Here is a 56,249-nt window from a genome sequence, read left to right on the forward strand (position 1 = left end):
CAACACCCCCCGGGGCCACCCCCTTTAAATCCCCAACCACCTCCCGGGCCGCAACACGTTTTTCCGCCCCCCTATTTACCCGGTTGGGGGGGGGGGGGGGGGGGGGCCCCCCCCCGGGCGGGGGGGCCCCCCGCGGCACCGATTCCGTTTCCGCCGGGACGAGATGACGTTCATGAACCAGGATTCTCTTTCCTGTTATGCCCTGTCCAATGGGCTGCGGGTTGTTCTGGACCACCGCCCGCTCATTCCGCTTACGGCTGTGAGCGTGCACTACGGGGTCGGATTCCGGTCCGAACCGGAAGGCCGCGGCGGATTTGCCCATCTCTTCGAGCATCTGATGTTCCAGGGCAGCGCGAATGTGAAGCGCTCGGAACATATCCGTGTCGTACAGAGTTCGGGTGGGACGGCAAATGCCTCCACCCGGCAGGATTACACCGAGTACTACCAGATCGCCCCGGCGGCAGCCCTGGAGCGGCTGCTGTTCCTCGAAGCGGATCGCATGCGCGGCCTCCGGCTCACCGAGGAAGCACTCACCACACAGACGTCCGTGGTCAAGGAAGAGATCAAGCTCAACGTGCACGACCGTGCCTACGGCGGCTTCCCGTGGACGACACTGCCGGCGGCCCTGTTCCGGAAGTACTCCAACTCCCACAACGGATACGGCGAGTTCAGCGAACTCGATCGCGCCACACCGGACGACTGCGCGGAGTTCTTCGACGCCTACTACGCGCCGTCCAACGCGGTGCTCACCGTCGTCGGCGACATCGGCGTCGATCTCGGCGCCGGGCGTACGGGCGACCTGATAGCGCGCCACTTCGGCGGCATACCGGCCCGGCGGACCGCCGCGCCGCAGGATTTGAGCGAACCTCCTCCGGCGGAGGTGCTGCGCCATGAGCGGACGGATCGGCACGCTCCCTTTCCCGCCACCGCGCTCGGCTACCGGCTGCCCGACCCCGCTGTCGCCCGTCACGACTATCTGGCCTGTGTCGTACTGGCCCAACTGCTGGCCGGCGACGGCCCGGGAGGTCTGATGGACCGGGCCAGGAGCACAGAACTCGGCGTCACCTCCGCCTCCGCCCAAGCCGGATTCTTCGGGCCGTTCGACGCCAGGGACCCGGACACGTTCGTCATCACCGCCCGGCACACCGCCCCCGACCACGAGGGCTTCCGCCGACTGGCCGCCGAGGCGTTGGCGCAGACGGCCGCGGGCGACACGCCGCTGCCCACGTTCGACCGTACGGTCAACGGACTGGCGGCACGCTGGCGCCGTACCCACGACCATGTGCTCGCCCGCACCAGAGCACTCGGCGCGTTCAGCCTGCTGCACGACGACCCCGCGCTCGTGGACACGGTCCCCGAGCTGCTGACGGCGCTGGAGCCGGCCGCTGTCAGGACCGCGGCCGCGGTCCTGAGCGAGAGCCCCCCGGCCATGCTCGTGCTGCGCACCGCGGGGGAGCCGATGCCGGTATGACGCCCACACGCGACGACCGCGCCTCCGGGCCTCGCACACCACTGCCGCCGCTCGGCCCGCCCGACGCCTTCTCCTTCCCCCACCCTGTCGAGCGGCGTCTGGAGACCGGGCTCCGGGTGGTCGCCGTGCCCAGTCCCGGCGCCTCCGTGGTGGAAGTGCGTGTCCAGATCCCCTGGGTGGCGTCCGGGCCGGAGGACACCGCCCTGGCCGAACTCCTGGCCGCCACCGCCTTCGTGGGTACGACACGGCTCGGGGACCGCGAGGTCGTCTGGGACACCGCGCTCGACACCGGTCGGTTCCAGACCCGGCGGACCTCGGAGTGGGTGATCCTCGCCGGTCACTGCGGAGCCTCCGAGCTGCCCCTCCTCCTGGATCTGCTCGCAGGGCGGCTGCGGCACCCGTTCTACCCGGACGACCGGGTACGACAGGAGAGCCTGCGGATCGGACAAGCGGCCACCATCCTGCGCACCCAGCCGCGCCGTACCGTTCTGCGGGAGCTGAACCGCATCCGGTACGGACCGCACGGGTGTTTCGACGAGCTGCCGCACGTCGACACCATCGCGCGGCTCACGGCCCAGGACGTGGCCGAGGCCCACCGGCGGTTCCTCGTTCCCGGGCACGCCGACCTGCTGATCGTGGGCGGCATCGAGGCCGAGGCCGCCGCTGCCATGGCCCGGACCGCCTTCGCCGGCTGGCAGGACGCGGCTTCCACGACCCGTACGGACCCGGGCTCCGGTCCGCACGGTGTCCCGGCGGCCTCGGAGGCTGCCGGGACCGAGGGCGCGAAGTGTCTCATCGCCCGTCCCGGGGCCGCGCAGTCGCATCTGGCGCTCTCTCTGCCGGCACGCGCCTTCGAGGACTCCCGCTATCCGGCGCAGGCCGTGGCGAACGCGGTGTTCGCCGGCTACTTCTCCTCCCGGCTGGTGTCGAACATCAGGGAGGACAAGGGGTTCACCTACCACGTCAATTCCCGCTTCGACCGCACCCTCGGCAAGGTGTCGATCGTGGTCGAAGCCACCTGCGCCACCACCGTCACGGAACGGACGGTCGAGGAGATCCTGGCCGAGACCCTGCGTATGGTCACCGACCCGCCGTCCGTGCGGGAGATCGAGGACGCGCGGCGTTTCCTGTCCGGGTCGCTCCTGATGGCCGCGGCGTCCCCGCCGGACCTGGCCAACCTCATCTCCACACTGGGCTGTTGGGGCATCGGACTCGACTGGATCGAGCGCTATCCGCACCAGTTGCTGGACGTCACCGTGGCCGACGTCGCACACGTCTCCCGGGAGGTCTTCGGATCCGCGACCTCGGCTCCCGGGGTCGTCGTCGGCGACGCCGAAGCCCTGTCGAAGCCTCTGGAGCGCTTCGGTTATCCGCCCGCCAATTCACCCGCCGGAACAACGGGAGCACACCAGTGACCACCAGCTCAGCCAGTGACGCACGGGTGACCGTACCGCCGTTCGGCGCCGGGAGACTGCTGCTCGTCGGCACCGGAGCGGTACACGTCGCCCTCCTGCCGACGTGGGTCAACTGGCTGCGCACGTCCTATCCCTCGCTCGACGTACGGACCGTTGTCACTCGCGGCGCCGAGCGTTTCGTGTCCCGTACGGCTCTCGGCGTCATAGGCGGCAGCGAAGTGGCGCTCGATGTGTGGCCGGACGGTCCGGTGACGGGTGCGCCACACGTGGAACTCGCCGAGTGGGCCGACGCGGTGGCGGTGTATCCGGCCACCATGAACTTCATCAGCCGCTTCGCGCTGGGTATCACGGACACGCCCGTACTGCTCGCGCTCCAGTGCACGAAGGCGCCCGTCGCGGTCAGCCCCGCCCTGCCTCCCGGTGCCCAGGACAACGACGTACTGAAGGCGCACCTGGCGGCGCTCGCGGCCAGGCGGAACGTCACGGTGGTGCCGACCGTGCCGGGCCGCTCCGTCACCAGTGGGCAGGCGGACGGCGGCTCACCGCCCCCGTTGCCCGTAGCGCTGGAACATCTGGAACGGCTCCGGACGAGCCAGAAGGACACACGCACGTGAGCGAGCACGACCCCGCGGCCCAGGGGGAGCGGCAGGACCGCACGTACGAAACCCGGCAGATGCGCACCCGCATCACCCCGCTGGTGGACGGCCGGTTCCGGTGGACCAGACAGCGGCTCGCCGGGGGCCTGGACACACCCCCGGGGCAGGTGACAGCAGGCGCCGGGACCAGCCCGTACGTGCTGCTGGGCACCCGGAGCGCGGACACCGTCACGTACCTCGTTCCGGGGGGCCGGACACTGGCCGAGATCGTCTGGCCGCCCGACCGGTTCAACGGTTCGTCGGAACTCGCCACGTCCGCCCTGCGGTCCACCGGCCGTGCGCTGCGCGATCTCGCGGCCTGCCCCGCCCCGTTCCCCGGTACCCCGGCACCGCCACCCGCGCTGACCCGTCTCACCCGCTGGCTGGACGGGGAGGGAACGGAGGAGGGCGCAGTCCGGCTGCACAAGCTGTGCCGGTCCGGGCTCGGGGCAATCCGGATGCGGGTCCTGAGGGACTGGTGCCGGGCTCCGGCCGGCCACCGGGAGCGGCAGGTGCTCCTGCACGGGGAGCCCTCACTCGGCCTGATCGTGCCCGTACCGGACGAGCCTCACGCGGTACTCCTGACGGGCGAGACCCTCTCCCAGGGGCCGCCCGAGTTCGACGTGGGCTGGCTGCTCGGTGAACTGGCCGAGATGGCGGACGTGGCGCGCCGTCACGCGCTGACCGACGGCCAAGGCCGGCCGCCCCGGTTCGACGCCATGGCGACAGCCCTGATGGCGCAGCGCGGCCCCCTGCCCGACCTCGCACTTCTGCGCAGGGTCGCCACCCTCAGACGCCTCGCTCATGTGGTCGACTTCGCCACCTATGTGGGCTGGAACCCTGGAGTGGAGGCCTACGTCGAGGCGTTGGCAGGGCTGGTGGACGGCGACGGCAGGCCCGCGCTGACCGCGATACTGGGCGACGGGAGCGGAAGCGCCGCGGACGGCTGAGCCGGGGGGAGCGCCGCCGTACGGCTGAGCGGGGGAGCACCGCCGTCCGGCACCGGAGGCGGGGCGCGGTCCGGTCAGATGCCCAACTCCTGGGCGAGGACAGCCGCTTGTACCCGGCTGCGCAGTTCCAGTTTGCCGAGCAGCCTGCTCACATGGGTCTTCACGGTCGCCTCGGCCATCTGGAGGCGTACCGCGATCTGGGCGTTCGACATCCCCTGGCCCAGGCAGGAGAACACCTCGCGTTCCCGTCGCGTGAGTGTGTCCAGCACCGACAGGTCGGGCGCGCCTTCGGGGCGTACGGGCTTCGCGGGGGACGCGAACTCGGCGATCAGGCGGCGGGTGACGGCCGGGGAGATCAGGCCCTCGCCGCGCGCCACCGTCCGTACCGCGTCGAGGAGGTCCGCGGCCTCGGCGTTCTTCAGGAGGAAGCCCGACGCCCCGGCGCGCAGCGCTCCGAAGACGTACTCGTCCAGATCGAAGGTCGTCAGCACCAGTACGTCCGCGAGCCCTTCCGCGACCACCCGCCGAGTGGCCGACACGCCGTCGAGCCGGGGCATCTGTACATCCATCAGGACCAGATCGGGGCGCAGTTCCCGGGCCAGGGCGACGGCCTCCTCGCCGTCGGCGGCTTCCCCGACGACCTCTATGTCCGGTGCGCTGCGCAGGATGAGGACCAGGCCGGCCCGTACGGCGGACTGGTCCTCGGCGACCAGGACCCGGATGGTCGCGTCGTCCTGATCCGAGCCTCCTTGCCCCGCGCGGTCCTGCTCCGGGCTATGGCGCTCCGCGCCGTCCCAGCTCGCGCGGTCCCGTTCCGTGCCGTTCCGGTCCACGCCGTCCCGGTCCGCGCCGCCTCGCCCAGCTCCGTCCCGCGTCATGCCGTCTTCCGCCCTTCCACGACGGGCAGTTCGGCCCGTACCCGCCAGATCTTGCCACCGTCACCCGCGGTGACAGGCCCCGCCTCGAACACGCCGTCCAGCAGCTCGACCCGCTCCCGCATCCCGACCAGACCGGCGCCGGAACCCGGTGCGCGCGGCCCCGGCCGGTCGCCGAACGGGCTGTCGACGCAGACCGTCAACGCCCTTGCCGAACAGTCCAGTTCGACCGTGACCGTACCGGGCGCCGCGTGCTTGAGGGCGTTGGTCAGGGACTCCTGGACGATGCGGTACGCGGCCAGTTCCACCGGCGCGGGAAGCCCCGGAGACGTACCACGCCGGTCGTCCAGGGTGATGTCGAGGCCGCTGGAGGCGCCGTTCGTACGGGCCTGATCCACGAGCGTGTCGAGCGCGCCGAGCGTCGGCGCGGCGGTCGGCTCCGTATCGTCCCCGGCGTCCCGCAGCAGCCCGATCAGCCGGCGCATCTCGGCGAGCCCCTCGACGCTGTTCTCCCGGATGACGGTGAGCGCGTCGCGGGTCGTGCGCTCGTCGTCCAGCGAGAGCGCGGCGGTCGAGTGGATGGCGATCGCCGAGAGATGGTTGGCGACCATGTCGTGCAGCTCCCGGGCCATCCGGGCGCGCTCGCTGGTCACCGCCTGGACCCGGTCCATCTCGGCGAGCAGCGTGGTCTGTTCGGCCCGCAGCCGGGCCGACTCGGCGGCGTCGCGGTGATTGCGTACGAGGACCCCGGTGGTGGCCGGGACAAAGCTGACCAGGCCGGTGGCCACGCCGATCAGCAGCGCGTCCGGCTGCTGGAACCAGGCGACGAAACCGGCCGTCACCCCGACCGTGATCAGCGCCGTGGTCCAGGGGATACGACGGGCGGCGGCCGGGGTCCCGTACAGCACGGCCGCGTACATGACGTCCGTGAACATCAGCACCGTCGCCAGGCTGCCCGAGGTGAACTGGTCGGCGATCAGGACGAGCGTCGCGACGACGAGGGCGAACTGGGGTGCGGTCCTGCGCAGCAGCTCCAGTCCGGCCATGACGGTCATCGGCAGCAGCACCCACGCCCCGGCCAGCAGCCGGTCTCCCTGGGTGTGCAGGCCGACGGTCCACAGGCTGAGGCCGCCGAGCAGTCCGGCGAGGGCGATCAGGGCGTCGTCGCGGTGCGGGCGGAGAGACCGGGACGGCCGGAGAGCCCGGGACGGCCGTGGATACCGGAGAGAAGCGATCACTCGTCCATCAAACACGTACCGCCGCGCACGGTCCTCCCCACGCCGGGGGAGAGGCCGGTACATCGAAGGATGCAGTCACGGTTCGTCACTCGCGACGACGTGACACGGCGAGACGGACGGGAGGCTGGAGACAACGGAAGGAGAGTGCGGTGATCGTCACGCTGATCATCATCTGCGAGGTGGGGTTCTGGGTACTGCTGGCCGCCGGGCTGGCGCTGCGCTACCTGGCGAAGAAGCCGCGCCTCGGTGCGGCGGTGCTGCTGCTGGAGCCGCTGCTGGAGGTCGTCCTGCTGGTCGTCACGACCATCGACCTCAAGAACGGCGCGGAGCCGGACTGGAAACACGGCCTGGCCGTGATCTATATCGGTTTCACGGTCGGTTACGGCCACTACACGATCAAGCGGATCGACGCCCGGGTAGCCCACCGCTTCGCGGGCGGCCCGCCCCCGGTCAAGCCGCCGCGCTACGGCATGGCCCGCGCCCGGTACGAGGGCAAACTGTGGCTGCGTACGGTCGTGGCCGCCGCGGTCGCGGCCACCCTGCTCCAGCTCGCGATCTGGTACGTGGGCGACGCGAGTGGTACGGAGTCGCTGACCGGCTGGCAGTTCACCGCGCTGCGGGCCGCCGGGATCCACGGGGTGATCGCCCTGACGTACCTGCTCTGGCCGAAGAAGGCACCGCCGGAATCCGGACCGACCCGAGTGGAACCGACCCGGGTGGAGCGGCCGCCGTCGGTCACGAAGCGCTGAGCGGCGCGCGATGGTGGGGCTGGTGGGCCCGGCAAACCCCGCCCGGCCGGTCCATTCCCGGGAGGCGCGTACGTCGTCAGCGGGCTCCCGCTGTGGGGGCGAAGGGGCCGTCCAGGACTGCCCATTGCAGGAGCAGCATGGTCTTGCCATCGGTGATGCGTCCGTCGCGGGTCATGGCGAGGGCCTCGGTGAAGGGCAGTTCGAGGACCTCGATGTCCTCGCCGTCTTCCTCGAGCCCGCCGCCGGGCCCGGTCCGGTCGGCCGGGGTATAGGGGGCAGCGAAGAAGTGGAGGCGTTCGGTGACGGAGCCGGGGCTCATGTAGGCGTCGAAGACGTGGGTGAGCGGGCCGAGGGCGACGCCGAGTTCTTCGGCGCTCTCGCGTCGGACGGCGGTGGCCGGGTCGTCCGCGTCGAGCAGCCCTGCGGCGGCTTCGATGAGCATGCCGTCGGGGTGGTCGTTGGCGTAGGCCGGGTAACGGAACTGGCGGGTGAGCAGGACGAGGCCGCGTGCGGTGTCGTAGGGCAGTACGACGGCGCCGTTGCCGCGGTCGTAGGTCTCGCGTGCTTGGGTTTCCCAGCGCCCGTCGCGGCGGCGGTAGTCGAAGGTGGTGCGCCGCAGGACGTGCCAGCCCCGGGAGGTGAGCTCGACGTCGCGGATCACGACGCCAGGGTTGCGGTCCAGGCCGCGTCCGGCTTGGTCGAGGCCGGTGCGGCCGCGGTGGTCGGGGGTGTCGATGCCGGGGCGGGCGTTCACACGGTCTCCTGCGGGGTGCGGCGCGCGATCGCGGCCGCGTAGCCGGCGGTGAAGACCGGCCATGCGGCGGCTTCGAGGCGGGCGAAGTCGGCGGCCATGGCCTGCGGGGCGCCGTCGGTGCCGGACCGGTACGGGCCGGCCATCAGGATGAGCATGGGCTTGTCGGTCATGGGGCGCTACGGTACATGCAGAAACGTGCAAGAACAGGAGAGAGTGTGCATGCTGGCTGCTGAACGACGCGACCACCTGATCGGTCTGCTCGCTCGCGCGGGCAAGATCGTTGCCAAGGATGTCGCCGCCGAGCTGGGGATCTCCGAAGACAGCGTGCGGCGCGACCTGCGCGATCTCGCCGCCGAGGGACTGTGCCAGCGGGTCTACGGCGGCGCGCTGCCCGTTTCGCCGGCGGTGGCCGACTACGCCGCCCGGCACAGTGTGGCCCCCGACGGCAAACAGAAAGTCGCCGCAGTGGCTGCCGCTCTGGTGCGACCGGGCGGCGCGCTGATCCTCGACGGCGGCACCACCGCTCTCGCCGTCGCCCGCGCGCTCCCGCAGGATCTCGCCTGCACCGTGATCACCCACAGCCCGACGATCGCCGCAGCCCTCCTCGACCACACGCGGGCGGAGCTCTTCCTGCTGGGCGGCCGGGTCTTCAAGCACTCGGCGGTCACCTGTGGTGTCGCCGCGGTCGAGGCGGCACAGAACGTCTCCGCCGACCTCTGTCTGCTCGGTGTCACCGGGGTGCACCCAGAGGCGGGACTGACCACCGGAGACGCAGAGGAGGCCGCGATGAAGCGCATCTTGTCCGCGAGGGCCGCGGACACCTACATCCTCGCCTCCTCCGAGAAGATCGGTACGGCTTCACGGTTCCGCGTCCTGCCCTGGGAGAAGGTCAGCGGACTGATCACCGACGCGGACCCCGACGACGCCGTCGTCAAGCAACTCAAGGCGCTCGGCGTGGAGGTCGTGGCAGCCAATTGACGGCTGCCGGCCGAACACCGCGTCGCCCCTCCGGCAGCGGGTTCCCCGAGCCCTGAGCCGAGCGCGGAGGCCCGGCCGGACGCGTCAGCGCTCGCCGCCCGGGACCCAGAGCACGTCCCCGACCTCCTTGTTCGCCGTACGGGCCAGAATGAACAGCAGGTCGGAGAGGCGGTTCAGATACGTCGCCGTCAGCTCGTTCATCACCGCGCCGTGCACCTCGAACGCCGCCCAGGTCGAGCGCTCCGCGCGCCGTACGACCGTGCAGGCCTGGTGCAGGAGCGCCGCGCCGGGGGTGCCGCCCGGGAGGATGAAGCTGCGGAGCTTGTCCAGGTCCGCCAGGAAGTGGTCGCAGTCCGCCTCCAGCTTGTCGATGTACGACTGCTCGACACGCAGCGGCGGGAACTCGGGCTTCTCCACCACCGGTGTGGACAGGTCCGCGCCCACGTCGAAGAGATCGTTCTGGACGCGGACGAGGACCTTCACGACGTCCTCGGCCAGCTGTCCCAGGGCGATCGCCGTGCCGATGGCGGCGTTGGCCTCGTTGGCGTCGGCGTACGCGGCGATCCGCAGATCGGTCTTCGCGGTACGGCTCATGTCGCCGAGCGCCGTCGTGCCCTTGTCGCCGGTGCGGGTGTAGATACGCGTCAGTTTGACCATGTGGCCAGCCTAGGGTCTTTCGTTTGGATCAGGCCGGACCAGGGAGTGGCGAGAACGTGCTCAAGTACGCGGTGCGCGGCGCCTGATGGGCCGCCGGGGCGCTCCTGGCGAACCGCTGAGGCGCCCTTGTCGGCCCGCTGAGGCCCCCTTGACAGATGGCCGGAGTGTCGTCGATGTGCCGCTCGCGTGCCACTGACGGGTCGTTCCGGTGTGATGTCCGTCATGTGAGACGTGACGCGCCTCTCTTCACCGTTACATCGCCCGCCCTCGGCCGCTAATCTCCGGCAGAGAGGGCAGAAGTGAACAGACGTTAAGTCGACGACCGTTGAAGAACCAAAAGAATCATGGGGTGTGCAGTGGCCGGGAAGCTTGCCGTCATTGGGGCCGGACTCATGGGGTCCGGCATCGCGCAGGTCGCGGCCCAGGCGGGCTGGGACGTGGTGCTGCGTGATGTCACCGATGCGGCCCTGGCCCGGGGGAAGGCCGGAATCAGAGCCTCGTACGGCAAGTTCGTCGCCAAGGGCAAGCTGGAGGAGGCCGACGCCGACGCTGCCCTCGCCCGGATCACCATGACCACCGATCTGGACGCCGTCGCGGACGCGGACATCGTCGTCGAGGCCATCTTCGAACAGCTCGACGCCAAGCACGAGATCTTCCGTGCGCTCGACAAGCTCGTACGGGACGAGGCCGTCCTCGCCTCCAACACCTCGGCCATCCCGATCACCAAGATCGCGGCGGTGACCGGCCGTCCGGAGCGCGTCGTCGGTACGCACTTCTTCTCGCCGGTGCCGATGATGGGGCTCTGCGAGCTGGTGCGCGGCTACAAGACGAGCGATGAAACCCTTGCCACCGCACGGGAGTTCGCCGAGTCCGTCGGCAAGACCTGCATTGTCGTGAACCGCGATGTGGCAGGATTTGTGACCACGCGGCTGATCTCCGCGCTCGTCGTCGAGGCCGCCAAGCTCTATGAGTCGGGCGTCGCGTCGGCGGAGGACATCGACACCGCCTGCAAATTGGGGTTCGGTCACGCGATGGGCCCGCTCGCCACCGCCGACCTGACCGGTGTCGACATCCTTCTCCATGCGACCGGCAACATCTACGCCGAGTCCCAGGACGAGAAGTTCGCGCCGCCGGAGCTGATGCGCCGGATGGTGGACGCCGGTGACATCGGCCGTAAGAGCGGGCAGGGGTTCTACAAGCACTGAGCCGCTTCGGCCCGGCCGGTATCACCCCTCCGGGTGAATTCGGTATCGGTTCGCTCACGGACGGCAACTTCTTCGGCCGCGCGGCAGTCAGTAGTTGAAGGACAGAACAGACTACGGAGCACAGAAGCACTCTCGGGGAGCATATATGCACATCAGGGGCGACCACGCCGAGCTGGTCGTCGGGGGCCGCCTCGACGTACGCAGCGCGGCGGACGCCCGTACGGTCCTGCACTCGGCCGTCGACGACGGAGCCGGCGATCTGGTGCTCGACCTGACCGAACTGGACTCCTGGGACGCCACGGGACTCGGCGTCATCATGGGAGCCCACCGACGCGCGGGGCGGTGTGGCCGGAGGCTTGTGCTGCGCGGCGTTCCGCCGCAGATGCAACGGTTGCTGGTGGCCACCAGGTTGCACCGCATCCTCGCCATCGAGGGCGGAATCGCCGCAGAATCGCTCCCTCGGGTCTGACCAGGCACTCCGCTCCGGCCAGGCACTTCGCACAATCCTCATGAGACCGTGATGTTCCGGACGGCGTGGCACCCCGGCTCTTCGTAGATACTGGGCGGAGGTCTAGGGTTCGGCGGTGTCCGCAGATCGTACGGACCACAGAGCAGGCACCGGACCGGAAGCGACAGATGGGCGTGCGAGGCCGGGGGGCAATGGCACGCCACGATCTGGGGGGCTTTTCATCATGGACCCGACAAGCCGGGGACCTGAAGAGTACGGCTACGGCGACGAGCGTCGTGACGGCGAACGGTACGACGTCGAGTGGTACGTGAGTGAAGGCCACGCGCGCGACGACCTCCGGCCCGCACGCCCCGACAGTGAACGCCCCGACAGTGAACGCCCCGACAGTGAACGCCCCGACAGTGAACGCTCTGACGGCGAACGCCTCGGCGGGAGTGCGGATTCACCGCACGCGGACTCCCGACACGCGAACTCACAGCACACGAACTCACAGCACGCGGCGGACCCGGAGCGTCCGCCGCGCGTTGTGATCGTCCCCGGCGTCACCCCCACCACGCTCCCCGCGAACACGGCCCCCATCACCCCCGCCCTGGCCCACATCAAGGGCGCGGGCGCCCCCACGCCTCCCCCCGCCCGCACGCTCCAGCTCGTCTCGGGCGACTTCCTGCTGACCGTCAACCCCGTCGACGGCAGCGAGATCGAACTCTGCCCGCCCGGCAGACGGCCCCCCGTCCCCGCGCGGCGCACCGCCGAGGAGCGCACCGACCTCCAGCGCGCGGGCCGACCGCCCGTACCGGCCGGGCCCGCCGCACCGGCCCTCCCGCTGCTGGAGCGCCAACAGGAACGCGAGCGGCTCACCGGACTGCTGGGACGCGGACGCTCCGTACTCCTCACCGGAGCCCCCGGTTCCGGACGCACCTCGCTGTTCGACGCCGTCGCGGCGGACTGCGCGAACCTCGCGCCCGACGGAGTCGTACGCCTCTCCGGGCACCACCGCACCACCACCGAGCTGCTGTACGAGCTGTACGCGGCCGTCCACCGCTCTCCGCTGCGCCGGCCCGACCGCGCGACGCTGCTCGAACTGGTCCGTGACATCGGCGCGGTCGTCTTCCTCGACGACCTGGAGCTGGGCGGGCAGGCGCTGGACGAACTGCTGGCCGCCACCCCCGAATGCGCCTACCTGCTCGCGGTGACCCCCGACGCCGACGTGACCTCCGAGGAGACGAGCCTCGAAGAGGTCGTCCTGCGCGGACTGGGCCGTGGCGCCTCGCTGGAACTCCTGGAGCGCGCCGTGGAACGGCCGCTCACCGACGAGGAGGCGAACTGGGCGGGGGACCTCTGGTTCGAGTCCGAGGGGCTGCCGCTGCGCTTCGTCCAGGCGGGGGCGCTGCTGCGCCAGCGCGACCGGCTGCGCGCGGGCTCCGAGGTCTCCGACGAGTTCGAGCCCTTCGAACGGGCCGTGGGCGAGGCCGCGTTCACCACGCGCGACGGATACGACATCCCGCTGCCCAGCCTCGGCGAGGGCGCGGCCCCGGCGGCGCTGCTCGCCTCCCGGCTGAGCGAGGCCGCCCGCGCCACCCTGCGCTTCGCGGTCGCGCTCGGCGGTGAGGTCCCGCACCAGGCGCATCTGCCGGCCCTGGTGGGTGACACGCACGCGGACGCCGCGCTCGGCGAGCTGACCAGCTCCGGTCTGCTCACCCCGGTCGGCCCGCGCTACCGGCTCGCCCCGGGAGTCGCGGCCCAGTTGGAGGCGCACGGATACGCCGACGACGCCGTGGCCCACGCGCACACCGCCGCCCAGCACTACGCCTGGTGGGCCGGGCACCCCTCGGTCACGCCCGAGCGCGCCTCCGCCGAGGCGGACGCCATCCTCGCCTCGATGGGCCCGCTGCTGCCCGGCCGGGAATCGGGTCACCCGAGTGCCGCCGTACTGCTGGCCCGCAGCGCCGCGCCCGCCTTCCTCGCGGGCCTGCACTGGGGCGCCTGGGAACGGGCCCTGCGGTCCGGCTCCGAGGCCGCCAGGCTGGCCGGAGAGGTGGCCGAAGAGGCGTACTTCCACCACGAGTTGGGCGTGCTCGCGCTCTGCGTCGGAAACCTGGACCGGGCCCGCGCCGAGCTGGAGGCGTCGATCGGCATGCGCGGCGCGGTCGCCGACAAGAGCGGTACGGTCGCGGGCCGCAGGGCACTGGCGCTGGTCACGGACCGCGAGAACGCGCTGTCCGGCCGATCGGCTTCCCCGGGCACCGCCGTGGCTGTTGTCGCGGCAGCGGAGGCGACGACCGTACGGTACGAGGCGCGGGTTCAGCCCGCGTTGCCCGCGCCGGTCGCGCCGCTCGCGTTGCCAGGGCCGTCCCACGCCGGTTCCGGTGCGGGTCCCGTCCTGAACTCCCGCTCGGCCTCCGCCGAGAGCACCCCGCTGGTCACCCGGCACGACACCCCGGCGTCGTACCCCACCCGCGTCTCCGCGGCCGTGCCCGCGAAGCACGGCCGCCGGCCCGTCCTCGGTGGCGCTCGCCGCAACCTGGTCGCGGCCGGCGCGGGCGTGGCGCTCGCGGCCGTCCTCGGCACGGTGGTGACCCTGGGCACGACCTCCGGCACCGACAACGCGCCGGGCGACAAGATCCGTACGGAACAGTCCACGGACCCGGACGACGACACCCCCGGCCTGCCGGCCGAACAGCCCGTCGACGACTCGTCGTCGGCCCCCGGCGGCGGTCTGCCCGTACCGGGCACCTCCGACAGCCCCGGTCCGTCGGACAGCGCGAGCCCGTCGGACTCGGCGTCACCGTCGGGTACTCCGTCGGACAGCGCCTCGTCCCCGGAGGACCACTCCTCCGCGCCGAACAGCCCGTCGGACACTCCGTCGGACACCCCGACGAACCCGCCGTCGTCCTCCGACACCACCAGCCCGTCGGACACCCCGTCCTCACCCTCGTCGCCGACGGAGGAGCCGACGGCCGAACCGACGGATGAATCGGACCCGCCGCCGTCGTCCCCCAACACCTCGGCGAGCGACACGTCGCCGAGCGTGTCCACCGGCACCACCGGCACCAGTGGCAGCAGCGGCACCACCGGCGAGACAGGGTCGGACCCCGGGGCGGCGTAGCGGCAGTGGACGGCGACACCGGCGGAACGTGAAAACCGCCGGTGAAAACCGCCGGACCCGTGAAGAACCGCCGGACGGTGACTCCGTCCGGCGGTCGGTGGTGAGATCTGTCGGAACAGCCTGATCCCTCGAACAGCCGGATCTGCCGGACCGGCCGGGTCCGTCAGGTCAGCCGGGTCCGTCAGAACAGCCTGATCGTCAGAACAGCCGCAGCTTGTCGTCCTCGATGCCGCGCAGGCCGTTGTAGTCCAGCACCACACAGCCGATCCCGCGGTCCGTCGCCAGCACTCGCGCCTGCGGCTTGATCTCCTGCGCCGCGAACACGCCCTTCACCGGCGCCAGATGAGGGTCGCGGTTCAGCAGCTCCAGGTACCGCGTGAGCTGCTCCACGCCGTCGATCTCGCCGCGGCGCTTGATCTCCACGGCCACCGTCCCGCCGTCCGCGTCCCGGCACAGGATGTCCACCGGACCGATCGCCGTGGGGTACTCGCGGCGGATCAGGCTGTAACCCTCGCCAAGTGTCTCGATCCGGTCCGCCAGAAGCTCCTGGAGGTGTGCTTCCACGCCGTCCTTGATGAGGCCCGGATCGACGCCCAGTTCGTGCGAGGAATCGTGGAGGACTTCCTCCATCGTAATGATCAATTTCTCGCCCGCTTTGTTCACGACCGTCCAAACGCCGTCATCCTCATCCACGCCTTCCTTCAGCGTGCACGGCGGAGACATCCAGTTGAGCGGTTTGTACGCCCGGTCATCGGCGTGGATGGACACGCTGCCGTCGGCCTTGACCAGGATCAGACGGGGAGCGGAGGGCAGGTGGGCGGTGAGCCGGCCCGCGTAGTCCACGGAGCAGCGGGCAATGACGAGACGCATGGTCGGCACGCTACTCGACCTCCGGCTCCGCGCGCGATTCGCCCCGGAAGCCCCGTTCGTTATTGGCCGGTTGTGTTCCCATTCGCCTGGTGCGGTCCGGACAGCGCGCATAACGTGGAAGCAGGAGGTCGCCGGTCGTGCACGCTGCGTCGTCGTCGCCTCCTTCCCTGCCCGTAAGGCCCCACCCCCGGGGTCGCGAGAGGAGAACCCCATGTCGCTCGACGTCTCACCGGCACTGTTGGAACAGGCCGAGCGAGGCGAGGTTGACGAAGCGGCTTTCGTCGACTGCGTCCGGACCTCCCTGCCCTACGCATGGGAGATGATCAGTTCTCTGGTGGCACAGCTGAAGGTGGACGGTGGACAGTTCGCCGACAACCAGACGCCCCCGCCGGACGAGCAGGCACGCGGGCAACTGCTGCGTGCGCTCGCGAGTGATGCGATTCGCGGCGCGTTACAGCGCCACTTCGGAGTGCGTCTCGCATTCCAGAACTGCCACCGCGTGGCTGTGTTCCCCCTGGACTCCTCGGTCGATGAGAGGCTGGCCCGTTTCACCTCGGTAAGGGGCCAGTTGCTCAACCAGTCACCGCAACTTCGGGACTGCTGACGTATCTTGCTGCCGCTCCGCATCGCGAAGGCACCATGGGTGCCGGAGCGGCAGCCTAACGACACCGTACGGACGGTGAACGCGCCTACGGATGTCGGTCGATGGGGGTCAGCCGAGCAGGGGCAGGACCTCGGCTCCCAGGCGGCGTACGTTCTCCTCCGTCGCCGCCAGGTCCCCGGAGCCCTCGACGAGCAGAGCGAAGCGCGTGATGCCCGTGCGTTCGGCGGTGGCGGCGAGCCGGTCGGCGGCCAGCCGGGGCGTCCCCACCGGGTGCAGGCCGCACAGCAGTTCCGTATAGGCCACGGGGTCACGCATCGGCCGGATCCGGCCGTCGACCGTCACATGGGCACCGAGTCCCTGGCGCAGCCAGCCGGGCATGGTCTTGATGAGCGTCTCGGCCGCCTCGGACCGGCCGTCCGCGATCTGCGCCACTCCGGCCGACACATGCGCGGTGTCCGCGATCTCCGTGGCAGGGCGGCCAGCGGCGCGCGCGTACGTACGCCACAGGGCGACCATCTCCGCCTTCTCCTCGTCGCCGCAGTGCATCCCCAGCAGCATCGGCAGGCCGCGTTCGGCCGCCAGTTTGACGCTCTTCGGCGAGGTGCACGCGATGAGCGTCTCCGGCCCGTCCCCCACGCCGCCGTTCCTCACACCGCCGCCGTCCCTCACGCCGTAGTCGGCCGTCGCGTCGCTCCTCGCGTCGTCGGTACGCGCGTTGAAGAGCCTGTCGTACCCTCCGCCGTGCGGCCCGTCGTGCAGCTCGTCCGGGCGTGGTACGACGGGGACTTCGCGGAAGCTGAAACGTTCTCCCGAAGCCGACACGCGCGGTTCGCGCAGCCAGCGCATCAGCAGATCGAGCGATTCGGGGAAGTCCTGTTCGTAGGCGCGCAGTCCGGTGCCGAAGACCTCCAGATCGACCCACGGCCCGCCCCGGCCCACGCCGAGCGTGAACCGTCCGCCGGAGACGAGATGCAGGAGCGCCGCCTGCTCGCCGAGGGCCACCGGGTGGACATTGGGCAGCACGCTGACCGCCGTACCCACCCGGATCCGACGGGTCCGGCCGAGCAGCAGCCCGGCCAGGGTCACGGCCGACGGGCATACTCCGTACGGCACGAAGTGGTGCTCGGCCAGCCAGACCGAGTCGAGTCCGCACGCCTCGGCGAGATCGGTGGTACGCACCGCCCGGTGCAGCGCTTCTCCTTGTCCCTGACCAGGGAACTGGGCGGCCAGTACAAAAGCTCCAACACGCATCGCCTTCTGCCTCCTTGCGGCCGACGCGACTCCCCCTACCGGCAACAACGTCTGACACGTGCCAAAGGCACGGCCCGGTCGTGAAGTTCTTGCGATTGTCCGGTAAGTACCTTCTGTGCGTGTCGTTCCTCTGTGCCGCACAGGGCGTCTTCCTCCGAGCACGGGCCGTAGGCTGGAGGAGAACCGTGCTGTCTGTCCCGTGAGGTGTCCTGTGTCCCCGCGCCGCAACCGCCCCAAAGGTGGCGAGAAACCGATCGAGCGAGCAGGCGGCGACGCCGGCGACCGGTACGGCGGATTCCAGCGGTCGGAGACCTGGCAGGGCGAGGAGTGGTCGATCCGCCATGTCGCCGGGGCGAGCGCCGCCGGCAAACGGTACCGCTGCCCGGGGTGCGACCAGGAGATCCCGTCTGCCGTACCGCACGTGGTGGCCTGGCCCGAGTACGGCGGCGTGGACGACCGGCGCCACTGGCACCAGGCCTGCTGGAACGCGAAGGACCGCCGCACCACGCGGGTGCAGCGGTCCCGTAACGGGCCGAAGTACTGAACCGAGGAGACCCGCGCGGGCCTCCGCTCAGGCTCCGAAAGCGCCCGGCCGCTCACACATCGCGTTGGTTGAGAGCCACCAGGGCGCCCGCCAGCGCGGCCGCCGTCACACCGAGCATGATCCACAGCGGGTCCCAGCCGGTCGGTCCCCCGGGCACGATGCCCTCATCGCCGTAGAACACCACGAGCTGGTTCGGAATCGAGTACTGGAACATGTAGTCGCGCACCGAGACGAGCGACTCCGAAGCCATGAACATCGCCAGTACCAGCGGCGCCAGAACCACACCGATCATGACCGTGATCGCACCCGCGGAGTGCCGGATCATCGCGCCGACCGCCAGCGAGAGCAGTCCGAGCGTCGCCAGATAGAGCCCGACGCCGACCGTCGACTTCAGCCACTGGTCGCCCGAAGGGGAGGGCGCGTCCAGGATCGAGGTCTGGAGCGCGCCGACGATCGCCGTGGTCGCCGTCGTGATCGTGAAGACCAGCAGGAAGAAGACGACCGACTTGGCGGCCAGCACCCGGACCCGGCTGGGGCACGCGGTCAGGGTCGTACGGATCATGCCCGTGCTGTACTCCGAGGCGATGGTCATCACCCCCAGCGTGATCACACAGATCGAGCCGAGCAGCGTCCCGAAGAAGCCGAGGGTCAGTACGGAGTCCTCCGGCAGGTTGGGGTCCCCCGCGGCGATGACCAGCGCCACGAGCAGTCCGATGCCGAGCATCAGCGCGATCATCACGCCGAGGGTCCACATCGTGGAGCGTACGGAACGGAGTTTGGTCCACTCGGAGGCCAGGGCGTCGCCGAGATGGGCCGGCCGGATCGGGATCGGCGAGGTGTAACCGCCGGGCCCGCCCTGCCACTGCGGGGGCTGCTGGGCTCCCGCGTACGGCGCCTGCCGCGCCGGCGGCTGAGCCTGCGGGGACTGCTGGTACGGGGTCGTCATCGGCCGTCCTCGCTGCTGTCGCGCTTCGTCATGTCCGCGGCGGGAGCCGCCGCCGGGGGAGTGGGAGCCGCCTGCGGTACGGGACCGGCCGGAGGCACCGGAACCGCCTGCGGTACGGGACCGGCCGAGGGAGCCGGAGCCGCGTGCGGTACGGAACCGGCCGAGGGAGCCGGAGCCGCGTGCGGTACGGAACCGGCCGAGAGCGCCGGAGCCGCCGGGGCCACCGGGACTCCGCCCGCGTACGGGTTCACTCCGGGCGGCGGCGGGGCGTAGAAGCCCTGGTGCGGCACGTCCGGGACGACGGGCTGCTGGTATCCCTGCGGGCCGTGCGGGCCGGGACCGTACCCGTGCGGGCCGTAGCCGGGCTGCTGTGGCGGCTCGAAGCCGGCCAGTGCGTCGGCGGTGGAGCGGTAGTCCACGGCGCCCTGCGTCAGCCGCATGTACGCCTCCTCCAGCGAGGCCTGGTGCGGTGACAGTTCCCAGAGCCGTACGCCCGCCTCGTGCGCCAGATCGCTGATCCGGGGCAGTGGCAGGCCCGTGACCCGCAGGGCGCCGTCCGGCTCGGACAGCACCCGGCCGCCCGCCTCGGCGAGCGAGGACGTCAGCTTCTCCCGCTCGTGCGGTTCGGTCCCCGGGGTGCGCACCCGCGCGAAGTCCGCGGAGTTGGCCGAAATGAAGTCCTTGACACTCATGTCGGACAGCAGCTGCCCCCGCCCGATCACGATCAGATGGTCGGCGGTGACGGCCATCTCGCTCATCAGGTGCGAGGAGACGAAGACCGTACGGCCCTCGGCGGCCAGCTGCTTCATCAGATTGCGGACCCAGAGGATGCCTTCCGGGTCGAGGCCGTTGACCGGCTCGTCGAAGAGCAGCACCTTCGGGTCGCCGAGCAGTGCGGCCGCGATGCCGAGCCGCTGTCCCATCCCGAGCGAGAAGCCCTTGGAACGCTTCTTGGCGACGTCCTGGAGGCCGACGACTCCGAGTACCTCGTCGACCCGGGCGGCCGGGATGCCGGAGAGCTGGGCGAGCGAGAGCAGGTGATTGCGCGCGCTGCGGCCGCCGTGCACCGCCTTGGCGTCGAGCAGCGCGCCGACCTGGCGTGGTGCGTTCGGCAGCTGCCGGAAGGGATGTCCGCCGACCGTCACCCGGCCCGACGTCGGCCGGTCGAGGCCGAGGATCATGCGCATGGTCGTCGATTTGCCGGAACCGTTGGGGCCCAGGAACCCGGTGACGTGTCCCGGTCGTACCTGGAAGGAAAGGTTGTACACGGCCGTCTTGGCGCCGTAGCGCTTCGTCAGGCCGACTGCCTCGATCATTCTCCAGCCCCATCGACAGGTCAGATAGTCGGGGCAGTGGCCGTTCCGGGCCTAAGGCCCCCGTAAGAGTTAAGAGAATATCCACGGGTTGACGGTTCCAGCCAAGTCGCTCGGCGGGAGCGCCGCACAGGAATCGTGAGAACTCCGCCACGCGCCGGCCTGGTACCGACACATGCCATCCCGCCGCGGACACTCCCTGAGCACCCGCCGAGCCGGCCCTACGCGTCCCGCTTCTTCATCACGACGTATCCGCCCACCAGGGCCGCCACCACCCAGAGAACCATGATTCCCAGCCCGGTCCAAGGCCCGTAGGGCGCCGTGCCCGAGCCGACGGCGTCCGGGACGACTCGCATGATCTTGGAACCGGCCTGGTCGGGGAAGTACCGCGCGACGTCCTTGGCCACCGGGACCGCGGACAGGATCTGCGAGACCAGGAAGAAGAACGGCATCAGAATGCCGAGCGAGAGCATCGAGCTCCGCAGCATCGCCGCGACGCCCATCGAGAACAGGGCGATCAGCGCCATGTAGAGACCGCTGCCGACGACCGCGCGCAGCACATTCGGCTCGCCGATGTCCGTACCGTGGTCACCGAGCAGCGCCTGGCCGAGGAAGAAGGCCAGGAAACCGGTGACGAGCCCGACGACCAGCGCCAGCACCCCGGCCACCAGGATCTTGCTGAAGAGGAAGGTGCCGCGCTGCGGCACGGCGGCCAGCGAGTTGCGGATCATGCCCGAGCTGTATTCGGAGCCGACCACCAGCACCCCGAAGACCACCATCGCCAGCTGCCCGAGGACCATTCCGGAGAAGCTGGTGTACGTCGGGTCGAAGGTGAGCTGCTGAGCCGGTGACAGATCGCTGAACGTCGAGTTGAGCAGGGCCGAGAGCGCCGCTCCCAGGGCCACGGTCACGACCAGGGCGCTGATCAGCGTCCAGCTCGTGGAGGAGACCGTACGGATCTTGGTCCACTCCGACCGGACCACGGCCGGTATCGATGCCATGTCAGGCCCCCTCGTCCCGCCGGCTCCGCCGGTGGCCCCGCTCCGGCTGGTGCGGCGGTCCCCAGCGGGGGCCCGCGGGGCCCGCCGGACGTTCCCCGCCGGGAGCCGCGTGCGAGTGGTACTCGACCGACTCCGCCGTCATCCGCATGAACGCCTCCTCCAGCGAGGCGCGTTGGGAGCTCAGCTCGTGCAGCACGATCCGGTGGCGCGCGGCCAGCTCCCCGAGCTCCTCGGTCGCGGCCCCGTCGATCTCCAGTACCCCGCCGGCCGTCTCGGTCGCGGTGAAGCCCGCCGCGTGCAGGACGTCCTTCAACTGCTCCTGCTGCGGGGAGCGCAGCCGCGCGTAACTGCGGGAGTTCTCCCGGATGAAGTCGGCCATTGACGTGTTCGCCAGCAGTCTGCCCTGCCCGATCACGATCAAGTGATCGGCGGTCAGGGCCATTTCACTCATCAGATGGCTGGATACGAAGATCGTCCGGCCGTCCTGCGCGAGAGCCTTCATAAGATTGCGGATCCAGTGAATTCCCTCGGGGTCCAGACCATTCACCGGTTCGTCGAACATCAGGATCTCCGGATCGCCGAGCAGAGCCGATGCGATACCGAGCCGTTGGCCCATCCCGAGTGAGAAGCCCTTCGACTTCTTCTTCGCCACCGCGGTCAGTCCGACCATCTCCAGTACTTCGGAGACCCGGCTCGCCGGGATGCGATTGCTCTGGGCCAGACAGAGGAGATTGTTGTACGCGCTGCGGCCGCCATGCATGGCTTTGGCCTCCAGCAGCGCCCCGATGTACTTGAGAGGTTCCGCCAGCTCCCGGTAGTGCCTGCCGTCGATCCGGACCGAACCGCTGGTCGGGTTGTCCAGGTCGAGCATCATCCGCATCGTGGTCGACTTGCCCGCGCCGTTGGGGCCGAGGAAGCCCGTCACCACGCCGGGTCTCACCCGGAAGGAAAGATGATCGACCGCGACCGTGCGGCCGAAGCGTTTGGTGAGCCCCTCGACCTCGATCATGCGGCCAACGTAAAGCGGCAGAAAGCCCCCCGCCACCGGAGTGACGGGGGGCCTGCGGGATCGTTACGCAATCGAACTGACCGATCGCATTCGATCGAACGACTGAACCGGCTCAGCGGGAGCGTGGGCCCGGCGGAACCGTCGGCTCAGCGTGACTGTCGGCTCAGCGTGACTGTCGGCTCAGCGGGACTGCTGGGCCGGCACACCACGCGAGATCGGCTCCTCGTCGGCCGGGGAGCCGGCGGCGGCCACCGCGGCACCGGTCAGCGTGGCCAGCATCTCGCGGACGTTGGTCAGCTGCGCGTTGATCGAGTCGCGGCGGTTGGTGAGCGCCGCCAGCTCGCGCTCCGATTCGCTGCGGATCCGGTCGGCCTTGGCGTTCGCGTCGGCCACGATGTCCTCGGCCTGGCGCTGCGCCGTCTCGACGGTCTGACGGGCCCGGCGCTCCGCGTCGGTGCGCAGCTTCTCGGCCTCCAGACGCAGCTGCTCGGCGCGGTGCTCGATCTCCGCCAGGCGCTTCTCGGCCTTCGCCTGACGCGACGCCAGGTCGCGCTCCGACTGCTCACGCCGCTTGGCGAGGTTCGTCTCGAAGTCCGCGGCGGCCTGGGCGGCCTTGGCGCGGGTCTCCTCGAAGAGTGCGTCGGCCTCCTCGCGCTTGGACTGCGCGTCCTTCTGCGCTTCCGAACGGAGGGTCTGGGCGTCGCCCTTCGCCTTCTCGACGATACGGACGCCCTCGTCCTCGGCCTTCGCCTTGCGCTCCGAGGCGAACGACTCGGCGTCGTTGCGCACCTGCTGGGCCGCCGACTCGGCGAGCTCACGGTGCTGCTCGGACGCGCGGCGGGCCTCCTCGCGCAGGTCCTTGGCCTCCTCCTCGGCGAGGCGGAGGATCTTCTCGACGCGGGCGCCGAGACCGGCGTACGACGGCTCGGCGTCGTTCACCTGGGCCTGTGCGTTCTGCGTCTCGAGGTGGAGTTCCTCGATGCGCTTCTCGAGGGCGGTGATGCGGGCCAGGGCACTGTCACGGTCGGCGACGAGTTTGGTAATGCGGTCGTCCACCTGACCGCGGTCGTAACCACGCCGCACGAGCTCGAAGCCGAATGGGGAGGAAGTGTCGCTCATGGGGTTCCTGTCGAATGAGACCGGTGAGGTGATAGGGGGAATCCTAGGGGCCTAAGCGGCGTGTCATCGAGCGGATGTCGGTTTGATCTGGAGAATGTCCAGCCTTTTGGGTCATCAGCGCCCCTCCCGGCAACCCTTTCCCCGCCACGGCGCCGGGTACGCGCACTCCTTGACGGACAAACATGACCGGTCGAGTCCACGCTCTGGCTAACTGTCGGACGTTTTTCCACCCGAACGAGTGTTGCCCGCCGCAGCGCCCGCCTTGACGGGGCTGTCCTTCGCGGGCGCTGCGGGTGTCTCAAATGACTCCAACGCTTCGAGTACGTCCTGCACGCGGGAGATTTCCGCCTGAATGTCCTCGCGTCTGCGGACCAGGACATCGAGCTCGCGCTGGCCCTCGTCGACCGTACGTTTCGCCTCTTCCGCGGCGTCGGCGAGGAGCTTCTCGGCCTGCCGGCCCAGTTCGTTCTTCTTCTGCTCGGCTTCCTTGAGCAGCCCGTCGGCCTTCCTCACCGCGGCGATACGGACCTTGCTCGCCTCCGAATTGGCGTCCGCGATCAGCTCCTTGGCCTTCGCCTCGGACTCGACCCGCTGCTCGTCGGCGGCCTTCATCAGATTGTCGACACGCTCGCCCGCGGTTCTCAGCTGCTCGGACGTCTCGCGCCGGGACCGCTCGTGCAGTTGCTCGACCTCGTTCTCCGCGCGCTCCCGCAGCTCCTCCGCGCGGGCCCGGATGGCCGTCGCGTCCCGGCGCGCGCCGACGAGCAGCTCGTCCGCGTCCGTACGGGCCTTCTCCACCAGGGAGTTGCCCTCGACGGTCGCGTCCGAGGTGATCCGGCCGGCCTCGTTACGGGCGGCCCCCACCAGCGTGTCCGCCTGGGCCTCGGCCTCGGTGGCGGCCCGAAGGGCCTCCTCCTGCGCCTTGTTGATCAGCTGATCGGCCTGCTCGGCGGCGTCGGAACGGCGCTTGGCCGCGTCCTTGCGCGCCTCGTCCAGGAGCCAGTCCGTCTCCTCCTGGGCCTCGCTCCTGAGCCGTTCCGCGGCGGCCTCGGTCTCCGCCTTGAACCGCTCGGCCTCGGCCCGCAGCCGCTCGGCGGCCTGCTGTGCGGAGCCCACCGTCTCGGCGGCCTCGGCGTGCATCCGTTCGGACTCGCTCGTGGCCTCCCCGATGAGCCGGTCCGCCTGGCCCGCCGCGTCACCACGCATACGGTTGGCGTCCTCGCGGGCCTCCGCACGGGCGCGGGACGCGTCCTGCTCGGCCGAGGCGAGCGCGTCCGACGCCTCGGTCCGCAGCCGCTGCGCGTACTCCGAGCTCTCGGAGCGCAGCCGCTCCGCCTCCGCGATCGCCTCGCCGACGGTGCGCTCGGCGAGGGCCTGCGCGGCGTCGGCCTCCTCCTGGGACCTGAGCCGGACCCGGTTGGCGTCCTCGGCGGCGCGCTCCCGCTCCGCGTACGCGTCGGCCCGGACCCGGTCGGACTCCTCCCGCGCCTCGGACTTCGTCTGCTCCGCCGCGTGTTCGGCCGCCGAACGCAGCCCGGCGATCTCTCGCTCGGCCTCGTCCTGGAGACCCGCGACGGAGTCCCGTACCTGCTGGGCGGTCTGCTTGGCCGCGGAGACCATGTCCGTGGCACGCCGGTCGGCCTCGTCGACCAGCCGCTGCGCCTCGGTCTGCGCCTCCTCGACCCGTTTACGGGCCGAGGCGAGCAGCTCCTCGCTCTGTTCGCGGGCCCGCTCGCGCTCCTGGTCCGCCTCCGTACGGGCGGCCGTCAGGGTCTCGTCGGCCTCGCGGCGGCGGCGGCTCGCCTCCTCCTGCGCGGCGGCCAGCGCCTCGGCCGCCTCGGTACCGACCCGCTCGGCGGCGGCAGCGGCCTCGGCCCTGACCCGGTCGGCACTCTCCTGCGCCTCGCTCTTGAGCCGCTCCGCCTCGTTGGAGGCCTCGGAGCGCAGCCGTACGGCCGCGGTCTCCGCCTCGGCGCGGTACTGCGAGGCATCGGACGCGGCCTCGGTCCGCAGCCGCTCGGCCTCCTGCTCGGCCTGCGCCTGGAGCGTACGGATACGTTCGGCGGCCTCGGTGCGCAGCCGCTCGGCCTCCTCCGCGGAGTCACGGCGGAACCGCTCGCCCTCGGCGCGGGCCTCGGTGAGCGCCTCCTCGGCGCTCGACAGACGCTGCTCGGCCTCCGTATGAAGGCGGGTCAGCTCGTCGGCCGCCTCGGCCTTACGGGACTCGACGCCCCGCTCGGTCTCCTCGCGCAGCTCCAACGCGGCCTGTTCGGCGGCGGTCCGGGTGGCCTCGGCCTGCTCCTCGCCCTCGGCGCGCAGCCGCTCGGCCTCGGCGCGGGTGCGCTCCAGGGTCTCTTCGGCCTGCCGGCGCAGCGTGGTGGCGCGCTCGATGGCCTCGGTACGTACCCGCTCGCTCTCGGTGGCGGCGCCGGAACGCAACTCGTCGGCGTCCGCCTTGGCCTTCGTCAGCAGTTCCTCGGCGGACCTGGCCGCCTCCTCGATCTGCTGGACGGCCTCCCGGCGGGCCTCGCCCCGGATCCGCTCGCCCTCGGCGACCGCGTCGGACCGCAGCTGCTCGGCCTCGCCGCGCAGCCTGCGCGCCTCCTCCTGGAGCTCGGTGGTCTTGGCGCGGTACTCCTTGGTGTCGTCCTTGGCCGCGCCCTTGAGCTGATCGGCCTGCTCGGCCGCCTCGCCGCGCAGCCGGTCCGCCTCGGCCTCGGCCTCGCGGCGGATCCGGTCGGCCTCCTCGCTCGCGGACCGGGTCGTGGCCTTCGCGTCGTCGGACGCCTTGGTCAGTACTTCCTCGGCGGTACGGGCCGCCTTGGCGAGCTGGGCGGCGGTGTCCTCGGCGGCGACCGTACGGGCCTTCTCGGCGGCCTCCGCGACCAGTTTCTCGCCCTCGGCGCGGGCATCGGCGAGCGCCTGCTCGGCCTCGGCCTTGGTGGCCTCGGCCTCCTTCGTCGCCTCCCCGACCAGCCGGGCGATCTCCGACTTGGCCGTACGGGTGCGCTGTTCGTTCTGCGACTCGGTGCCGGCCAGCTGCTTGGCCGCGCTCTCCTTGGCCTCCGTGACGACCTTCTCGGCCTCGGCACGCGCCTCGCGCAGCCGCTCCTCGGCCTCCTGCATCCGCTGCTCGGCGGCGCGGGTCAGCTCGGTGGCCTGCTGGCGGGACTGGTCGGCCTCGGCGGAGGTCGACGTACGCAACTGCTCGGCGTGGGTGCTGGCCTCCTGCGCCTGCGAGGACGCGGCGTTCAGCAGCCGCTCGGCGTCCCGGCGGGCACGCAGCAGAACCGTCTCGGCCTCGGAACGGGCCGCCTCCGACTCCGAACCGAGCCGCCGCCGCGCCTCCTCGGCGACCCGCGCGGCCTCCGCGCGGGCGGCGGCCAGGGACTGCTCGGCCTCCGCGCGTGACTCGTCGAGCAGCCGCCGGGCCTGGGCCTCGGTACGGGCACGGAGCTGCTCGGCCCAGGCGACGTTCTCGTTGACATGCGATTCGACGGTCTGCCGGCGCTCCGACAGCTCCTGGTCGAGCCGCTGCCGCCGCTGGACGGCCTCGGCGTGCAGCTCGGCCTGGAGCCTGGCCTGGTGCTCGGCGTGCTCCTGGAGGATGCGCTGCGTCTGGGCGCGGGCGTCACGCAGCTCGCGCTCGGCGTCCGCGCGCATCTGCTCCGCCTGCATCTGGGCGTTACGGAGGTGCTGTTCGGCCTGGTAGCCGATGTCTGAGGTGTCGTAGGACGGCCGGGTGGCCAGACTGCGGCGTGCCTCATGGAGCTTGGCGCGCAATACCTCGACCTGGTAACCGAGGTCCTCGGCGTGCTGGACGGCCTTCTCCCGCGCGGTCTTCAGCCGGTCCATCTCGGCTTCGAACCGCGAGAGGTGGTCGTCGTCAGCTCGGTGGCTCTCCTGGCGTTCGTAGCCCCGCACTGCGCGGTCCCATCCGTCCCCTGGTCGCAACTGCCCAATTGAGCACCGTTCGCGGCGAACGGCCCCCCGGGGAATGGTGACAGATCTACGGCAGGGGCGCGGCCCCGGCCCGGCCCCGGCCCGGAGCGCCCCACTGTACCGGGCCGGGAATCCTTAAGGTCAGTGCTCCGAGGCGGAGGTGACGAGTTCGGTGAGGACTCCGTGGCAGTCCTTCGGGTGGAGGAAGGTGATGCGGGAGCCCATGGAACCCGTCCGCGGCTGCTCGTACAGAACGCGTACGCCCTTGTCGCGCACCGCCTCCGAGTCCCCGTCGACATCCGCGGTCCCGAACGCGATGTGATGGACACCTTCGCCGTTCTTCGCCAGCCACTTGCCCACGGCGGAATCTTCCCGGACCGATTCGAGCAGCTGAAGATAGGAAGCCCCGCCGTCGGACGTCCCGTTGATCCTGATCATGGCCTCGCGGACTCCCTGTTCCTCGTTGACCTCGGTGTGGAACACCTCGAAGCCGTACGTGGCCCGGTAGAACTCGACGGTGGCATCGAGGTCGAAACAGGCGATTCCGATGTGGTCGATTCGCGTCAGCATGCTGACAGTGCAGCGCCCCGGCGGCGGTTACGCAACGTGCCTCCCATCACACGCACTGCCTGGTGACCCGCTCTGCTACCGCTCAGTAAGCTTGCGGTACACCTTCTATTGGGGGCACTCCTCCTTAAACCCCCCGTCTCGTTCACTCCTCAAGCTGCAGGCAAAGGGGATCGCGTCTCATGTCTGGAACGAACACCACCACATCCGTGATCGTCGCCGGCGCCCGTACCCCCATGGGACGGCTCCTCGGCTCGTTGAAGCCCTTCTCCGGCGTGGAGCTGGGCGGCTTCGCCATCAAGGCGGCACTGGACCGGGCCGGAATCACCGGCGAACAGGTGCAATACGTGATCATGGGGCAGGTGCTCCAGGCGGGCACCGGGCAGATCCCGGCCCGCCAGGCCGCGGTCAAGGCCGGCATCCCCATGAGCGTCCCCGCGCTCACGGTCAACAAGGTCTGCCTCTCCGGACTCGACGCGATCGCGCTGGCCGACCAGCTGATCCGCGCAGGCGAGTTCGACATCGTCGTCGCGGGCGGCCAGGAGTCCATGACCAACGCCCCGCACCTGTTCCCCAAGTCCCGTGAGGGCTACAAGTACGGCGCGGTCGAGATGCTCGACTCGATGGCGTACGACGGACTCACCGACCCGTTCGAGGACATCGCCATGGGCACCTCGACCGAAAAGCACAACACGCGGCTGGGAATCGCCCGTCCCGAACAGGACGAATTCGCGGCACTCTCCCACCAGCGGGCCGCCGCCGCGCAGAAGAACGGGGTCTACGACGCCGAGATCACCCCCGTGGAGATCCCGCAGCGCAAGGGCGACCCGGTGCTCTTCTCGCAGGACGAGGGCATCCGCGCCGACACGACCGTGGAATCCCTCGGCAGGCTGCGCCCCGCGTTCGCCAAGGACGGCACGATCACGGCGGGCACGGCCTCGCAGATCTCCGACGGCGCGGCGGCGGTCGTGGTCATGAGCAGGGCCAGGGCCGAGGAACTGGGCCTGGAATGGATCGCCGAGATCGGCGCCCACGGCAATGTCGCCGGCCCGGACAACTCGCTCCAGTCCCAGCCGTCGAACGCCATCCTGCACGCCCTCGGGAAGGAGGGCCTCGGCGTCGGCGACCTCGACCTGATCGAGATCAACGAGGCCTTCGCGGCGGTCGCCGTGCAGTCAATGAAGGACCTCGGGGTAACCCCTGAAAAGGTGAACGTGAACGGCGGCGCCATCGCCCTCGGACACCCCATCGGCATGTCGGGCGCCCGGCTCGTCCTGCACCTGGCGCTGGAGCTGAAGCGGCGCGGCGGCGGGGTCGGCGCGGCGGCACTGTGCGGCGGTGGCGGCCAGGGCGACGCACTGATCGTGCGCGTGGCCAAGTAGGTACTGCCGGGAGAGGCAGTACGGACGGGAACAGGAGCTGTGATGCGGGACGTCCCCGAGCTGGTGGCCCAGGCACGCGAAGGCAGGCCGCGTGCCGTCGCCCGGCTGATCTCCCTGGTCGAGGGGGTGTCCCCGCAACTGCGCGAAGTGATGGCGGCGCTGGCACCGCTCGCGGGCAACGCGTACGTCATCGGCCTCACCGGGCCACCCGGAGTCGGCAAGTCGACCTCGACGAACGCCCTCGTCTCCGCGTACCGGCGAGCGGGCAGGCGGGTCGCCGTCCTGGCCGTCGACCCGTCCTCCCCCTTCTCCGGCGGAGCGCTGCTCGGCGACCGCGTCCGGATGTCCGAACACGCCTCGGACCCCGGCGTCTACATCCGCTCGATGGCCACCCGCGGCCACCTCGGCGGCCTGGCCTGGGCGGCCCCGCAGGCGATCCGGGTCCTGGACGCGGCCGGCTGCGACGTGATCATCGTGGAAACCGTCGGCGTCGGCCAGTCGGAAGTCGAGATCGCCTCCCAGGCCGACACCTCGGTGGTACTCCTGGCCCCCGGCATGGGCGACGGCATCCAGGCCGCCAAGGCCGGAATCCTGGAAATCGGCGACGTCTACGTGGTCAACAAGGCGGACCGGGACGGCGCCGACGCGACAGCGCGCGAACTCAACCACATGCTCGCCCTGGGCGAGTCCCGCGCCCCCGGCGACTGGCGCCCACCCATCGTCAAGACGGTCGCCGCGCGCGGCGAGGGCATCGACGAGGTCGTGGAAGCGCTGGAGAAACACCGAGCCTGGATGGAAGAACACGACGTCCTCACCGAACGCCGGGCCCGCCGCGCGGCCCGCGAGGTGGAGACGATCGCGATCACGGCCCTGCGGGAACGCATCGGAGACCTCCACGGCGACCGCCGCCTGGGCGCACTGGCGGAACGGGTGGTGGCGGGGGAACTGGACCCGTACGCGGCGGCGGACGAACTGGTCGCGGGAGTCACGGGCGGGTAGAGGGCCCCCACCGGACAGGGGCGGCACCACCCCAGGCCCGGGGCGGCGGCCCCACCCACCCCCACGCGACCGGCAGACCGGGATCCGGCGGGAGGGGGACGGGGTCGTAGGAGGTGCGTGTCCGGAACGTAAAGCGTGATTTGTGGCGCACACCGGCCCGTCAGTCGAAGAACAGAGCCGTACGCGCCGTAAATCATGCAGTGCAGGACATGTACCTCCGGAGGCCCCGGCCCCCGCATCCACCACACACCGTCCCCCCGCCGGACGGCGACCAGGCCTCCGATCAGTCGTCGTAACCGTCGTCGCCCTTGTCAACGCCGTCGTCGTCACTGTCCGCCGTGACCTTGCCGGTCTTGGCGTTGACGTTCAGCTCGTGCGACCGGCCGTCCTTGCCCTTGACCTCGACCTCCCACCGGTTCGTCAGGTCATCGTCGATCTCGATGGACCTCACGGCCCCGGGCACGGACGCCAGGGCCACGGATGCCGCCTTCCGGACATCCACCGTGGCGGCGCGCAGCGCGGCGCGCTCATCGCCGTCGCCCGCACTGTCGTCGCCGTCGTCGTCACGGTCCACGCTGACCGTGCCGGTGGCCGGGTCGACCCTCAGGTCGCGCCAGCGGTTGTCCTTGCCGAGCAGGTCGACCTCCCAGCGGTCGGCGCTGTCGTCGTCCCGCTCGACGGAGGCCACCGCGCCCGGATACTTCGCGAGCGCCGCGGCGGCCGCCTCGCTCGCGGTCAGGCTCTTACGGCTCTGTACGGGACCACCGTCGTCCTGAGAGCCGGAGCCGGAGCCGGAGCCGCCCGGGACCCCCGAGACGTCGGAGTCATCGGCGTCATCCGAATTGTCGGAGTCATTCGAGTCATCCGAGTCGTCCGTAGGGCCGGGCGCCGTCGGGCTGACCGTCATCGAGTCGTCCGACGACCCGGTCTGCGAAGGGAGTTGGGGCAGCGTCGCCGATGCGTCCGACCCGGAGCCTTCCTGGCCTCCGGCGCCGCTCACCGCGACCGCGGTGCCGCCGCCGATCAGAGCCGCCGCGGTGATGGCTGCGATGACGAGGTTGCGCTTCATGGGGGTCCTCCCGAGTCGGTCGTGCGTTTCGAACAACTTCAATGTGCCGGAGAGAAGCTGAAGCCACCCTGAAGTCAGCTGAAGAGATCTTCAGGTTGGGTTTGGGAAGGTGGGCCCATGCGCTTGTTGATCGTGGAGGACGAGAAGCGGCTCGCGGTGTCACTCGCCAAGGGCTTGATGGCCGAGGGTTTCGCCGTGGACGTCGTCCACGACGGCCTCGAAGGGCTGCACCGGGCGGGTGAGGACGTGTACGACCTGGTCGTGCTCGACATCATGCTGCCCGGCATGAACGGCTACCGGGTCTGCGCCACCCTGCGCGCCGCCGGCAACGACGTGCCGATCCTGATGCTCACCGCCAAGGACGGTGAGTACGACGAGGCGGAGGGGCTCGACACCGGCGCCGACGACTATCTGACCAAGCCGTTCTCGTACGTGGTGCTCGTCGCCCGGGTGAAGGCGCTGCTGCGCCGCCGGGGGGCGGCCGGCGCCTCGCCCGTCCTGCGGATCGGTGCGCTGAGCGTCGACACGGCGGCCCGCCGCGTCTTCCGGGACGATACGGAAGTGGCGCTCACCGCCAAGGAGTTCGCCGTGCTGGAACAGCTGGCGGTCCGGGCGGGTGAGGTCGTCGGCAAGCCGGAGATCCTGGAGCACGTCTGGGACTTCGCGTACGACGGTGACCCCAACATCATCGAGGTCTACATCAGCACTCTGCGGCGCAAGATCGGTGCCGCGTCCATCCAGACGGTGCGCGGCGCCGGATACAGGCTGGTCACGTCATGAGCCCCGCCGGCCCTGGAAACCCCGGAAGCCCGGAGACCCCCACCAGCCCCACAGACCCCACCGCGAACCCCACCGGCGCCCTCGCCGCCGTACGGCGCCGCTTCGCGTCCGTACGGGCCAAGGCCACGCTCGGCACGACGGCCGTGGTGGCGGTCGCGCTGGTGGCCGCCGGGATCGCGGTGCTCCTGTCACTGCGGACGAACCTCACCGGCCAGACGGACCGGGAGGCCGATTCGGCGGCGCGTGAGGTCGCACTGGACATCGCCTCCCAGGTCCCGGAGAAGACCTCGTACGCCGGTCTCGACCTGCCGGACGACGAGGACCATCCGGTACAGGTGACGGACGAGAGCGGCCGGCTGCTCGCGGCCAGCAAGGATCTGCAACGGATCAGCGGCACCGGACTGTCCGCGGTCACGCCGCAGAAGAGCCCGTCCCCGTCTCCGTCGGCGAGCGCGACCGCCGGGTCGGACGACGATGACGACAGCGGGGACGACAGCGGCGACGACATCGCTGACGACGATGACCACGGCGGTGACGACGATCCCGAGATCGGTCAGATCGGTGGCATCTTCAGGCATACCTCGGGCACCGCGACGGTCGACGGGCGGACCGGGGACTACCGCTTCGCCGCCATCGATGTGACCGACCGCAAGGGTCGGACGGTCATCGTCCACGCGGGCGCGTCGCTGGCGGCCCGGGAGAGCGCGGTCGGCACGGCCGCCGTGTCGATGCTGGCGGGCCTGCCGGTCCTGCTGCTGGTCGTCGGTGGAGCGACCTGGCTGGTGACCCGGCGGGCGTTCCGGCCGGTGGAGGGCATCCGGAGCGAGATGGCGGCCATCACCGCCTCCGCCGACCTCTCCCGGCGGGTCCCGGAGCCCGCCACGCACGACGAGGTGGCCCGGCTGGCCCGTACGACCAACGAGACGCTCACCGCGCTGGAGGTCGCGGTCGACCGGCAGCGCCGCTTCGTCGCCGACGCCTCGCACGAACTGCGCAGCCCCATCGCCTCGCTCCGTACCCAGCTCGAAGTGGGCGACGCTCACCCGGAGTTGCTGGATGTCCCGGGCGCGGTCGCCGACACCGTACGGCTTCAGCGCCTCGCCGCGGATCTGCTGCTGCTGGCCCGCCTCGACGCGGGGGAGGGGCCGGGGAGCGCGACGCTGGATCTGGGTGTGATGGCCCGCGAGGAGGTCTCGCAGCGGACCACGGACCGTATCCCCGTGTCGCTGGACATCGGGACGGGAGAGGGGGCCGGTGCCGAAGTCGCGGGTTCGCGCGGCCAGTTGGCGCGGGTGCTCGGCAATCTGCTCGACAACGCCCAGCGGCACGCCCACGCGTCGGTCCACGCGACGGTCCGCCGGACGGGCGGCCAGGTGGTGCTCGCGGTCGCCGACGACGGCTCAGGGGTGCCGGAGGCGGAGCGGGAGCGGATCTTCGAGCGGTTCGTACGGCTCGACGACGCCCGCAGCCGTGACGACGGCGGCGCCGGGCTGGGGCTGGCCATCGCGCGCGATGTGGCCGAGCGCCACGGCGGCACGCTCACGGTCGGACGGGCCCCGGCCGGCGGCGCCCTGTTCGAACTGCGCCTGCCTGCCGCGGACGACACCGACTGACCCCGGCACCGCCCTCACCCCGCCGGGCGCGCGACCGGTCGCTCACGGAACCGGGCCGCCGCCGCCCGCCCGTTCCTGTTCCTCAGACCTTGCCGCGCCTGCCGCGCAGATGCTCCGCCACCGGCATGAGCGATGCCCGGAGCTCCGCCAGCGCCTCCGGCGAGAGCAGGTTGATGAAATGCCTCCGCACGGATTCGACGTGGTGCGGTGCGACCTTGTGCATGGTCTCCATGCCATGGTCCGTGAGGACCGCGTACAGGCCGCGCCGGTCGGATTCGCAGTTCTCCCTGCGGACCAGACCACCGGTTTCCATCCGGGTGATCTGGTGCGAGAGCCGGCTCTTGGACTGGAGCGTGGTGCCCGCCAGGTCGCTCATCCGCATCCGCCGGTCCGGGGACTCGGAGAGGTTCACCAGGATCTCGTAGTCGTTCATGGTCAGGCCGAACGGCTGGAGGTCTTTCTCCAGCTGGTGTGTCAACAGCTTGTTGACATCCAGGTGGGTGCGCCATGCGCACTGTTCCGCGTCGCTCAGCCAGCGAGTGGCCGTCTCGGTCTCCATGTATGGATTCTACCTAAGAAGTTGAATTCTGGACGAAGCCTGCGGGTGTGAAGCGCGATCGGCCAGGCCCCGGAAGGGGCGCAGGCGTTCGACGTCACACTCCGCAGACTACCGCTCACAGCCCGAAGCGACGCTGGAGATCCCCCAGTTGACCGGGCATTCGAGGTGTGGATCCGGGTGTGGACCCCTGCTGTCCCCCGTGTCCGGGTGCCGGACCGCCGCCGGGCACCCCTGGCTCCGGTGCCACCGCGCCCGTCGGCTGCTCCGCCATCAGCATCTCGGTGGACTGGAGCAGTACCGTGCCGGACCCGACGAACTCGAACTGGTGCTCCTCGCCCGAGGTTCCCCCGATGCCCGTCAGGGACCGCAGGCCGCCCAGCACCCCGGTCAGATAGCCGTGATCGTAGTGGTGGCAGGGGGAGGGGCAGTCCGCCCAGCCCACCAGCGCCTGGGGATCCACCCGGATCGGTGGCTCCATGAAGACCACGGGTCCGTTGGACGCCGCGACGAACTTCCCCGTACCGATCAAGGTCAGGAAGCCCGGCACGATCGACTGCTTCAGCGCCAGCGAGGGCTGGTACGCGAGCAGGTTCCCGGAGCGGACCGTCAGATTGCCGTCCTCAAGATCGAACGAGTTGACGTCGAAGGCCCGGTCGGCGAGCAGCATCTTGCCGCTGCCCTCGGCGACCACCCAGTCGGCCGCGTGGAGCGGCGAGTGGAAGCTGCTGCGCACCAGCCGCTCGAACCGGCCGTGGCCGATGCCGTCGAAGTTGACCTGCCCGTAGTAGGCGATCATCTTCCCCTTCTGGAGGAACCACTGGCTCCCTTTGAGTTCCACGCAGAAGGTGTACGCGTTGACGTTGTCGTCGCTCGGCAGCGTCGACGGGTCGAAGATCACGGGGGCGCTCACAGCTTCTCCTCCGACGCCTGGACGTACACCGCACCGTTGCCGCTCAGCTCCAGCTGGAAGGCCTCGCCCGAGCCGCGTCCCACCATGTCGCGCCAGCCCAGCGCGGTGGAGAGCTTGTTCCGTACGTCGCCGTGGTGGGCGACATAGGCCTGCGGGTCCACATGGACGTCCCGGCCCGGGGTGATGGGCACCTCGATCACGCCGCCGTGCGCCATCACCGCGACCGCGCCATGTCCCTTGAGGGTCGTCGTGAACAGGCCCTGGCCCGTCACCTGGCCGCGCACCATGCCCATGACCCCGCCCTGCGAGCCCATGAACATCGTGCCCTGCTGGAGGGTCCCGTCGAAGGCGAGCAGCCGGTCGGCCTCCACGTACAGGGTGTCGCCGGCGAGAGCGATGACCTGGATGTGATGGCCACCGTGGCCGAACATCACCGTGCCGCTGCCCTCGACCGTCATCAGCGGGGTGGCCTCATTGGCGACCCGCCGGCCGATCATGGACATCACGCCGCCCTGGCCGCCCTGGATGTTCGGCGTGAAGCTGACGTCCCCTCGGTACGCGAGCATCGCGCCGCGCTGGCTGAACATCTTCTGGCCGGGGACCACCGTCGCCTCGACCATCCGCGAATTGAGCTCACGGAACGGCATCACACATCGCCCCCGATCGTGTTCCGCTCGCTCGGCTGTACGTAGACGAGCCCGTCGCCCTCGAAGCGGATCTGGAAGGCCTCGCCCGAGCCCTCGCCCATGAACGTCCGGAAGTTCACCCCGGACTGGAAGTGCTGCTGGAGGCGGCCCTGGTGTGCGATGTACGCGCCGGGGTCGACATGGAGCGGGTACTGGGGGGTGACCCGGAGGATCACCGCCTGGCCGTCCGACGTGAGGGCGGCCTGACCCGTCCCCTCGACGGTGGTCGTGAACAGGCCATTTCCCGTCGCTCCGCCCCGCAGCCCGGTGAACGTCGTGCCGGTCCGCAGTCCGGCGTCCGTGCAGAGCAGATTGCTCGCCTCGACATAGAGCGTCTCGCCGTGCAGCGAGACGAGGTTGATCTCGCTCGCCCGGTCGGCGAAATAGCAGGTGCCCTGGCCCTTCACCTCCATCACGGTCATCTGTTCGCCGGTGAGGCGGCGGGTGACCATCCCGCGCAGACCCTCACCGCCGCCGGACATCTTCTTGAAGGCCATCCGGCCGTCGTACGCGACCATCGAGCCGTTCTTCGCTTTGACGGCATCGCCGGTCATGTCGACGGCGAGCACCTTGCTGCCTTGCAGTCGGAACTGAGCCACGGAACCGACGGTATCCGGCGGCACCGACAGCCGACAGGGCATCCGGTCCCGGACCGGACCCCGAGCTGTCCCGGACCGGCCCCTGAGCCGGACCCTGATAACGGTCGGGCAAAGCCGTGCTGCCACAATGAGGCAGCGCTTGTGCACGCATTCACAAGATCACGTTTGCCCCCCGATGACGAAGGTGCTTCCTCGTGGACATCAAGACCGCCTCCTCCCTCCACCGACTCCGCCTGGTCTCCGCGCCCGAGGCCGTGTCCTTCCTCCTGCTGCTGGTCTGCTCGGTGCTCAAGCGCACGACGGAGTTCAACGCGGTGCCGGTCATGGGAGCGGTCCACGGCCTGCTCTTCGTCGTGTACGTGCTCTTCTGGCTGGACGCCTGGAACCGCACCAAGTGGTCCTTCGGGACGGCGGCCCTCTACTTCGTGCTCTCCGTCCTGCCGGCCGGCGGCTTCTTCGCCGAGCGCAAGCTCAAGCGCGCCGCCGAGGACGAGGTCATCGCCTCCCGCGCCCGCCGCGAGGGTACGGTCAGCGCATGATCGTCGCCTTTTCCGTCTCTCCGCTGGGCGTGGGGGAGGACGTCGGTGAGTATGTCGCCGACGCCGTCCGGGTGGTCCGCGAATCAGGGCTGCCGAACCGTACCGACGCCATGTTCACCTCGATCGAGGGCGAGTGGGACGAGGTGATGGACGTGGTCAAGCGTGCCGTCGCCGCCGTCGAGGCCCGCGCCGGGCGCGTCTCGCTGGTCCTCAAGGCCGACATCCGGCCCGGGGTCACGGACGGCCTCACCTCGAAGGTCGAGACGGTGGAGCGCCACCTCTCGGCCTGAGTGCCTGTCTGAGCGCCTGCCTGGATGCCTGCCTGAGTGCCTGCGAGGGCCGCACTCTGACGCCCCGTATCCCCCGGCCGCACCCATACCCGTACTCGCACCCGTACCCGCGTCCGGGGGCCTGACGGCCCGTACGCTCCGCAACCCGTACGCAGTAACCCTCGAACGTAAAAACCGCTCGCACGGACGCTTCCAGTCGACACGCCGGTGAATGTCCCCTTCTGTGGTGATATCCACCCCGCGACTCGGCTGGAGGCACCGTGCGGCCTGATGGCTACGACTACGACGGCTACAGCTGTTTGGCCGGTCCCCTGAAGGAACCGGACCGGAGCGTGGCATACCGGGTGCGGTACCGCAGCCTGCTCGCGCGGGAGACCCGCCGAATACGGGCCGTCCTGCTGATGACCCTGGCGCCCGTCCTCTCCGGCGTCCTGCTGGTCTACCTGGTCTGGCCCACCCACCGCACCGAGCGGGAGGGCGGCCGGCGCTGGCTGATCGCCTTCGACCATTTGATGCTCGGGTCGATCGGGCTCATAGCCCTCTTCATGCTGGTCAACGTCGCCTCCGTCGCCCACGCCACGATGGTCGCCAGGGACCCCATACCCGTCCCCGCCGAGGTCGGCACCCGCGTCGCCTTCCTCACCACGTACGTACCGGGCAAGGAACCGCTCACCATGGTGCGGGCCACGCTCGAAGGGGCCGTCCGGCTGCGCCACTGCGGACCGCTCGACCTCTGGCTGCTCGACGAGGGCGACAGCGTCGCGGCCAGGGCGCTCTGCGAGGAGCTGGGGGTCCGTCACTTCACCCGAAAGGGTGTGCCGGAGTGGAACCGTGACAAGGGCGTGCACAAGGCGCGCACCAAACACGGCAACTACAACGCGTGGCTCACCATGCATGGCCACGACTACGACTTCTTCGCCTCCGTCGACACCGACCACGTCCCGCTCCCGAACTTCCTGGAGCGGATGATGGGTTACTTCCGCGACCCGGACGTCGCCTTCGTCGTCGGACCCCAGGTGTACGGCAACTACACCTCACCGGTCACGAAGGCCGCCGAGTCGCAGCAGTTCCTCTTCCACGCGCTGATCCAGCGGGCCGGCAACCGTTACCACGCTCCGATGTTCGTCGGCACGAACAATGTCGTACGGGTCAGGGCGCTGCGGCAGATCGGCGGACTGTGCGACTCGATCACCGAGGACATGGCCACCGGCTTCGAACTGCACCGCCGGAGGAACCCCCTCACCGGCCGGTTCTGGCGCTCCGTCTACACCCCCGACGTGCTGGCCGTCGGTGAGGGCCCCGCGTCCTGGACCGACTTCTTCACCCAGCAGCTGCGCTGGTCCCGGGGCACGTACGAGACGCTCTTCAAGCAGTACTGGAGGGCGCCCTTCCGGGTGCCGCCGGGGCGGCTGCTCAGCTACTCGCTGATGCTCGTGTACTACCCGATGACCGCCGTCAACTGGTTCCTCGGCATCCTCAGCTGCGTCCTCTACCTGTGGCTCGGAGCGTCCGGCACTCAGGTCTCGTCGTCGGTCCTGCTGATGCTCTACAGCGACGCGGCCGCGCTCCAGATCGGCCTCTACCTCTGGAACCGCCGCCACAACGTCTCGCCCCACGAACCCGAGGGCTCCGGCGGCCTGGCCGGTATGGCGATGTCCGCGCTCTCCGCGCCGATCTACCTGAGGTCGCTGGCCTCGGCGCTGCTGCGCACCGACGGCCGCTTCGTGGTCACCCCCAAGGGCGGCGAGGCCAGCCCCGACCGGCTGATGACCTTCCGGATCCACATCTTCTGGGCCGTTGTGCTGGTCACCTCGCTCATCGCGTCCATGTACCTCGGCCACACCCACGCGGCGATGCGCACGTGGGCCGTGCTGGCTCTGGCGATCGCGCTCGCTCCGATCGGGGTCTGGATCTGGAGCACACGGCAGGAGCGGGGTGCCAGGAGTGCCGTCCGTACGAACGTGACCACGGCGGGCGAGGAGCAGGAGCCGGCCTTCGCGACGACGACAGGAGGGAACTGAGCCATGGCGAACCGGAACCGGTACCGGCCCTCGATGAAGTTCAAGAAGAAGCTGCTGGGCGGCGGAGCCCTGGTGGTGCTCGTCGGCCTCAACGCACCCGCCGTCGTCTCCTTCGCCACCGAGAAGTACCACGCCTACAAGATCGCGCAGCCGGGCTACAAGCAGCGGTACGGCTCGTGGGAGACCCTCGACGTCCCGAAGAAGTACCGTACGAACGCGATCCACGCGGCCCTGCTGCACTCCGGCAAGGTCCTGATCATCGCCGGTTCGGGCAACAACCAGAAGAAGTTCGACAAGGGGTCCTTCGACACGATCCTCTGGAACCCGGCGGACAACAGCTTCCGGAAGATCCCCACCCCGGAGGACTTCTTCTGCTCCGGCCACTCCCAACTCGCCGACGGGCGGCTGCTGGTGGCGGGCGGCACGGCGCGCTACGAGGTGCTCGACGGCGAGGTCGACCGGGCGGGCGGCCGGATGAGGGTCAAGAACGAAGACCCGGACCGGGCCCACACGTTCAAGAAGGGCACGCGCTTCCGTGCCCCGTCGGGCGTGGAGTTCGTCAGCAAGTTCGATGTCACCGTGCCGAGGGCGAAGAAGGACTTCAAGGTCTCCTACGGGCAGGGCGGCCGGATGCTGCCCTGGAAGACCAAGGTGACGGCGGGCGAGGCGCGCGTGTTCGTGGAGGCGGCCGAGAAGGGGCCGCAGGGGCTGCGGACGCAGGCCGCGCAGTACGAGATCGTCGGCCTCAAGGGCAGGGACGCGGACAACCTGTACGGCATCGCGCAGAAACTCACCACCGAGAAGCAGGACTTCCAGGGCATCAGGTCCGCGTACGAATTCGACCCCAGGGCCGAGAAGTACATCCCCGTCGACCCGATGGAGGAAGCCCGCTGGTATCCCACGCTGGTGACCCTGGACGACGGCAAGGTGCTCGCGGTCTCGGGCCTCGACGACGTCGGCGCGGTACTGACGGGCGACAACGAGCTGTACGACCCGAAGACCAAGAAGTGGTCCAAGGGGCCCAGCCGTTACTTCCCGACGTATCCCGCGCTCTTCCTCACTCAGGGCGGAAAGCTCTTCTACTCCGGCTCCAACGCGGGCTACGGACCGGCGGAGAAGGGCCGGCGGCCGGGGCTGTGGGACCTCAAGGCGAACACGTTCTCCGAGGTCGGCGGGCTCACCGACCTCGACCAGACCGAGACCTCGGCCTCGGTGATGCTGCCGCCGGTCCAGGACCAGCGGGTGATGCTGTTCGGCGGTGGCGGTGTCGGTGAGTCGTCCAAGGCCACCGGGCGTACGGCGATCATCGACCTGAAGCAGGACAACCCGGCCTTCCGGGAGGGACCCCGGCTGCCGCAGGGGACGCGCTACCTGAGCAGTGTGCTGATGCCGGACGACTCCGTGTTCACCACCGGAGGCTCCTCGGACTACCGCGGGCGCAACGCGAGCGACATCCTCAAGGCGCAGTTCTACGACCCGAAGAGCAACACCTTCCGCCGGGCCGCCGACCCCACGGTGGGGCGCAACTACCACTCCGAGGCGCTCCTGCTGCCCGACGGCCGGGTGGTCACCTTCGGCTCGGACCCGCTCTTCGGCGACGCGGACAACACCAAGCTCGGGACCTTCGAGCAGCGGGTGGAGATCTACACGCCGCCGTATCTCCAGGGCGACAAGGGCCGTAAGGAGAACCGCCCCGCGCTGGGGGAGGGCCCGCGCGAGGTCGCCCCGAACGGGCGGGCGACCTTCCGTACGGCGCGGCCCGACCGGATCGCCAAGGCGCGGCTGATGCGGCCGAGCGCCGTGACACACACGACGGATGTCGAGCAGCGCTCGGTCGACCTGAAGCTGAGCAAGGGCACGGGCACGCGCCGGGACTCGGTGACGGTGGAGGTGCCGAAGGACCGGGCGGTGGTACCGCCGGGCTGGTACATGCTGTTCGTCACCAACGCCCAGGGGGTGCCGTCCGAGGCGAAGTGGATCAAGGTGAAGTAGAACCTGGTCCGTCTCGGCTTCAGCCTCTGCCTCTGCGTCTGCTTCTGCCTCAGCCCTTCGTCTTGCGGGCGAGGCCCAGCGCGTAGTCGGGCCACCACCGGCCGGCGGCCGGACCTCCCCGGCACGGACCGTCCGACTCGCCGGGCCGCTTGATCCAGAGGAACGCGTCGACCAGTTCGTTGCCGGTCTTGGTGGTCGGTGGTGTGCCGAGCGCCCGTCCCGGCGGGTTGCACCAGGCCTCGTCCCGGTCGCCCGGGAGCGGGCCCTGGCCGTTCCTGCTGGTGTCGATGGTGAAGTGGGCGTCGCCGAGCAGCCCGGAGAGCTGGGTGCCGTACGCCTTGGCCGCGTTGTTCGTCTGGAAGTTGGACACATTGAGTGAGAAGCCGTCGGCCGTGTTGACGCCCGCCCGCCGGAGCGGTTCGGCGAGCTTGGCCGGGTCGGAGATCCAGTCCGGGTTTCCGGCGTCCAGATAGACCCTGGTCCCCGGCTGCTGCTTCAGCCGGGTGATCGCCTGGGAGAGCAACTCGTAGCGCTCGTCGTGGTGTTCGGCCGGCGTGCAGCCGTCCGCGAGGTGCGGTACGGCGTCCGGCTCCAGGATCACGATCGCCGGGGCCTTGCCGATGGCGCCGGCGAAGTCATTGATCCAGTCGCGGTACGCCTGGGCGTCGGAGGCGCCGCCCGCGGAGTAGCGACCGCAGTCGCGGTGGGGGATGTTGTACGCGACGAAGACCACGGTGCGTTTGCCGGCCGCCGCGCCCCGTACGGCCCGGCTGATGTCCGGCGCGGGATTGTCCCAGGCGGGCCACTCGGCCACCGCGCGCTCGGAGATCCGCCTGAGCGCCTTCGCGTCGTCCTTGCGGCCCTCCTTCTCCCACTGTTCGACCTGGCGCGCCGCGTCGCTCGCCGGGTCGACCCAGAACGGCGAGGCGGCGGTGGCCTCGGCCACGGAGTCACCGGTCCGCTCGGCGGAATCACGGTGAGACCCGGACGGGGAGGGCGAGGACGAGCCCGGGGAGCATCCGGTGGCGGTCAGTACGAGAACGGTCGCGGCGACGGCTGCGGCCGTGAGTGAGCGCGGCAGACTCTGCGGGAGAGGAGTACGAGACGCGCGATACAGGTGATGCGGGTGGTGTGGTTTGCGGCCGGACATCCAGCCCCCTCGGGCGACGACTGGGAAAGGGAAGAAAGAAAGCAAACAGGGAATTCAAATCAAAAGACCGTCATATCGTGGCATAAGGCCACGTCAGTGCTCGGCTGCGACACCGCGAGGTCGCCCAGGGCACGCTTGTGTCCGACCTGGACCGAAGTGCGAGACGGGGGCTGACTGCCCTATGGCCTGTGGGTAAGGTCGAAGCCGTGTCCAAGCCGCTCAGCCTGCCCTTCGACCCGATCGCCCGCGCCGACGAACTCTGGGAGCGGCGCTGGGGTCCCGTACCGGCCATGGGCGCGATCACCTCGATCATGCGCGCGCACCAGATCCTGCTCGCGGGCGTCGACGCGGTGGTGAAACCGTACGGTCTGACCTTCGCCCGGTACGAGGCGCTGGTGCTGCTCACCTTCTCGAAGGAGGGCGAGCTGCCGATGTCCAAGATCGGTGAGCGGTTGATGGTCCACCCGACGTCGGTCACCAACACCGTGGACCGGCTGGTGACGTCCGGTCTGGTCGACAAGCGGCCCAATCCGGCCGACGGGCGCGGCACCCTCGCCTCCATCACGGACAAGGGGCGCGAGGTGGTGGAGGCCGCCACCCGGGATCTGATGGAGATGGACTTCGGACTCGGGGCGTACGACGCCGAGGAGTGCGCGGAGATCTTCGCGATGCTGCGCCCGCTGCGGGTGGCGGCCCAGGACTTCGGCGCGTAGGAGGGCTTCGCCAGGTGGTGTCCGGCCGGACTTCGGCAGGGCGGCGGAAGATCGCCCGTTGTGCCCCGTTAGGCTCGGTGCCATGAAGTCGAATGTGCTGTCGCGCTACCGGGTGATGGCGTACATCACCGCTGTATGGCTGCTGGTCTTCACCGTCGCGATCATCATGAAATACGGGTTCGATACCGGCGACACGATGCTGATCTCCCAGATCCACGGCGTGCTGTTCATCGTCTACGTCGTCTTCGCCTTCGATCTGGGCTCCAAGGCGAAGTGGCCGTTCGGGAAGCTGCTCTGGGTGCTGGCCGCCGGCTGTATCCCCGCCGCGTCGTTCTTCGTGGAGCCGAAGATCACCCGGGAGACCCGGCCGCTGATCACCGACCACGATCCGGAGACCGTCGAGGCGTAACCGCCGTACGCCGCACTCCGTACTCCGCCGGGGCGGCAGTCCCGGTCGGCCGTCCGGCCTCCGGGGCCCTGTCGCCCCTCCCCACGCCGCCCGCACGATGTGCGGGCGGTTTGCCGTTCGACATTTAGTTGGACGTCCTAGTAAATTTGTCGCATGGACGGTGGAGGTAGATACGGCATGGACGCTGACGCCATCGAGGAGGGCCGCCGACGCTGGCAGGCCCGTTACGACGCGGCCCGCAAGCGGGACGCGGACTTCACGACGCTCTCCGGCGACCCGGTCGAGCCGGTCTACGGGCCCCGGCCCGGCGATGTGTACGAGGGCTTCGAGCGCATCGGCTGGCCCGGCGAGTACCCGTTCACCCGGGGGCTCCACCCGACCGGCTACCGGGGTCGTACGTGGACCATCCGCCAGTTCGCCGGGTTCGGCAACGCCCGGCAGACGAACGAGCGCTACAAGATGATCCTGGCCGCCGGTGGCGGCGGGCTCTCCGTCGCCTTCGACATGCCGACGCTCATGGGCCGGGACTCCGACGACTCGCGCTCGCTCGGCGAGGTCGGCCACTGTGGCGTCGCCATCGACTCGGCCGCCGACATGGAGATCCTCTTCGGTGACATCCCGCTCGGGGATGTCACCACCTCGATGACGATCAGCGGTCCGGCCGTCCCGGTCTTCTGCATGTACCTGGTCGCCGCGGAGCGCCAGGGCGTCGACCCGGCCGTCCTCAACGGCACGCTCCAGACCGACATCTTCAAGGAGTACATCGCGCAGAAGGAGTGGCTCTTCCAGCCCGAGCCGCATCTGCGCCTGATCGGCGACCTGATGGAGCACTGCGCCCGCTCCATCCCCGCGTACAAGCCTCTCTCGGTCTCCGGCTACCACATCCGCGAGGCGGGCGCGACGGCCGCGCAGGAGTTGGCGTACACCCTCGCCGACGGCTTCGGCTATGTGGAGCTGGGGCTGAGCCGGGGCCTGGACCTGGACGACTTCGCCTCGGGGCTGTCCTTCTTCTTCGACGCGCATCTCGACTTCTTCGAGGAGATCGCCAAGTTCCGTGCCGCTCGCCGGATCTGGGCGCGCTGGATGAAGGAGGTGTACGGCGCGAAGACCGACAAGGCGCAGTGGCTCCGCTTCCACACCCAGACCGCGGGCGTCTCGCTCACCGCGCAGCAGCCGTACAACAACGTCGTACGGACCGCGGTCCAGGCGCTGGCCGCCGTCCTCGGCGGGACGAACTCCCTGCACACGAACGCGCTGGACGAGACCCTCGCCCTGCCGAGCGAACAGGCCGCCGAGATCGCGCTCCGTACCCAGCAGGTGCTGATGGAGGAGACCGGCGTCGCCAATGTGGCCGACCCGCTCGGCGGCTCCTGGTACGTCGAGCAGCTGACCGACCGGATCGAGGCCGACGCCGAGAAGATCTTCGAGCAGATCAAGGAACGGGGTCTGCGGGCCCACCCGGACGGGCGGCATCCCATCGGTCCCGTCACCTCCGGGATCCTGCGCGGGATCGAGGACGGCTGGTTCACCGGGGAGATCGCCGAATCGGCGTTCCAGTACCAGCGCTCCCTGGAGAAGGGCGACAAGCGGGTCGTCGGCGTCAACGTCCACCACGGCTCGGTCACCGGCGATCTGGAGATCCTGCGGGTCAGTCATGAGGTCGAGCGGGACCAGGTCCAGGTCCTCCGGGAGCGCAAGGGCGCACGGGACGACACCCAGGTGCGTACGGCACTGGAGGCCATGCTGACGGCGGCCCGCGACGGCTCGAACATGATCGAGCCGATGCTGGAGGCGGTACGGGCGGAGGCGACGCTGGGCGAGATCTGCGACGCGCTGAGGGACGAGTGGGGGACGTACACGGAGCCGCCGGGCTTCTAGGCCTGGCGTCTCTCCCGGGGGTGTTTTGCGCACTTTTTGGGTTTTCTGTGGTGGTCTGCGCCTGGTGAATACCTCTGAGTGAGAGCTAAAATAGGTGGCATGGCCACGGAGGAGTTCCCCGACTCGCTCGCCGATGTGCTGGCAGGCATCCAGCGCATGGTCCGGCGTCGGCTGCGCGGGGGACTGACCTCCCCGCCGTTGCGCGGCGCGCAGGCCGATCTGCTGCGGCTGGTCGCCGCCCGCCCCGGAATCCGGGTGTCGGACGCGGCCAAGGAGCTGTATCTCGCGGGCAACTCGGTCTCCACGCTGGTCAATCAGCTCAGCCGGGCCGGCTATCTGGTCCGGGAGACCGACCCGGACGACCGGCGTTCCGCGCTGCTGCTGCCCACCCAGGCGGCCGAAGCGCGGCTGAACGACTGGGCGGCCCGACGTGGCGAGCTGGTGCGCGCCCAGGTGGAACGCCTGACGCAGGAGGACCGAGCGGCCCTGGCCGCCGCCCTCCCGGCGCTGCGCCGGCTCGCCCGGAACCTGCACGAGGAAGTGGAGGGCGCATGACGGACGAAGCGACGGCCAGGCCGGTGACGGCCGAGGATCCGGACCGTTCCGGGCCCGACGCCGTCTCCTGTCGCGGCCTGGACTACGCGTTCGGCGAGACCAAGGCCGTCGCCGATCTCGATCTCTCCGTCCGCGCGGGTGAGGTCTTCGGGCTGCTCGGCCCGAACGGCGCGGGCAAGACGACCGCGATCCGCTGCATCACCACGCTGCTGCCCGTTCCGGCGGGCATGGTGCGGGTGTTCGGGCACGACGCGGCCAAGGAGAAGATGGCGGTACGCCGCCTGCTCGGGTACGTACCGCAGCAGCTGTCCGCCGATGCCGCGCTGACGGGCCGCGAGAATGTCACGCTGTTCGCCCGCGTCTTCGACGTATCGCGCCGTGAGCGCTCCGAGCGCGTCACGCAGGCGCTGGAGGCGGTCGGCCTGAACGGCGCGGCCGACCGGATGGCCAAGACGTACTCCGGCGGCATGATCCGCCGTCTCGAACTCGCGCAGGCGCTGGTCAGCGCGCCCCGGCTGCTGATGCTGGACGAGCCGACGATCGGGCTCGACCCCATCGCCCGTACCAGTGTGTGGGAGCACATCAATGCCGTACGGAACGCCACGGGCATGACCGTCCTGGTGACCACGCACTACATGGACGAGGCCGATCAGTACTGCGACCGGGTCGCGCTGATGCACCACGGACGGATCCACGCGCTCGGCACCCCCGGCGAGCTGAGAGCTGACCTGCGCGAGCGCCGTACGGCCGGGCGTTCGCCGGGTGGGCAGTCGGGCGGGCAGGAGCCCCTGCCGACGCTGGAGGACGTCTTCAGGGACCTGGCAGGCAGTGGCCTGGACGAGGAAGGGGGCGACTTCCGCGATGTCCGGAGCACCCGTCGCACCGCGACCCGCGTCGGCTGAGGGCGGCGGCCCCGGCCGGCTGGACCTGCTGCTCGTACCGCCGCGCGCCCGGACCGGCTGGCGGGTCCTGCCCGCCCGGGTCGTCGCGATGTGCGTGGTCGAGCTCCAGAAGCTGCGGCACGACCGTACGGAGCTGTACACCCGGGCCGTCCAGCCCGCACTGTGGCTGCTGATCTTCGGGGAGACCTTCACCCGGATCAAGGCGATCCCGACGCAGGGCATCCCGTACATCGACTTCCTCGCGCCCGGGATCATCGCCCAGTCCGCGATGTTCATCGCGATCTTCTACGGGATCATGATCATCTGGGAGCGGGACGCGGGCATCCTCACCAAACTCCTGGTCACCCCGACCCCCAGAGCCGCCCTGATCAGCGGCAAGGCGTTCGCCTCCGGGGTGAAGGCGCTGATCCAGGCGGTCGTGGTGATCGTCATCGCCGCGGCCCTCGGTGTGGGCCTGACCTGGAACCCGCTGAAGCTGCTCGGCGTGGCCGTCGCGGTGGTCCTCGGCTCGGCCTTCTTCTCCTGCCTGTCGATGACGATCGCGGGAATCGTGCTGACCCGCGACCGGCTGATGGGCATCGGGCAGGCCATCACGATGCCGCTGTTCTTCGCGTCGAACGCGCTGTACCCGGTGGCGATCATGCCCGGCTGGCTCCAAGTGGTCAGCAAGATCAACCCGTTGAGCTATCAGGTCGACGCCCTGCGCGGCCTGCTGCTCGGTACGCCGTCCCATCTGCTGCTCGACTACGGCGTCCTGCTGGGGGCCGCGCTCCTCGGCATCGTGGCGGCCTCGTCGCTGCTGGGGCGCCTGGCCAGATGACGGCGGCGCGGGCCCGGCGGCACCGTCACGGGCGTCACCGTTGGCGTCACCCCGTCACCGTCGTCGTCCACACACCCTTCAGCCTTGTCGTCCACCTCGTCGCTGCTGCGACGCCGTCACTGCTGTGACGCCGTCATCGCGACCAGGCCGCCCAGCAGCAGAGCCGTGAAGGCGTGCGCCCAGTCCTCGTCCACCGGCTCCCCGCTGACCAGGGCGCGGTGGACCACCGCTCCGGCGAGCACATCGAAGATCAGGTCCACCGTACGGGCCGCGCTCCGGGCGTCCTGGTCGCGAGGGAGTTCACCGCGGTCCTGGGCGCGCTCGCGGCCCCGCAGCACCAGCCGTTTCTGGCGCTCGACGATGGAGGTACGGATCCGCCGCCGCAGCGCCTCGTCCCGGGTGGACTCCGCGACCAGCGCCATGAGCGCGGTCTTGGTCTCCGGCCGCTCCAGCAGCTCCCCGAACTGGAGCACCACGCCTTCGACGTCGGCCATCAGGCAGTCGGAGTCGGGGAGTACGAGCTCGTCGAAGAGGACCGCGACCGCGTCCACCACCAGCTCGCTCTTGCTCGGCCACCGCCGGTAGAGCGTGGTCTTGGCGACGCCCGCACGGTTCGCCACATCGCTCATCGTCAGCTTGGACCAGCCCAGCTCCACCAGGGCGGCGCGGGTCGCCTCCAGGATCGCGGAGTCGGCCTTGGCGCTGCGGGGGCGGCCCGTACGCGGCGTACGGGCGCCAGGCGCGTGTGTGCCAGGTGCGTCCTGGTCGGGTGAGTTCTGGTCAGGGGTGCGTACATCCGGTGTGCCCGGGCCAGGAGCGCCCGAGTCCTGGGAGCGCGCGTCATGCGTACCCGTGTGGGGTAGACCTGCGTCGTGCGTACCCGCGTCGGGCTTACGCGCGTCGGCGGGGCGGATGGGGCGGCACATGACGGCGACCATATCGGCCGGTGGGCCGTTCGCTGTGATCCAGTTCACCGGAAAAACCTTCCCCCGTCACGGAGCCGGAAGTTACGCTACGACCCGTAGCGAAAGCCGGACACGGCTCGTCGCGACGACCACATGGCGTACGGGTGGGGACCCGGCGCCGACCTTCGGACAGCGTCCGTCCGTACGCCCCGCGCACCCGCGAGGGCGGCGGATGGTCCGGTTCCGGTACGACGGTGTACGCACCGCTTTTCTGAAGTGTGCGCGGAAGGGGGAGGATGTACTCATGCAGCCTAGGAACATGTCCATGAGCGGCGTCGTCGACCTCGCCGCGGTGAAGGCGGCCGGTGAGGCCAAGGCGAAGGCGGAGCAGGCCCGCGCGGAGTCGGCGCGCCAGGGCGGCACCGACGCCGTGCCCCCGTCCAGTCTGGTGATCGATGTCGATGAGGCGGGCTTCGAACGCGATGTCCTCCAGCGCTCCAGCGAGGTCCCGGTCGTCATCGACTTCTGGGCCGAGTGGTGCGAGCCGTGCAAGCAGCTGAGCCCGGTGCTGGAGCGGCTGGCGCGGGAGTACAACGGCCGGTTCGTTCTCGCCAAGATCGACGTCGACGCCAATCAGATGCTGATGCAGCAGTTCGGGATCCAGGGAATCCCCGCGGTCTTCGCGGTGGTGGCCGGCCAGGCGCTGCCGCTCTTCCAGGGCGCGGCCCCGGATGCCCAGATCCGACAGACCCTCGACCAGCTGATCCAGGTCGGCGAGGAGCGTTTCGGCCTCACCGGGATCGCGGTCGACGCGGAGGGGGAGCCGGGCGAGGAGTCCGGCGACGAGGAGGCCGCGGTGCCCGCCGGGCCGTACGACGCCCTGCTGGAAGAGGCCGTACGCGCGCTGGACGCCAATGACTTCGGCGGCGCCGCGCAGGCGTACCGGAACGTGCTCTCCCAGGACCCCGGCAACACGGAAGCCACCCTGGGCCTCGCGCAGGCCGAACTGCTCGCGCGCGTACAGGGGATGGACCAGCAGCAAGTCCGCAAGGACGCGGCGGAGCGACCGGAGGACGCCCAGGCGCAGATCGCCGCGGCCGACCTCGATCTGGTCGGCGGGCACGTCGAGGACGCCTTCGGCCGGCTGGTCGAGACCGTGCGCCGTACGGTCGGTGACGACCGGGACGCGGCGCGGGTGCGGCTGCTGGAGCTGTTCGACGTCATCGGCGGGGACGATGCCCGGGTGACGGCGGCACGCTCGGCTCTGGCGCGCGTTCTCTTCTGACGGTCCGGGGCCTGACGGTCCGAGGACCGACAGTCAGAGGTCTGACAGTCCGAGGCCTGACGGCCTGACGGTCTGACACCCCGTCGGTCACGCTGTGGTTTTGGCGACACAATGACAACAGCGGCCATGCTTTGCCAAAACTTGGCAAATGTGGCCGCTGTTACTCGCAGTAAATCAACTCCCTTGCTCTGTCCCGCTTTGGGTATCAATCGCCGCTTCTGCCGTACCAGGGGGTGGCACCCTGTGTGGCTGCGTGATATCACGGGGTCGACCCCTGGTTATCAGGTCGTTACTAGTCAGTAACGAACCCCCTTGTGCCAGGGGCTCGAATGCACCACGATCGGCGACGCTCGGTCCAATTGACCGCACCCGCACGGCAGCCAGCCGCGCCGTCGGTCCTGGGTCCCCACCGGGCGGTCCGGCGGCACTGGCCGTCGGCCCGGACAGGGGGGTTCCTGCCTACTGGCAGGGCCTGTCCAGAGGTTGCGCGAACGCGTGGCCAGTGGTTGTCGCTCGGGGGTGATCGCCGGTGCTTTCGGACGCAGTTCGCGCCTCCGGGGAACAGGCGCTCTCCTTCCCGAGGACGTAGCACTTCTCCCATCCCAGGACGGGCTCCGGCCCGATCCGGAGATGTACGTCCGAGAAGGAGGAAATTCATGGAGTCCCAACTACGTGGCGGGACCAGATGGAAGCGGTTCGCCGTCGTCATGGTGCCCAGTGTGGCCGCGACGGCAGCGATAGGTGTGGCTCTCGCACAGGGGGCGCTGGCCGCTTCGTTCAGCGTGTCCGGCCAGAGCTTCAAGGTGAAGGCCGACAAGCTGGTCGGTCACGACTTCGTGCAGTACGGCGGAGTCGCCGAGGGGGTTGACTCCGAAGGCAAGAAGGCCATGCACCCGGTCGCTGTCTCCGGGTTCAAGTCGGCCGAGATCACCAGCATGTGCCAGTCCGTGGTCACTCCGCTGCCCATGCTGGGCACGAGCGTGACGCTGGTGCTCAACGCCGGCAACAAGGGCAGGGACATCGCGGCGGAGAACCTCTACCTCGATGTCGAATCCCTGGACGCCGACGCGGAGTTCAAGAACATCAACATCGGTGTCGCGGCCGGCGCGAACAAGTCCCCGGGCATCCAGCCGGGTACGAAGGCGGACCCGAACGGCTTCGCGCAGGAGGCCGAGACGGCCACCCTGAGCAATGTGAGGCAGACGGCGTGGGCCACCACGGCCGGTACGTTCAAGCTGCCGGACCTGAACCTCAGGCTCAAGGTCGGCGATCCCAAGAAGTACGAGTGCTACTGAGGGGTGTCGCGAAGGTGGCGCCGTCCGTCCGCAGGGTGTTGCGGGCAGGGCGCGACGTTCGCGGTATGCCCTAGGCACCCTTTCGGGCGGGGCGGACGGTTCGAGGACTGTTCGGCCCGCCCGGCCCCCTGTCTCTCACCGTAATACCGCATTCCAGGGAGCTGTTTTCCATGAGCGCCGAGTCCACAGGTTCCCGCGGATTCACTTACTGGCGGCTTCGGTTCCACGCCTGGCGGGGCACCCGGCCGTTCTGGGCGGGCCTGTTCACTCTGCTCGGTGGGCTGCCCATCGCCTATTTCCCGTACGCGCAGCTCCACCTCGGCAACCTGACGCTGGCCATGTCGACGACGGCCGGTGCGGGTTCGCTGATCATCGGTGTGCTGCTGGTGACGCTGGGACTGACGATGTGGTTCCACAGCATCGTCCGCGTCTTCGCCGGCGTCGCGGCCATCCTGCTGGCCCTGGTGTCGATCCCGGTCTCCAACATCGGTGGCTTCCTGCTGGGCTTCCTGCTCGCCCTGCTCGGCGGCGCGCTCTCGATCTCCTGGGCCCCCGGCCGGCCACCGGCCAGACCGGTGGTGGGGCGTGACACTCCCCGCCGGGCGCCGGAGCCCGACGACGGTGATCCCTTTCTCCCCGCTCCGCGCGAGGGGGAGAGCCCGAACGTGACGGATACGACTGCCCATGCCAACGGCGGGAGGAAAAGTGCGGGGTGACGACACGCACGAGATCGCGGCCGGAGGCGATGCTTCCCCGGTACGAAGAGGGCCGCGTCACGCGGCCCCCCGGAAGTCGCTCCTGACCAAGCTCCACATACCCGCCGGCAAGGCGATGGCTCTGGCCGCGATGCCGACGGCGGTCTTCGTGGGCATGGGGCTCACCCCCAGGCTCGCGCTGGCCGACGACAACAAGGACATCCCCTTCGCGCCGGGCCCGTGCGTGACCCGCTCGGACGACCCGGACGCGTCTCCCTCGCCCTCCTCGTCCCCGTCACGGAGCCCCGAGCCGGGCTCGTCCGGGTCGGCGACGTCGGATCCCTCCGCGAGCGGTACGCCGGGGGACGGCGCGACGGAGGGCGGCAAGGGCAACGAGCCGGACACGTCGGCGAGTTCGGACGCCGGGAAGACGGAGAAGCCGGAGCCCGGCGCCTCTTCGTCACCGTCACCGACACCGACGCCCACCCCGTCCAAGTCCAAGAACCCGCTGGACCCGCTGGGTGTCGGGGACGCGCTCGGAGACCTGCTGGGCATTCCCGGCAAGGACGGGACGGCCTCCCCGAAGCCGAGCGCCTCCGCCACCGGGAAGCCGGGCGACGACGCGTCCACCGGGTCCACGCCGAAGCCCTCCACGTCCAAGCCCTCCGCGTCGGATCAGGACGACACGGCGGACGGCAAGGCCAAGGACAAGGACAAGGCGAAGGACGCGGCCAAGGACAAGGCGAAGGACGCGGCCAAGGACAAGGCGAAGGACGCGGCCGAGGACGGCAAGGGCACGGACGCGGCCGACGACGCCGCCGACAAGGCGGCGGACGGCACCAAGAAGGCCATCGAGGACGCGGCCAGGAAGGCCGGCGCCACGGTCGAGGAACTGGGCGAGGATGCCAAGGGGCTCAAGGCCGGCAAGGACGACGACATCCCGGCTGGCGCGTCCGGCAAGCGGGCCTACCCCTGCCCGACCCCGGACCCCGAGGCCCTCGCCAACGCCGAGCAGGAACAGGGCATCCCGCTCCTGCCCGACGACCCCTGGATTCTCCACAGCTCGAACCTGCAGCTGTACGGCCTCAAGTACCACGGCATCGTCGAGGTGAAGACGTACGGCGGCCAGGTCAAGAAGGCGCTCAAGTTCACCGCCACCTCGGTGGACATCGAGAACCTGCACCAGACCGTCCGTTACCCCATGGGCAAGACAGCCCATGTGCAGGGCCGCGAGGGCTCCACCTCCACGATCCGCGACACCCCGGTGACGATGTACACGGAGCAGCTGAAGGGCAACCTCTTCGGCCTCATCCCGGTCACCTTCTCGCCGCAGACCCCGCCGCCGCTGGACGTCCCGTACGCCTCTTTCACGGACGTCGAGGTGACCCAGGCGGGCCAGTTCGGCGGCACGCTGACGATCCCCGGCCTCCAGAACTACCTCACGGGCTGAGGCAACTGCCTCATGGGGTGAACCGACTGCCTCACGGGCTGAGGCACTGCCTCGCGAGGTGAATCAACTGCCTCACGGACTGAACCGCACTCCCGGGAGCCGCGGGAAAAGCTGTGGCCCACACCGACCGGTCGGTGTGGGCCACGGTCGTTACCGTCGGCGGCCTCAGGCCTTGCTGCCGCCCAGGTGGTGCACCCGGACCATGTTCGTCGTGCCGGAGACACCGGGAGGGGAGCCCGCGGTGATGATCATGGAGTCGCCCTCGCTGTAGCGCTGGAGCTTCAGCAGCTCCTGGTCCACCAGGTCGACCATCGCGTCCGTGCTGCTCACCCAGGGCACGATGAAGGACTCCACGCCCCAGCTCAGGGCGAGTTGGTTACGGGTCGACTCGTCCGTGGTGAAGGCCAGGATCGGCTGGGCCGCGCGGTAGCGGGAGAGGCGGCGGACCGTGTCGCCGGACTGGGTGAAGGCGACCAGCGCCTTGCCGCCCAGGAAGTCCGCGATCTCGCAGGCCGCACGGGCCACCGAACCGCCCTGCGTACGGGGCTTCTTGCCGGGGACCAGCGGCTGGAGGCCCTTGGAGAGCAGCTCCTCCTCGGCCGCGACCACGATCTTCGACATCGTCTTGACCGTCTCGATCGGGTACGCGCCCACCGAGGACTCGGCGGAGAGCATGACCGCGTCCGCGCCGTCCAGGATCGCGTTCGCGACGTCGGACGCCTCGGCGCGGGTCGGGCGGGAGTTGGTGATCATCGACTCCATCATCTGGGTCGCCACGATCACCGGCTTGGCGTTGCGACGGCACAGCTCGATGAGCCGCTTCTGCACCATCGGGACCTTTTCGAGCGGGTACTCGACGGCCAGGTCACCGCGGGCCACCATGACGCTGTCGAAGGCCGCGATCACGGCCTCCATGTTGTTGACCGCCTGCGGCTTCTCGACCTTGGCGATGACGGGGACCCGGCGGCCCTCCTCGTCCATGATCTTGTGCACGTCCAGCACGTCGTGCGCGTCGCGGACGAACGAGAGCGCGACCATGTCGCAGCCCATCCGCAGGCCGAAGCGCAGGTCCTCGACGTCCTTCTCGGACAGCGCGGGGACATTGACCGCCGCGCCGGGCAGGTTGATGCCCTTGTGGTCCGAGATGACACCGCCCTCGATGACGATGGTCCTGACCCGCGGCCCCTCGACCGCGACCACGCGCAGTTCGACGTTGCCGTCGTTGATCAGGATCTGGTCGCCCTTGGAGACGTCGCCCGGCAGGCCCTTGTACGTGGTGCCGCAGATGGACTTGTCGCCGGGGACGTCCTCGGTGGTGATGGTGAACTCGTCACCGCGCACCAGCTCGACCGGGCCCTCGGCGAAGGTCTCCAGGCGGATCTTGGGGCCCTGGAGGTCGACGAGGACACCCACGGCGCGGCCGGTGTCCTGCGCGGCCTTCCGCACGCGGTGGTACCGCTCCTCGTGCTCCGAGTGGCTCCCGTGGCTCATGTTCAGGCGGGCCACATTCATTCCGGCCTCGATGAGCGACTTCAGCTGCTCGTACGAGTCGACGGCGGGGCCCAGTGTGCAGACGATTTTGGAACGGCGCATGAGGCGGATCCTATCGGTTTGTTTCGATGCGGAATATTCCGTCTGGCGGAAAGTACAAATGGGCGGGAGGGTGCTCAGGCGTTGGGTATTCAGGCGTGAGGTGTGCGGGCGTCGGGTGTTCAGGCCCTTTCCACGTTCAGGCCTTTCCACGTTCGGGCCTTTCCGGGTTCAGGCCCTTCCGGGTTCAGGCCTTTCGGACCAGCGCGAAGGTCTGCCGCGCGATCTCCAGCTCCTCGTCGGTCGGGACCACGGCCACCACGGTCCTGGCGGTGTCCGGCGAGATGATCCGCGGTTCGTCGGAACGTACGGCATTACGGTCCGGGTCCACGGCCAGGCCCAGGGCTTCCAGGCCCGCCACGGCAGCTTCCCGTACCGGCGCCGCGTTCTCGCCCACACCCGCCGTGAAGGCCACCGCGTCCACCCGGCCGAGTACCGCGCTGTAGGCACCTATGTACTTCTTCAGCCGGTGGATGTAGATGTCGAACGCGAGCGCCGCCCGCTGGTCGCCCGCGTCGACCCGGCGGCGGATCTCCCGCATGTCGTTGTCCCCGCAGAGACCGACCAGACCGCTCTTCTTGTTCAGAAGTTCATCGATCTCGTCCACGGACATTCCGGCCACTCGATGGAGATGGAACGTGACCGCCGGATCGATGTCCCCGGAGCGCGTACCCATCACCAGCCCCTCCAAGGGGGTCAGTCCCATCGAGGTGTCCACGCACCGGCCGCCCGCGACCGCCGACGCCGAGGCGCCGTTGCCGAGGTGCAGGACGATCACATTCACCTCGGCCGGGTCCTTGCCCAGCAACTCGGCGGTCCTGCGCGAGACATACGCGTGCGAGGTGCCGTGGAAACCGTAGCGCCGGATGCGGTGGGCGTCGGCCGTCTCGACGTCGATCGCGTAGCGGGCGGCGTGCTCCGGCATCGTCGCGTGGAACGCGGTGTCGAAGACCGCGACCTGCGGCAGGTCGGGGCGCAGCTCCTGGGCGGTACGGATGCCCGTGAGGTTCGCCGGATTGTGCAGCGGCGCCACCGGCACCAGGCGCTCGATCTCCGCCAGTACGGCGTCGTCGATGACGGTCGGTTCGCTGAACTTCAGCCCTCCGTGTACGACTCGGTGGCCGATGGCCGCCAACTCGGGGGAGTCGAGCCCGAGCCCGTCCCGCGACAGCTCGTCCGCGACCGCCTCCAGCGCCGCCGTGTGGTCCGCGATCCGGCCCGTACGTTCGCGCTTTCCTCCGCTTGCTCCGCTTCCTCCACCGGGACCGGCGGCCAGCGGGGAGTGCGCCAGCCGGGAGGTGTCCTCGCCGATGCGTTCGACCAGGCCGACCGCGAGCCGGGAGCTGTCCCGCATGTCCAGCAGCTGGTACTTCAGCGACGAGGAACCGGAGTTGAGGACGAGGACACGGGTCGCGGGAGTGGCAGGGGTGGCGGGAGTGTGCGCGGTCACGGGCTGGCGGCCTTCTGTCGTGGTGTGCGGGGTGGGCTTGCTGCT

51 protein-coding genes and 1 pseudogene (1 of these 52 only partly in view) are annotated in these 56,249 nt (G+C 70.0%); 29 read left to right on the forward strand and 23 right to left on the reverse strand.

What is annotated here, in order from left to right:
- The first annotated feature begins 172 nt into the window (after positions 1-172).
- Genes ACIQD6_RS04340 through ACIQD6_RS04355 form a run of 4 tightly spaced genes read left to right on the forward strand, consistent with a single transcriptional unit; the run spans position 173 to position 4,471 of the window.
- Complete coding sequence (locus ACIQD6_RS04340) at positions 173-1,471, forward strand: M16 family metallopeptidase (protein ID WP_401877793.1); 1,299 nt, start codon at positions 173-175, stop codon at positions 1,469-1,471.
- Positions 1,468-2,886: a M16 family metallopeptidase gene (locus tag ACIQD6_RS04345; RefSeq protein ID WP_401877795.1), complete on the forward strand. Its 1,419-nt coding sequence runs from the start codon at positions 1,468-1,470 to the stop codon at positions 2,884-2,886. The genes ACIQD6_RS04340 and ACIQD6_RS04345 overlap by 4 nt, the downstream gene beginning before the upstream one ends.
- Complete coding sequence (locus ACIQD6_RS04350; protein WP_401877797.1) at positions 2,883-3,500, forward strand: flavoprotein; 618 nt, start codon at positions 2,883-2,885, stop codon at positions 3,498-3,500. The genes ACIQD6_RS04345 and ACIQD6_RS04350 overlap by 4 nt, the downstream gene beginning before the upstream one ends.
- Positions 3,497-4,471, forward strand: a complete 975-nt coding sequence (locus tag ACIQD6_RS04355) for a hypothetical protein (RefSeq protein WP_401877799.1) — start codon at positions 3,497-3,499, stop codon at positions 4,469-4,471. The genes ACIQD6_RS04350 and ACIQD6_RS04355 overlap by 4 nt, the downstream gene beginning before the upstream one ends.
- Before the next feature lie 74 nt (positions 4,472-4,545).
- Here the strand turns inward: ACIQD6_RS04355 and ACIQD6_RS04360 are convergent, their stop codons facing one another.
- Together ACIQD6_RS04360 and ACIQD6_RS04365 are read right to left on the reverse strand one after the other, a co-directional pair.
- Complete coding sequence (locus ACIQD6_RS04360) at positions 4,546-5,193, reverse strand: response regulator (RefSeq protein WP_401878143.1); 648 nt, start codon at positions 5,191-5,193, stop codon at positions 4,546-4,548.
- 152 nt (positions 5,194-5,345) lie between these two features.
- Entirely contained in the window at positions 5,346-6,584 is a 1,239-nt protein-coding gene (locus ACIQD6_RS04365) for a sensor histidine kinase (protein WP_401877800.1), read from the reverse strand.
- A 149-nt stretch (positions 6,585-6,733) separates the two neighbouring features.
- Between ACIQD6_RS04365 and ACIQD6_RS04370 the strand changes: the two genes are divergently transcribed.
- A complete protein-coding gene (locus ACIQD6_RS04370) occupies positions 6,734-7,333 on the forward strand; it encodes a hypothetical protein (RefSeq protein ID WP_401877801.1) in 600 nt (199 codons plus the stop codon).
- A gap of 76 nt (positions 7,334-7,409) precedes the next feature.
- On the opposite strand, the gene ACIQD6_RS04375 is transcribed toward ACIQD6_RS04370, so the two are convergent.
- Positions 7,410-8,087, reverse strand: a complete 678-nt coding sequence (locus ACIQD6_RS04375) for an NUDIX domain-containing protein (protein ID WP_401877802.1) — start codon at positions 8,085-8,087, stop codon at positions 7,410-7,412.
- Between the two features lie 26 nt (positions 8,088-8,113).
- Positions 8,114-8,257, reverse strand: a pseudogene (locus ACIQD6_RS04380) (DUF4406 domain-containing protein); the annotation flags it as partial.
- 49 nt (positions 8,258-8,306) lie between these two features.
- Between ACIQD6_RS04380 and ACIQD6_RS04385 the strand changes: the two are divergent.
- On the forward strand, positions 8,307-9,065 hold the full coding sequence (locus ACIQD6_RS04385) for a DeoR/GlpR family DNA-binding transcription regulator (protein ID WP_401877803.1): 759 nt from the start codon (positions 8,307-8,309) through the stop codon (positions 9,063-9,065).
- 84 nt (positions 9,066-9,149) lie between these two features.
- Here ACIQD6_RS04385 and ACIQD6_RS04390 read toward each other — a convergent pair whose 3' ends face one another.
- The gene (locus ACIQD6_RS04390; RefSeq protein WP_401877804.1) at positions 9,150-9,722 is read right to left on the reverse strand and encodes a cob(I)yrinic acid a,c-diamide adenosyltransferase; all 573 of its coding nucleotides are present in this window, start codon (positions 9,720-9,722) and stop codon (positions 9,150-9,152) included.
- A gap of 356 nt (positions 9,723-10,078) precedes the next feature.
- Between ACIQD6_RS04390 and ACIQD6_RS04395 the strand changes: the two genes are divergently transcribed.
- The 3 genes from ACIQD6_RS04395 to ACIQD6_RS04405 all read left to right on the forward strand — a co-directional run bounded on the left by ACIQD6_RS04395 (position 10,079) and on the right by ACIQD6_RS04405 (position 14,502).
- Positions 10,079-10,927 carry a 3-hydroxyacyl-CoA dehydrogenase family protein gene (locus tag ACIQD6_RS04395; RefSeq protein ID WP_401877805.1) on the forward strand — a complete coding sequence of 283 codons (849 nt, stop codon included), beginning with the start codon at positions 10,079-10,081 and terminating at the stop codon, positions 10,925-10,927.
- 145 nt (positions 10,928-11,072) lie between these two features.
- The gene (locus tag ACIQD6_RS04400) at positions 11,073-11,396 is read left to right on the forward strand and encodes an STAS domain-containing protein (RefSeq protein WP_066956508.1); all 324 of its coding nucleotides are present in this window, start codon (positions 11,073-11,075) and stop codon (positions 11,394-11,396) included.
- Between the two features lie 223 nt (positions 11,397-11,619).
- On the forward strand, positions 11,620-14,502 hold the full coding sequence (locus ACIQD6_RS04405) for an ATP-binding protein (protein ID WP_401877808.1): 2,883 nt from the start codon (positions 11,620-11,622) through the stop codon (positions 14,500-14,502).
- A 198-nt stretch (positions 14,503-14,700) separates the two neighbouring features.
- Here the strand turns inward: ACIQD6_RS04405 and nucS are convergent, their stop codons facing one another.
- Positions 14,701-15,372, reverse strand: coding sequence for an endonuclease NucS (gene nucS / locus ACIQD6_RS04410; RefSeq protein WP_401877809.1), 672 nt, complete (start codon positions 15,370-15,372; stop codon positions 14,701-14,703).
- Between the two features lie 211 nt (positions 15,373-15,583).
- Between nucS and ACIQD6_RS04415 the strand changes: the two genes are divergently transcribed.
- Positions 15,584-15,976, forward strand: coding sequence for an SCO5389 family protein (locus ACIQD6_RS04415; protein WP_401877811.1), 393 nt, complete (start codon positions 15,584-15,586; stop codon positions 15,974-15,976).
- Positions 15,977-16,084: 108 nt separating this feature from the next.
- On the opposite strand, the gene ACIQD6_RS04420 is transcribed toward ACIQD6_RS04415, so the two are convergent.
- The gene (locus tag ACIQD6_RS04420) at positions 16,085-17,227 is read right to left on the reverse strand and encodes an LLM class flavin-dependent oxidoreductase (protein ID WP_401877812.1); all 1,143 of its coding nucleotides are present in this window, start codon (positions 17,225-17,227) and stop codon (positions 16,085-16,087) included.
- A gap of 211 nt (positions 17,228-17,438) precedes the next feature.
- Here ACIQD6_RS04420 and ACIQD6_RS04425 point away from each other — a divergent pair, with 211 nt between their 5' ends.
- Positions 17,439-17,771 (forward strand): ATP/GTP-binding protein, encoded by a 333-nt coding sequence (locus ACIQD6_RS04425; RefSeq protein ID WP_401877814.1) that lies wholly within the window; start codon positions 17,439-17,441, stop codon positions 17,769-17,771.
- A gap of 52 nt (positions 17,772-17,823) precedes the next feature.
- Here the strand turns inward: ACIQD6_RS04425 and ACIQD6_RS04430 are convergent, their stop codons facing one another.
- The 7 genes from ACIQD6_RS04430 to mce form a co-directional block, all read right to left on the reverse strand.
- Entirely contained in the window at positions 17,824-18,717 is an 894-nt protein-coding gene (locus ACIQD6_RS04430) for an ABC transporter permease (protein WP_401877815.1), read from the reverse strand.
- Positions 18,714-20,033: an ATP-binding cassette domain-containing protein gene (locus tag ACIQD6_RS04435; RefSeq protein ID WP_401877817.1), complete on the reverse strand. Its 1,320-nt coding sequence runs from the start codon at positions 20,031-20,033 to the stop codon at positions 18,714-18,716. The genes ACIQD6_RS04430 and ACIQD6_RS04435 overlap by 4 nt, the downstream gene beginning before the upstream one ends.
- A gap of 218 nt (positions 20,034-20,251) precedes the next feature.
- Positions 20,252-21,031, reverse strand: coding sequence for an ABC transporter permease subunit (locus ACIQD6_RS04440; RefSeq protein ID WP_401877819.1), 780 nt, complete (start codon positions 21,029-21,031; stop codon positions 20,252-20,254).
- Between the two features lies 1 nt (position 21,032).
- Positions 21,033-22,040: an ABC transporter ATP-binding protein gene (locus ACIQD6_RS04445; RefSeq protein ID WP_401877820.1), complete on the reverse strand. Its 1,008-nt coding sequence runs from the start codon at positions 22,038-22,040 to the stop codon at positions 21,033-21,035.
- Positions 22,041-22,220: 180 nt separating this feature from the next.
- Positions 22,221-23,159, reverse strand: coding sequence for a cellulose-binding protein (locus ACIQD6_RS04450; protein WP_401877822.1), 939 nt, complete (start codon positions 23,157-23,159; stop codon positions 22,221-22,223).
- 207 nt (positions 23,160-23,366) lie between these two features.
- Positions 23,367-27,083, reverse strand: coding sequence for a polarized growth protein Scy (scy, locus tag ACIQD6_RS04455; RefSeq protein ID WP_401877823.1), 3,717 nt, complete (start codon positions 27,081-27,083; stop codon positions 23,367-23,369).
- A 159-nt stretch (positions 27,084-27,242) separates the two neighbouring features.
- A complete protein-coding gene (gene mce / locus ACIQD6_RS04460; RefSeq protein ID WP_401877825.1) occupies positions 27,243-27,671 on the reverse strand; it encodes a methylmalonyl-CoA epimerase in 429 nt (142 codons plus the stop codon).
- Positions 27,672-27,850: 179 nt separating this feature from the next.
- On the opposite strand from mce, the gene ACIQD6_RS04465 reads away from it, so the two are divergent.
- Complete coding sequence (locus ACIQD6_RS04465) at positions 27,851-29,050, forward strand: acetyl-CoA C-acetyltransferase (protein WP_401877826.1); 1,200 nt, start codon at positions 27,851-27,853, stop codon at positions 29,048-29,050.
- Positions 29,051-29,092: 42 nt separating this feature from the next.
- Positions 29,093-30,049 (forward strand): methylmalonyl Co-A mutase-associated GTPase MeaB, encoded by a 957-nt coding sequence (gene meaB, locus ACIQD6_RS04470; RefSeq protein WP_401877828.1) that lies wholly within the window; start codon positions 29,093-29,095, stop codon positions 30,047-30,049.
- A gap of 283 nt (positions 30,050-30,332) precedes the next feature.
- Here the strand turns inward: meaB and ACIQD6_RS04475 are convergent, their stop codons facing one another.
- Complete coding sequence (locus tag ACIQD6_RS04475; RefSeq protein WP_401877830.1) at positions 30,333-31,118, reverse strand: PepSY domain-containing protein; 786 nt, start codon at positions 31,116-31,118, stop codon at positions 30,333-30,335.
- A 117-nt stretch (positions 31,119-31,235) separates the two neighbouring features.
- Here ACIQD6_RS04475 and ACIQD6_RS04480 point away from each other — a divergent pair, with 117 nt between their 5' ends.
- Entirely contained in the window at positions 31,236-31,898 is a 663-nt protein-coding gene (locus tag ACIQD6_RS04480) for a response regulator transcription factor (protein ID WP_401877832.1), read from the forward strand.
- 143 nt (positions 31,899-32,041) lie between these two features.
- On the forward strand, positions 32,042-33,511 hold the full coding sequence (locus ACIQD6_RS04485) for an ATP-binding protein (protein ID WP_401878145.1): 1,470 nt from the start codon (positions 32,042-32,044) through the stop codon (positions 33,509-33,511).
- An 82-nt stretch (positions 33,512-33,593) separates the two neighbouring features.
- On the opposite strand, the gene ACIQD6_RS04490 is transcribed toward ACIQD6_RS04485, so the two are convergent.
- The 4 genes from ACIQD6_RS04490 to ACIQD6_RS04505 form a co-directional block, all read right to left on the reverse strand.
- Positions 33,594-34,070, reverse strand: a complete 477-nt coding sequence (locus ACIQD6_RS04490) for a MarR family winged helix-turn-helix transcriptional regulator (protein WP_401877834.1) — start codon at positions 34,068-34,070, stop codon at positions 33,594-33,596.
- A 115-nt stretch (positions 34,071-34,185) separates the two neighbouring features.
- A complete protein-coding gene (locus ACIQD6_RS04495) occupies positions 34,186-34,980 on the reverse strand; it encodes an AIM24 family protein (RefSeq protein ID WP_401877836.1) in 795 nt (264 codons plus the stop codon).
- Positions 34,977-35,627: an AIM24 family protein gene (locus tag ACIQD6_RS04500; protein WP_401877838.1), complete on the reverse strand. Its 651-nt coding sequence runs from the start codon at positions 35,625-35,627 to the stop codon at positions 34,977-34,979. The genes ACIQD6_RS04495 and ACIQD6_RS04500 overlap by 4 nt, the downstream gene beginning before the upstream one ends.
- Positions 35,627-36,265 (reverse strand): AIM24 family protein, encoded by a 639-nt coding sequence (locus tag ACIQD6_RS04505; RefSeq protein ID WP_401877840.1) that lies wholly within the window; start codon positions 36,263-36,265, stop codon positions 35,627-35,629. Before ACIQD6_RS04505 ends, ACIQD6_RS04500 begins: the two co-directional genes overlap by 1 nt.
- A 194-nt stretch (positions 36,266-36,459) precedes the next feature.
- Between ACIQD6_RS04505 and ACIQD6_RS04510 the strand changes: the two genes are divergently transcribed.
- The 4 genes from ACIQD6_RS04510 (at position 36,460) to ACIQD6_RS04525 (ending at position 41,107) form a co-directional block, all read left to right on the forward strand.
- The gene (locus ACIQD6_RS04510; RefSeq protein WP_401877842.1) at positions 36,460-36,804 is read left to right on the forward strand and encodes a DUF3817 domain-containing protein; all 345 of its coding nucleotides are present in this window, start codon (positions 36,460-36,462) and stop codon (positions 36,802-36,804) included.
- Positions 36,801-37,094: an MTH1187 family thiamine-binding protein gene (locus ACIQD6_RS04515; protein ID WP_384911061.1), complete on the forward strand. Its 294-nt coding sequence runs from the start codon at positions 36,801-36,803 to the stop codon at positions 37,092-37,094. Before ACIQD6_RS04510 ends, ACIQD6_RS04515 begins: the two co-directional genes overlap by 4 nt.
- A gap of 260 nt (positions 37,095-37,354) precedes the next feature.
- On the forward strand, positions 37,355-39,115 hold the full coding sequence (locus tag ACIQD6_RS04520; RefSeq protein ID WP_401877844.1) for a glycosyltransferase family 2 protein: 1,761 nt from the start codon (positions 37,355-37,357) through the stop codon (positions 39,113-39,115).
- Positions 39,116-39,118: 3 nt separating this feature from the next.
- Positions 39,119-41,107, forward strand: coding sequence for a galactose oxidase-like domain-containing protein (locus ACIQD6_RS04525; protein WP_401877845.1), 1,989 nt, complete (start codon positions 39,119-39,121; stop codon positions 41,105-41,107).
- Between the two features lie 49 nt (positions 41,108-41,156).
- Here ACIQD6_RS04525 and ACIQD6_RS04530 read toward each other — a convergent pair whose 3' ends face one another.
- A complete protein-coding gene (locus tag ACIQD6_RS04530) occupies positions 41,157-42,257 on the reverse strand; it encodes a glycoside hydrolase family 6 protein (RefSeq protein ID WP_401877847.1) in 1,101 nt (366 codons plus the stop codon).
- A gap of 206 nt (positions 42,258-42,463) precedes the next feature.
- Here ACIQD6_RS04530 and ACIQD6_RS04535 point away from each other — a divergent pair, with 206 nt between their 5' ends.
- From ACIQD6_RS04535 to ACIQD6_RS04560, 6 genes are all read left to right on the forward strand, one after another.
- Positions 42,464-42,970 carry a MarR family winged helix-turn-helix transcriptional regulator gene (locus ACIQD6_RS04535; protein ID WP_401877849.1) on the forward strand — a complete coding sequence of 169 codons (507 nt, stop codon included), beginning with the start codon at positions 42,464-42,466 and terminating at the stop codon, positions 42,968-42,970.
- Positions 42,971-43,052: 82 nt separating this feature from the next.
- Positions 43,053-43,379: a DUF3817 domain-containing protein gene (locus ACIQD6_RS04540; protein ID WP_401877851.1), complete on the forward strand. Its 327-nt coding sequence runs from the start codon at positions 43,053-43,055 to the stop codon at positions 43,377-43,379.
- A 177-nt stretch (positions 43,380-43,556) separates the two neighbouring features.
- Positions 43,557-45,257, forward strand: coding sequence for a methylmalonyl-CoA mutase (locus tag ACIQD6_RS04545; protein WP_401877852.1), 1,701 nt, complete (start codon positions 43,557-43,559; stop codon positions 45,255-45,257).
- Positions 45,258-45,356: 99 nt separating this feature from the next.
- Positions 45,357-45,812 carry a MarR family winged helix-turn-helix transcriptional regulator gene (locus ACIQD6_RS04550; RefSeq protein ID WP_401877853.1) on the forward strand — a complete coding sequence of 152 codons (456 nt, stop codon included), beginning with the start codon at positions 45,357-45,359 and terminating at the stop codon, positions 45,810-45,812.
- On the forward strand, positions 45,809-46,714 hold the full coding sequence (locus tag ACIQD6_RS04555) for an ABC transporter ATP-binding protein (RefSeq protein WP_401877854.1): 906 nt from the start codon (positions 45,809-45,811) through the stop codon (positions 46,712-46,714). Before ACIQD6_RS04550 ends, ACIQD6_RS04555 begins: the two co-directional genes overlap by 4 nt.
- The gene (locus tag ACIQD6_RS04560; protein WP_401877855.1) at positions 46,674-47,534 is read left to right on the forward strand and encodes an ABC transporter permease; all 861 of its coding nucleotides are present in this window, start codon (positions 46,674-46,676) and stop codon (positions 47,532-47,534) included. Before ACIQD6_RS04555 ends, ACIQD6_RS04560 begins: the two co-directional genes overlap by 41 nt.
- 116 nt (positions 47,535-47,650) lie before the next feature.
- On the opposite strand, the gene ACIQD6_RS04565 is transcribed toward ACIQD6_RS04560, so the two are convergent.
- Positions 47,651-48,217, reverse strand: coding sequence for a TetR/AcrR family transcriptional regulator (locus tag ACIQD6_RS04565; protein ID WP_401878147.1), 567 nt, complete (start codon positions 48,215-48,217; stop codon positions 47,651-47,653).
- Positions 48,218-48,743: 526 nt separating this feature from the next.
- On the opposite strand from ACIQD6_RS04565, the gene ACIQD6_RS04570 reads away from it, so the two are divergent.
- From ACIQD6_RS04570 to ACIQD6_RS04585, 4 genes are all read left to right on the forward strand, one after another.
- Complete coding sequence (locus ACIQD6_RS04570) at positions 48,744-49,724, forward strand: tetratricopeptide repeat protein (protein WP_401877857.1); 981 nt, start codon at positions 48,744-48,746, stop codon at positions 49,722-49,724.
- A 656-nt stretch (positions 49,725-50,380) separates the two neighbouring features.
- Positions 50,381-51,019 carry a DUF6230 family protein gene (locus ACIQD6_RS04575; RefSeq protein ID WP_401877858.1) on the forward strand — a complete coding sequence of 213 codons (639 nt, stop codon included), beginning with the start codon at positions 50,381-50,383 and terminating at the stop codon, positions 51,017-51,019.
- Positions 51,020-51,189: 170 nt separating this feature from the next.
- Positions 51,190-51,735 carry a DUF6114 domain-containing protein gene (locus tag ACIQD6_RS04580; RefSeq protein WP_401877860.1) on the forward strand — a complete coding sequence of 182 codons (546 nt, stop codon included), beginning with the start codon at positions 51,190-51,192 and terminating at the stop codon, positions 51,733-51,735.
- A complete protein-coding gene (locus ACIQD6_RS04585) occupies positions 51,725-53,164 on the forward strand; it encodes a hypothetical protein (RefSeq protein WP_401877861.1) in 1,440 nt (479 codons plus the stop codon). The genes ACIQD6_RS04580 and ACIQD6_RS04585 overlap by 11 nt, the downstream gene beginning before the upstream one ends.
- A 165-nt stretch (positions 53,165-53,329) precedes the next feature.
- Here the strand turns inward: ACIQD6_RS04585 and pyk are convergent, their stop codons facing one another.
- Both pyk and ACIQD6_RS04595 read right to left on the reverse strand, forming a co-directional pair.
- Positions 53,330-54,757, reverse strand: coding sequence for a pyruvate kinase (gene pyk / locus ACIQD6_RS04590; protein ID WP_401877863.1), 1,428 nt, complete (start codon positions 54,755-54,757; stop codon positions 53,330-53,332).
- Positions 54,758-54,941: 184 nt separating this feature from the next.
- Positions 54,942-56,249 carry the 3' portion of an acetate kinase gene (locus ACIQD6_RS04595; protein ID WP_401877865.1) on the reverse strand. It continues 51 nt past the right edge of the window, so the window shows 1,308 of its 1,359 coding nt (coding positions 52-1,359); its start codon lies beyond the right edge, outside the window; the stop codon is at positions 54,942-54,944.

This window comes from Streptomyces sp. NPDC088400 (assembly GCF_044753355.1).
Taxonomy (GTDB): domain Bacteria; phylum Actinomycetota; class Actinomycetes; order Streptomycetales; family Streptomycetaceae; genus Streptomyces.

Bases quoted from the DNA above. Each gene is read 5' to 3' on its own strand.
- ACIQD6_RS04405 (WP_401877808.1), top strand. From the start codon at position 11,620: ATGGACCCGACAAGCCGGGGACCTGAAGAGTACGGCTACGGCGACGAG.
- ACIQD6_RS04440 (WP_401877819.1), bottom strand. From the start codon at position 21,031: ATGGCATCGATACCGGCCGTGGTCCGGTCGGAGTGGACCAAGATCCGT.
- ACIQD6_RS04530 (WP_401877847.1), bottom strand. From the start codon at position 42,257: ATGTCCGGCCGCAAACCACACCACCCGCATCACCTGTATCGCGCGTCT.
- ACIQD6_RS04345 (WP_401877795.1), top strand. From the start codon at position 1,468: ATGACGCCCACACGCGACGACCGCGCCTCCGGGCCTCGCACACCACTG.
- nucS (WP_401877809.1), bottom strand. From the start codon at position 15,372: ATGCGTCTCGTCATTGCCCGCTGCTCCGTGGACTACGCGGGCCGGCTC.
- ACIQD6_RS04580 (WP_401877860.1), top strand. From the start codon at position 51,190: ATGAGCGCCGAGTCCACAGGTTCCCGCGGATTCACTTACTGGCGGCTT.
- ACIQD6_RS04430 (WP_401877815.1), bottom strand. From the start codon at position 18,717: ATGACGACCCCGTACCAGCAGTCCCCGCAGGCTCAGCCGCCGGCGCGG.
- ACIQD6_RS04450 (WP_401877822.1), bottom strand. From the start codon at position 23,159: ATGAGCGACACTTCCTCCCCATTCGGCTTCGAGCTCGTGCGGCGTGGT.
- ACIQD6_RS04545 (WP_401877852.1), top strand. From the start codon at position 43,557: ATGGACGCTGACGCCATCGAGGAGGGCCGCCGACGCTGGCAGGCCCGT.
- ACIQD6_RS04570 (WP_401877857.1), top strand. From the start codon at position 48,744: ATGCAGCCTAGGAACATGTCCATGAGCGGCGTCGTCGACCTCGCCGCG.
- ACIQD6_RS04550 (WP_401877853.1), top strand. From the start codon at position 45,357: ATGGCCACGGAGGAGTTCCCCGACTCGCTCGCCGATGTGCTGGCAGGC.
- ACIQD6_RS04465 (WP_401877826.1), top strand. From the start codon at position 27,851: ATGTCTGGAACGAACACCACCACATCCGTGATCGTCGCCGGCGCCCGT.
- ACIQD6_RS04400 (WP_066956508.1), top strand. From the start codon at position 11,073: ATGCACATCAGGGGCGACCACGCCGAGCTGGTCGTCGGGGGCCGCCTC.
- ACIQD6_RS04490 (WP_401877834.1), bottom strand. From the start codon at position 34,070: ATGGAGACCGAGACGGCCACTCGCTGGCTGAGCGACGCGGAACAGTGC.
- ACIQD6_RS04340 (WP_401877793.1), top strand. From the start codon at position 173: ATGAACCAGGATTCTCTTTCCTGTTATGCCCTGTCCAATGGGCTGCGG.
- ACIQD6_RS04445 (WP_401877820.1), bottom strand. From the start codon at position 22,040: ATGATCGAGGTCGAGGGGCTCACCAAACGCTTCGGCCGCACGGTCGCG.
- ACIQD6_RS04525 (WP_401877845.1), top strand. From the start codon at position 39,119: ATGGCGAACCGGAACCGGTACCGGCCCTCGATGAAGTTCAAGAAGAAG.
- mce (WP_401877825.1), bottom strand. From the start codon at position 27,671: ATGCTGACGCGAATCGACCACATCGGAATCGCCTGTTTCGACCTCGAT.
- ACIQD6_RS04415 (WP_401877811.1), top strand. From the start codon at position 15,584: ATGTCGCTCGACGTCTCACCGGCACTGTTGGAACAGGCCGAGCGAGGC.
- ACIQD6_RS04420 (WP_401877812.1), bottom strand. From the start codon at position 17,227: ATGCGTGTTGGAGCTTTTGTACTGGCCGCCCAGTTCCCTGGTCAGGGA.
- ACIQD6_RS04540 (WP_401877851.1), top strand. From the start codon at position 43,053: ATGAAGTCGAATGTGCTGTCGCGCTACCGGGTGATGGCGTACATCACC.
- pyk (WP_401877863.1), bottom strand. From the start codon at position 54,757: ATGCGCCGTTCCAAAATCGTCTGCACACTGGGCCCCGCCGTCGACTCG.
- meaB (WP_401877828.1), top strand. From the start codon at position 29,093: ATGCGGGACGTCCCCGAGCTGGTGGCCCAGGCACGCGAAGGCAGGCCG.
- ACIQD6_RS04480 (WP_401877832.1), top strand. From the start codon at position 31,236: ATGCGCTTGTTGATCGTGGAGGACGAGAAGCGGCTCGCGGTGTCACTC.
- ACIQD6_RS04390 (WP_401877804.1), bottom strand. From the start codon at position 9,722: ATGGTCAAACTGACGCGTATCTACACCCGCACCGGCGACAAGGGCACG.
- ACIQD6_RS04575 (WP_401877858.1), top strand. From the start codon at position 50,381: ATGGAGTCCCAACTACGTGGCGGGACCAGATGGAAGCGGTTCGCCGTC.
- ACIQD6_RS04555 (WP_401877854.1), top strand. From the start codon at position 45,809: ATGACGGACGAAGCGACGGCCAGGCCGGTGACGGCCGAGGATCCGGAC.
- ACIQD6_RS04500 (WP_401877838.1), bottom strand. From the start codon at position 35,627: ATGCCGTTCCGTGAGCTCAATTCGCGGATGGTCGAGGCGACGGTGGTC.
- ACIQD6_RS04385 (WP_401877803.1), top strand. From the start codon at position 8,307: ATGCTGGCTGCTGAACGACGCGACCACCTGATCGGTCTGCTCGCTCGC.
- ACIQD6_RS04515 (WP_384911061.1), top strand. From the start codon at position 36,801: ATGATCGTCGCCTTTTCCGTCTCTCCGCTGGGCGTGGGGGAGGACGTC.
- ACIQD6_RS04475 (WP_401877830.1), bottom strand. From the start codon at position 31,118: ATGAAGCGCAACCTCGTCATCGCAGCCATCACCGCGGCGGCTCTGATC.
- ACIQD6_RS04560 (WP_401877855.1), top strand. From the start codon at position 46,674: ATGTCCGGAGCACCCGTCGCACCGCGACCCGCGTCGGCTGAGGGCGGC.
- ACIQD6_RS04435 (WP_401877817.1), bottom strand. From the start codon at position 20,033: ATGATCGAGGCAGTCGGCCTGACGAAGCGCTACGGCGCCAAGACGGCC.